Raw genomic sequence first — 54,347 nt, forward strand, 5'->3', positions numbered from 1 at the left:
TGTCGGTTTTTTGCACCGTCAAATGTCGGTTGGGCCTTACGCTGGTGTCTATCGTCGCAGGGAGGAGCTGCCATGTCCGAGTTGATCTCACGTCGGGTGACCGGCCATGCCGAGGAGTTCCTCGACGCCTCCAGAATCGTGATCGTCAATGGACCAAGGCAGTCAGGCAAGACCACCCTGCTCCACCAACTCAACAAGGGAGGAGGGGGAACGTACCTCACTCTGGATGACGGTCCGTTGAGATCGGCCGCGCAGGCCGATCCGGCTGTCTTCATCGCGGATGGGTCGCGTCCGATGATGATCGACGAGATTCAGCGGGGCGGAGACGACCTGATCCTGGCGATCAAGGCGGAGGTTGATCGGAAGGCTGAGCGGGGGCAGTTCGTGCTGGCGGGTTCCACAAGGTTTCTGTCCACGCCGTCGTTGAGCGAATCGCTTGCCGGCCGCGCGGGGATCCTTGAGGTCTGGCCCTTCGCCCAGGAGGAGCTTGCTGGAACGGGCGAGTCCTTTCTTGTGACGGCCTTCAACGATCCTGGAGCGTTGCGCTCTTCGTCACTCAGCGACTACAGCCGCAGGGACTACTTCGAACTGATCTGCCAAGGTTTCTATCCGGAGGCGGTCGCGATGAGATCGGAGTTCACCCGAGACAGGTGGTACCGGACCTACGTTCAGGCGGTCATCGACACGGACATCAGGGAGATGGCGAGGGTCGATGAGCCGAGCAGTCTCCGGCAACTGCTCAACCTCGCCGCGGCGAATACGGGGCAAGAGCCCAATTTGGTCAAGATCGGCAACGATCTCCAGCTCCATCGGAGTACGGTCACCCGTTACCTCGGCTTGCTGGAGACCGTCTTCCTGATTCGTCAGGTGCCGGCGTGGTCGCGGAATCTTGTGGCCCGGTCGGTTCGTCGTCCCAAGCTCCACGTCACCGATACCGGCCTCGCCGCTCATCTGATCGGTGTCGACGCGGACGGCCTGGCTGCCAGGGTCTCGCCCGCGCGAGGCCCCCTTGTTGAATCGTTCATCGTCAACGAGATCGCGAAGCAGGCCACGTGGGCGCCGTTTCGCGTCGGACTCCATCACTGGAGGGTCAGCCAGGGCGCTGAGGTGGACCTTGTACTCGAACGAAACAATGGACGGGTTGTCGGTGTGGAGGCCAAGGCCACCGACTCTGTGAATCAGGATGATTTCAAGGGTCTTGTCGCTCTACGCGAGAGTCTCGGCGAAGATTTCGTACACGGGTTCGTCTTCTACACAGGAGTGAGGTCGCTCTCCTTCGGAGACCGGCTGACGGCATTGCCTCTCAGCGCCCTCTGGGACAGGTAGCGCTTTCGGACTGCGATCACCCGCCGTGCCCCGCGCCGAGCACTCAACGTCTCGCGCGGGTTTGGTCGATCGTCACGGCAGTACGTACCCAGCAGCGGCTAGAACGAAATCGTATGGTGGCGGGCCCGGAACTCCGCCAAGAGCTCGTCGGTCACCTCCGCGCCACCCGCCACGGCCGCGTGCACCTCGCGGAAGTAGCCCTCGTACCCGGCCGGCGTGTAAAGGCACAATGCCTGGACCGGCTCGGTGCCGGCGTTGCGGAAGCCGTGCGGGGTGCCGCGCGGCGCGGCGAGCAGGTGTCCGGGGCCGACCGTCACCTCCCCATCGCCGTGGTGCAGGGTCAGGTCGCCCCGCAGGACGTAGAAATACTCGTCGTGCTCTTGATGTACGTGCGGGCGGGCCCCCATCACGCCTCCGGACAGGGTGAACTCCTCGAACGCGAATCGGCCGCCCGTGTGCTCACCCGTCAGCCGGAAGAAGTGCGCCACTCCGGCCACGTCGATCAGTTCGCCGTCTTCGGGGCGGCGCAGAATGGGGCGCGGCTCCGGCATCTGCTTATCGATCATTTCAGCATTATCGGCTGACGGCACCAGAGCGGCCGTCAAGGAGGCTCGCTGCAGAGACAGGAGCCGCCGATGAGTTTCGGGCGGGGGAGTGGTCTCACCCTCGAAACAACGACTGAAACGACGATGGGAAGGGGCGGCTTCGGTGGACTTGTACAGCGTTGTGTGCGTACGTGACCTGGCGACATCGCAGAAGTGGTTCGAGGTGTTCTTCGGGCGGCCGGCGGACGAGATCATCGGCGAGGAGCTCCTCTGGCAGGTCGGTGAGAACGCGTGGGTCGTCATCGACGACCGGCACATGCGGGCCGCACGGGTGGGCGGCACCATGATCACGTTTGGTGTGACCGACCTCGACGACATCCTGGCCCGGCTTGCCGCGCACGGCGTCACGCACGAGCCCGTGGAGACCTACGGCAACGGCGTGCGCCACGTGGACGTCCTCGATCCGGACGGCAACAGCCTCTCGCTCGCGCAGGCACCCGACCAGACCCTCAGTACGCCGCGAGCGTGAGCGCGTTGGCGGCCTCGTTCAGCGGCTTCATGATCGGCCGCATCGCCAGATCCTTCCACGGCAGGCGGTTGACCAGCCGCATCATCGTGGTCTGCATCCTGATCTGCATCGGGCTGCCCGCGACCATCTGCGCGGCGTTGCTCGCGCCGAGCGTCACGTTCACATCCACGTACTCGCGCATGGCTTCCCGATAACCGGCATAAGCCGCACGATGCTCGCCCGCCGCCGCGCTCAGTTCGCCGGCCAGCACGTACGCGCCCACCAGCGCGAGGCTGGTGCCCTGCCCGGACAGCGGGGACGGGCTGTAGGCGGCGTCGCCGACCAGGGCGACCCGGTCGGTGGACCAGTCGTCCATGCGAACCTGGCTGACCGGCGTGAAGTAGAAGTCCGGCGAGTGCGGCATCGCTCGTAGCAGCGCGTCGCTCTCCCATCCGACGCCGGCGAACGCCTCGGTCAGTACGCGCTGCTGGGCGGCCCTGTCGGAGCGGCCGGGCAGGACGGCGGGGCTCGGGAAGACGAACTGCGCCTTCGCGGTGTCGGGCCGGGTGGCGTAGACGTTCACCACCTTGCCGGGCGTCGGATAGAGCAGTTCCCAGTGGTCGAGTCCGAGGTGGTTGGGGACGGTGAAGACGGCCGCGTGCATCCCGAGGGGGTGTACGTAGCGCTCCTCAGGACCGAAGGCCAGGCGGCGCACGGTCGAGTGCAGGCCGTCGGCGCCGATGACCAGGTCGAAGCGGCGGGGGGCGGCATGGCGGAAGGTGACGTCGACGCCGTCGGGGCCTTCGTGGAGCGAGGTGATGGTGTCGCCGAAGAGGTATTCGCAGCTGTCACGTGTCGCGTCGTAGAGGAGCCGGGCGAGGTCGCCACGCATCACCTCGTCGTCGCCCGGAGCGCGCATGCCGATGAGGTCCGGGCCCAGGTTGGCCAGTGGCTTGCCACTCTTGGCAACCCATGAGCCGCCGCGGATGGCGGTACTTGCCCGTCGTACGGCCTCCAGCATGCCCATCCGCTCGACGACCTGCATGGCCACGCCGCGCAGGTCGACCTTGTAGCCGCCCTCGCGCACCTCGGGCGCCAGTTCGATCACGGTGGGGGTGAATCCGTAGCGGCGCAGCCAGTAGGCCAGAGCGGGGCCGGCCACGCTGGCGCCGGAGATCAGGACGTTGCGGTTGGCGAGTCGCCGTGAGTTCGTCATGTCAAAAACCGTAACAGCGTTGCCAGATGCTTGGCAATAGATTTCCAAGATGCTTGCCAGAAGGTCGCTTGCTCACCTGCCCAGCTCTGCCAGAAGCGTTGGCAAGCGTTTGCCAGACATGTGTCAGGTGGCTACCATGAACTGCGGCAGAGGGCCGGTCGGTCCGGCGCTCCGACCTGGCAAGGAGACGACAGGCAGATGTTGACGCAGCCAGCCTTCGGCCGACGGCTCAAACAGCTGAGGACCGAACGCGGCCTGACCCAGGCCGAGCTCGCGGGCGAGGGCATGTCCACCGGATACCTCTCCCGCCTGGAGTCCGGGGCCCGGCCCCCCACCGAGGAGGCCGTGACCCACCTGGCCCGCCAGCTCGGCGTCGCTCCCCAAGACCTGGCCGAACCGCCGGACTGGTCGCTGGCGCGCAGCCTGGCCACCACCGTCGGCCTGGACGCGGACGAGGCGGGCGAGCTGCTGGCCCGAGCCCTGCGTACGGCGGGCGGCGAGGACCCCCTGCTGCGCTGGCAAGCGCTCTGGCAAGTCGCCGAATGGCGACGCCTCAACAATGAGCCCACCGAGGAGCGCACCTGCCTGGACGAGCTGGTGGCACTCGCCGACGAGCTCGACCTGCCCGAGCTGCGCGCCCGAGCCGGGGCGCGGCTGGCGCGCGCACAACGCGGGGCGGGCCAGGTGCCGGCCGCGGTCGAGGCCGCGATCGGCGCCTACCGCCTGGCGGCCGACGAGGGCCTGCCACCACACATCGTGGCCGACACCCTTCTGGCATTGGTGTCCTCGCTGGCCGAGGCGGGCCGGATGGCCGAGGCCCGGCAGCACGCCGACGAACTGCTCACCCTGGTCGCGGGTTTGCCCGCCAGCAGGCTCCTGGCGGAGGCGGCGTGGACCGTGGCCGGCGTCCGGCTCCGACAGGGTGAACCCCAGGTCGCGCTGAAGCTGGTCAACGACGCAGTGGAGCAACTCCAAGGCCGCCTCGACCCGGCCATGTGGGTACGGCTGCGAATCGTCGCCGCCCGCCTGCACCTCAACTTCACCCCGCCAGAGACCGAACCCGCGCGGCGCCGTATCGAGGAGGTCGAGGCGTGCCTGCCGTTCGCCGGCACGCCCACGGTCGAGCAGGAACTACTCGCGCTACGCGCCCGGCTGGCCTTCCACATCGGGCAGACCGACGAGGCCCGCGCCCTGCTCGACCACCTCGCCGACGCGCACGACCACCTGGCCTACCAGGAGCAGATCCGCTTGGACGTACTGCGCAACCAGCTCCTGCTGCTGGACGGCAAGCAGGACGAAGGCATGCGCGGCCTTCGAGCGCTGGCCGAGCAGGCGCAGGAGCGCGCCAACTTCGACCTGGCCGCGGAGATCTGGCGCCACGCCGCCGAGTCACTGGCTCGAACCGGCGGCGAGAACCAGTAACGGGAACCCGCCACGTGGGCCGTTACGCAGATTCGATGACAGAGGGCTGACTGCGGTCAGCCCTCTGCCGGCCAACTCTCACGATCGGCGACGAAGCTTCCCCGCTGAGGCAAGGTCATCACCCATCCCTCGTCCCGCAACAGAGCCACGGCCTGGCGGGCCGTGTCGCGCGCGACGCCGTGATCTCGCACCATCTCCGACTCGGATGGAATCCGATCCCGTGGCCCCAGCGCACCAGCCTTGATCTGCTTTCGGATGATCGCCGCCACCTGCTGATAGATCGGCGTCGGATCGAACCTGTCCACTTCCACAAGGGCGACGTTAGGTACGTTGCCTACGGAGACCATATGGGCAACGTCCTAGACGAGGTAGACAAGATAGTCTCAAGGTGAGCCCATGACTTGGGCCTTCCACAGCATCCATGTCGAACCCTCAAAGCCCGATCACGAGAAGCTCGCCTGGTCGGAGCCGCTCTTCAGAACGCCATCCCGCCCGCAAGAGCTCGACGTGTGAACTGCTGGCCCATCTGGGTGCGCGAACAGCAGGTACGGCTAGCCGCCCCTGCTCAAGGCTCCAGCAGGCGGCGCGGGCCCGGGCCCTGCTGGGCGAGCGTGTCGCCCGGATTGACCAGTACGCACTGCTCGAACGACAGGCACCCGCACCCGATGCACTCCGTGAACCGGTCCCGCATCCGTTCCATCCGCTCGATCCGGGCGTTGATCTCCTCGCTCCAGCACTCCGACGCCCTGACCCAGAACTCTCGCGTCGGCGGGACGCCCTCCGGCAGGAACGCCAGCACGCTCCCGATCACCGAAAGCGGTATGCCGACGCTCTGGGACGCGCGGATGAACGCCACCCGCCGCAGCGTGGTGCGGTGATAGCGACGCTGGTTGCCGGTGGTCCGGCGGCTGTCGATGAGCCCCTGCCGTTCGTAGAAGCGCAGCGCGGACGCGGGTACGCCGCTGCGCTCGGACAGCTCACCGATGGTCAGTTCCTTGGCGATCGCTTCGGGCATGCCCCGAGCCTAGCTTGACCTAAACATTGGTTTAAGTACGAGCCTGTCTTCGAACGCCACTACAGAGGAGCTCTCATGACCGATATGGCCGATGTTGCCGATACGACTGCGGCCTGGATCAACCGTCACGCCCACCCGCTCGATTCACGGGACCCGCTCCCCGATCTACGGCCATTGCGGGACATCGTGCGCGATGCCACGGTCGTCGCCCTCGGCGCCTCGACCCGGCAGGCCCATGAACTGTCGGTCTCCGCGCACCGGATGGTGCGGTTCCTGGTCGAGGAGCTGGGGTTCCGCTCGCTCGCGTTGGAGGGGGACGACCCGGCCCGCGTCGGGCTCGACGATTACGTCCGTACGGGGAAAGGCGACCCGCACGCGTCGCTGACCGGTGCGCGGGCCTTCTGGCGAACCGGGGAGATCCTCGACCTGGTCCACTGGATGCGGGCCTACAACGAGGACCATCCTGACGATCCGGTACGGTTCGCCGGGGTGCGGCCTCAGGCCGAGCCGGCCGTCGGGATGAAGGCCATCGAGCGGCGGATGGCCGAGGACACGATCTGGTGGCACGAGCGCACCGGAGACAAGATCGTCTACTGGGGCGGTCTCGCGCACACCAGCATGAGCACCGGCAACGTGGGCGGGCGGCTGCGCGAGCGCTTCGGGACCGGCTACCTGTCGATCGGGCTGACCTTCGGACACGGCACGTTGCCGTTCGAGGTGCCCGCGCCGCCGCCGGACTTCGCCGAGACGGCCCTGAGCGCCGCCGATCTCGACGACTTCCTGCTGGACCTACGCGTCGAGGGCCCGGCCGTCGTAAGGGCCTGGCTCGACGCGCCGGCCAGGACGCGGCTCATCGGGCCCCGCTACGATCGGGCGGACGACGCCGCCTACCACCTGTCCGGAGGCTCGTTCGGCGGCTGGTTCGACGCAGTCGTCCACCATGAGCGGGTGACGGCAGTCCGCGAGCTGTAGGCGGCTGGTCTGCGGGCGGCCGGGCGGCAGGCGGCTGAAGCGTAGTCTGACGAGGGTCTAGTGGCGGCGCACCATGGTGAGCCCGTCGGCGATCGGCAGGACGACCACGGTGACCCGGGGATCTTCCCGCACGAGGTCGTTGAACTCACGCATCTGCGCGGTCCGCTCATCCGTTACGGCCGGGTCGGCCACCCGGCCGCTCCACAGCGTGTTGTCCACCATGAGCAGGCCGCCCGGCCGCAGCCGGTCGATCAGCAGCTCGTAGTACGCCGGGTAATTGGGCTTGTCGGCGTCGAGAAAGGCCAGGTCGATGGGCTGCTGGAAGGCGGCGAGCGTCTCCCGCGCCGGGCCCAGGGTCAGGGTGACGCGGCCGGTCACGCCGGCCTTCTCCCAGTAGCGGCGGGCGATGGACGTCCACTCGTCGCTGACGTCGAAGCAGTGCAGCGTGCCGCCGGACAGGCCCCTGGCGATGCACAGCGACGAGTAGCCGGTGAACGTCCCCACCTCGACCGCCACCTCCGGCCGGGTGAGCTGGGTGATCATCGTGAGGAACGTGCCCTGATTGGGCGTGATCTGCATGCCCGCGCTGTCGCCCGTCGCCGCGATCGTCTCGGCGGCGAGCTCCTCCAGCAGGTGGTCGGGCGGGGTGGAACGGTCGAGGATGTACTGGGCCACGGCGGGGTCGAGAAATTCTGCTTTCATGATTTCTATTCTTAATGGGCATGGGAGCAGCTCCGGCCACTAGCCGGGCACAATGTGGAAAGTCATAATCCCCTATATCTAAAGACATAAAACGTCCGATATGTCAAACGGGTACTCTTACGGGGTGGGTGAAACGGCGACCTCGGCGAGGGGCCTAGGGGCGACCGGGAAGGCTGCTCCGCGCGGGCGTATCGCCAAACGAGAAGCGATCATGACCGCTGCAATGAGGGTGTTCGTGCGCGACGGTTACTCGGGTGCGAGCATCGAAACCATCGCCGCTGAAGCGGCGGTATCCAAACAGACCATCTACAACCATCTGGGCGACAAGCAGCGCTTGTTCGAGTCCCTGATCGACGAGAACTTCGATCGGGTCAATGCCCAGCAATTCGCCATGATCGAGACTTTTCCCGATCGACCGGCGAACCTCATGGCGGAGCTGACGGCGTTCGCCGGTGCTCTCATGCGTGAATGTCTCATGGACGAGCGGGCGCGCGCCTTGCGCACACTCGTCCAGGCGGAGGGATCCCGGCGTCCCGACATCGCCAGGCAGTGGCGGCAGCGTGGTCAGGGCCAGCTCGCGGGGTCCCTGGCCGCCAGGTTCGCCAGGCTGGCGCTGGCCGGGAAGCTCTCCCTGGCCGACCCCGATCAGGCGGCGCGCGACTTCCTGGCGTTGATCACGTATGACGCCCAGGTCGGCTGGACCATCGGTGACGCGTCCATGCGAGACGACGAGCTCGACGCCTCCATCGCCGCCGGGGTCCGGACGTTCATGCGCGCGTACGGCAACGGCAGCACCAACGGCAACGGCCACCACAACGGAAACGGCAACGGCAACGGACACAGCAACGGCAACGGCTCGGCTGGAGGCTGACAGACGCCCGCTCTTGCTCTTCGGGTAAGGTCTCGGCGATCAATGAGCTAAGGGCGGGCAAAATGAACAAAAGGGTGACGGCTGTCGTGGCCGTGGGCGTGGCGCTCGTCGTGCTGCTGACTGTCGTGGCGTTCTCCGAGCCCGGCACGTCGGCGGCACAGGGAGTGCGACTCACCCGGCAACCCGACGGTTCCATGGTGCTCGCGGACAGGGGCGGCGACGCCCCTGTGCTCGACCTCTACGAGGACTTCGACTGTCCGGTCTGCAAGGAGCTGCACACCAGGGTCAACGCGACGATCGAGCGGCTGGCCGAGGAGGGCAAGGTCAAGGTCGTCTTCCATCCGGTGACGGTCTTCGAGGACGAGCCCATGCGCGCCAACTCCGTCCGCGCCGCCGCCGCTGCCCGCTGCGTGCCCGAGGAGAGCTGGCTGGCGTTCAGGGAGGAGCTGTACGCCATGCAGCCCTCGCCGCACGGACTGGCCTCGGGCTTCGACGTCCAGGAGCTGGCCAAGGCGGCCAGGAAGGTCGGCGCGGACGTCGACCAGTGCGTGATCTCGCAGTCGTACGCCGACGCGCACTTGCAGGAGAGCGCGAAGGCGGGGATCGACGGGACACCGACGCTGCTCCTCGACGGCGAGGTGCTGGGCAACGAGGCGTTCGACCCGGTCACCCTGGAGCGGGCCATCACCGGCGGGTCAGGCGTCACGGTCTGACGTGTCCCAAAGGTTGAGATCGATGTGCCGACCAGTGGATAGATGTGGCAGACTCGCAAGCACCATGTTCTACGGTCTGCTCATTATCAGCAGGCGCGCTGGCTGACAAAGGGACACCGCCAGCGCGCAGACCTCTCACGTCCGTGAGGGGTCTTTTTGTTTTCCAGGGAGACGACACCATGGCCGACGATCGCTTTCACGTCTATGACACGACGCTGCGTGATGGCGCCCAGCAGGAGGGTCTCACCCTCACCGTCGCCGACAAACTCGCCGTCGCGCGGCAGCTGGACGGCCTGGGTGTCGGCTTCATCGAAGGGGGCTGGCCCGGCGCCAACCCCAAGGACACAGAGTTCTTCAGGCGCGCTCAAACAGAGCTCGACCTGAAGCACGCGCAGCTCGCCGCGTTCGGTGCGACCCGCCGAGCAGGTGTGAAGGCAGCCGACGACCCGTTGGTGGCCGCCTTGCGCGAATCCGGCGCGCCGGTCGTGACCCTTGTCGCCAAGAGCCACGACCGGCACGTGGAGCTGGCCCTCCGCACGACTCTCCAGGAGAACCTCGCGATGATCCGCGACACGGTCTCCCACCTTCGTGCGGGGGGACAGCGAGTCTTCCTCGACGCCGAGCACTTCTTCGACGGCTACAAGTCCAACCCAGCCTACGCGCTCGAGGTCCTGCGCACGGCGGCCGAGGCGGGCGCCGACGTCATCGCCCTGTGTGACACCAACGGCGGCATGCTCCCCGACGAGCTGGCCGACATCGTCCACGCCGCCGTCCAGACCAGTGCCCGTGTCGGCATCCACTGCCACGACGACACCGGCTGCGCGGTCGCCAACACCCTCGCCGCCGTCAAGGCCGGCGCCACGCACGTGCAGGGCTGCGCCAACGGTTACGGCGAGCGGTCCGGCAACGCCAACCTGTTCACCGTGGTCGCGAACCTCCAGCTCAAGCGGGGCTTCGACCTGGTGCCGCAGGAATCGCTCGCCGACATGACGCGCATCGCCCACGCGATCACCGAGGTCACCAACGTCACGCCCAACTCCCACGCGCCCTACGTCGGCATGTCGGCGTTCGCGCACAAGGCCGGGCTGCACGCCAGCGCCATCAAGGTCGACCCGAACCTCTACCAGCACATCGACCCCGCCCAGGTCGGCAACGACATGCGCATGCTGGTCTCCGACATGGCCGGCCGCGCCTCGGTCGAGCTCAAGGGCCGCGAGCTGGGCTACGAACTCACCCCCGAGGCCACCAAGACGCTGGTCGGACAGGTCAAGGACCTGGAGTCCAGGGGCTTCACGTTCGAGGCCGCCGACGCCTCCTTCGAGCTGCTGCTGCGCGACACCGTCCACGGACAGCGCAAGCGTCACTTCGAGGTCGAGTCGTGGCGGGTGATCGTCGAGCGCACCAAGGGCGGCGAGCTGGTCAGCGAGGCCACGGTCAAGGTGCACGCCAAGGGCGAGCGCATCGTCGCCACCGGCGAGGGCAACGGCCCGGTCAACGCGCTCGACCGGGCGGTACGCCTGGCGCTGGAGAAGCTCTACCCCGAGCTGGCCCGGCTGGAGCTCATCGACTACAAGGTCCGCATACTCGAAGGCACCCACGGCACGGACGCCATCACGCGCGTGCTCATCACCTCCAGCGACGACACGGCCGAGTGGTCCACTGTCGGCGTCGCCGAGAACATCATCGACGCCTCCTGGCAGGCGCTGGAGCAGGCGGTGACTTACGGCCTGCTCCGCGCCGGCCACGAAGCCGGCTCGTAAGCGTCTACTCCTGGACCTTGCCTCCCGTGAGCCGGGACAAGACCAGGGCGACGATGATGATGACGCCGTTGAGGGCCTGGATCCACTGGGCGGGCACGCCGGCCAGGGTGAGGACGTTCTGGATCATGTAGAGGAGGAGGATGCCGGTGAACGCCCCGAACATCGTGCCTTTGCCGCCGTTGAGGCCGACGCCGCCGATCACGGCCGCGGCGAACACGGTGAAGATGGCGCCATCGCCCTGAGCGGCGGCCACAGAGGCGAGATGGCCCGACATCAGCAGGCCGCCGAGCGCGGCAAGCAGGCTGGCGCCCACCAAGGCGGTCCACAGCACCCGGTCGGTACGGATGCCGGCCGCCTTGGCCGCGTCCACGTTGCCGCCGATGGCGTACAGGGCACGGCCGTACTTGGTGAAGCCGAGCAGCACGATGCCGGCGGCGAACAGCAGCAGGCACAGCCAGATCGAGGCGGGCACGCCCAGCCACATGGCCGAACCGAGGTAGAGCATCGACGACGGCAGGTTGAAGAAGGTCTGGCCGCCGGAGATGCCTGTGAGCAGGCCGCGCAGCACGATCAGCATGCCGAGGGTGACGATGAAGCCGTGGAGCCCGAACCGTACGATCAACAGGGCATTGATCATGCCGATCAGCACTCCGACGGCCAGGGTGATCGGAATCGACCAGGCGCCAGGCACCAGGCCGAGCCCGGCGCCCGAGCCGGCGGCGACGGTCAGCCAGGCGGCCACGCCCGGCGCAAGGCCGAACGTCGACTCCAGCGACAGGTCCATCTTGCCGGCGACCAGCACGATGGTCTGGGCCAGCACCAGGAGAGAGATCTCCGACATGGTCTGCAGGATGTTGATCAGATTGTCGCCCTGCAGGAAGATCGGGTTGACGATCTGACCGACGACGGCGATCACGATGATCGCCGGGATCAGCGCGAAGTCGCGCAGCCGGGCGAACCGCACCTGTGGCCGTGCCCGCTCCTGAGCGGCGCTCCCGGTGACGGGCGTGAGGGTTTTCTCAGGCATCGAGCCGGACTCCTTCCATGGCCGCCACCACGTCGTGGTCGTGCCACCCGGCGGCCATCTCCGCGACGATGCGACCCTGGAACATCACCAGCAGCCGGTCGCAGAGCCGCAGGTCGTCGAGTTCGTCGGAGGCGATCAGCACGCCGGTCCCCTCGGCGGCCGTCTCCTCGACCTTGCCCAGCAGGAACTCCTTGGACTTCACGTCCACCCCGGCGGTGGGGGTGATCAGTACGAGCAACCGGGGATCGGAGGCCAGCGCCCTGGCCATGACGACCTTCTGCTGGTTGCCGCCGGACAGGCCCATCACGGGCAGGCCGGGACCGGGCGTCTTGATCGCCAGGTTGGCGATCAGGGTGCCGGCCAGCCGGTCGCGCCGCCTGCCGCTGATCAGGCCGGCCTCGCCGAGCCGTTCGGGGACCGTCATGGTGGCGTTGTTGGCGATCGACATCATCGGGACGAATCCCTGATGGTGCCGGTCGCGGGGGACGAAGCCGACGCCCGCGGCGAGCGCGTCAGGCACGCTGCCGGGACGGGGGACACGCCCGGCGACCTCGATCGTGCCCGCATCGGCCGCGCGCAACCCGGCGATGGTCTCGGCCAGCTCGGTCCGGCCGCTGCCGGCCGCGCCCGCCAGGCCGACGATCTCGCCGGCCTGGATCTGGAAGCCGACCTCTCTGTACGCGTCGCCGTACGACAGGCCGCGCACGCCGAGCACCACACCAGCGCCGGCGGGCACGGCCGTCCGGGAGGATGTGCCGGCCAGGCCGGCTGCCTCTCCCGCCAGCGCCGCCACCAGCTCGGCGTGCGGCAGGCCGGCCACCGTGGTGGTCAGGATGTGCCGGGCGTCGCGGAAGACCGTGACCGTGTCGCAGATCTCGTAGATCTCCTGCAGGTGGTGGCTGATGAACAGGAAGGTCACCCCCTGCTCCTGCAGGGTACGGATACGGGCGAACAGGCGGGCGATGGCGGCGGCGTCGAGCTGGGCGGTCGGCTCGTCGAGGATGATGAACCGGGCACCGAAGGACAGCGCACGGGCGATCTCCACGAACTGCCGCTGTTCGACGTCCAGTTCGCCGGCGGGCAGCCGTACGTCCACGTCCACCGACCACGTCTCCAGCAGGGCGGCGGCCTTGCGGCGCAGGTCCGGCCAGTTGACGAAGGCGCCGTGGCGGTTGAGGTAGAGGTTCTCGGCCACGGTGAGCTGGGGGATGATCGTGGACTTCTGGTAGACGCAGGCCACCCGCTGCCGCCAGGCGTCACGGTCGGCGAGACGCGGGGCGGGTTCGCCGTCGAAGCGCACCTCGCCCTCGTCGGGTGCCTGGAGCCCGGTGAGTATCGAAACCAGGGTGGACTTGCCCGCCCCGTTGCGGCCGACCAGAGCGTGGGTCTGGCCGGGCATGATCCGGATTCCGGCGCGGTCCAGCGCGACGGTCTCGCCGTATCTCTTGGTGACGTCCACCGCCTCGGCCAGAGGCGTGGACGCCTGGTCAGCCGCCAAGATTGTTGCCCCAGAGCGAGGATTCGCCCGGCTTGACGCTCGTGACGCCCCCGTAGGTGCCGCCGTCGGCGGTGACCAGCGGCGCGGAGAGCTGGTCCTCCAGCAGGCCCGGGCGCACCTGGATGATGGTGCTGTCGTGATCGGTCGCGCCGGGCTTGAACGTCTTGCCGTCGATGGCGGCCTTGGCGTACTGCAGCGCGTACTTGGCGTACTGGTCGGCCGGCTGGGAGACGGTGGCGTCGATGTTGCCTGCGGCGATCTCCTTCAGCTCCTGGGGGATGCCGTCATTGGAGACGACGAAGACGTGCTTGGGGTTGTCCGGGGGGACCAGCAGGCCACGCTGCTGGAGCACTTGGAGGGTGCCGGACAGGGCGAAACTCGATTGCATGTAGACGCCCTTGATGTCCGGATTGGCGGTGAGCCGCGTCTGGAGCTTCTGCGAGGCGATCGCGCCGTCCCAGTTGGCGGCCTCGCCGAACACCGTGATGCCGGGGTAACTCGCCTTCATGCAGTCGTTGAACGCCTCGGTGCGGTCACGGCCGTTGATGGAGGCCAGGTCACCCTGGAGCATCACGACCTTGCCCTTGCCGCCCAGCTTCTCGCCGAGGAACTTGCACGCCTTCTCGCCGTACGCCCGGTTGTCGGCACGCACCACCATGAAGGCCTGACCCTGCTCGGGACGGGTGTCGACCATGACGACGGGGATCTTCTTGGCGTTGAGCTGCTGGAGGGTGGGGGCCACGGCAGCGGTGTCCTGCGGCGCCAGCACGATGCCCTTGACGCCCTGGCTGATGAGACTCTGCACGTTGGCGGTGAGCTTGGAGATGTCGTTCTGCGAGTTGGAGGTCTTCAGCTCCAGGCCGTTCTCGGCGCCGAACTTGGGGACGTACTTGATGAAGGAGTTCCAGAAGTCGGTGTCGGAGCGGGGGTAGTCCACCCCGACGACCGGCTTGCCGCCTCCTGAGGCGGTCGTGCCGCTGCCCGCGCCACCCCCGCAGGCCGCGGCCAGTCCGGCCGACAGGGCGATGGCCGCCCCCAGGGCGAGTCCTCGTTTCATGGCTGTTCCTTTCCTGCGCTGTTTCCGGGTCGCTGTTCTGGGTCACAGCCGTAGGTCGGCGGTCCACTGGGGACCGTGCGGGTAGGCGTACTCGGCACGGGATTCCGGACGCATCTCGGCGCCCCCGCCCGGTCGCTCAGGGGCGACATATCGGCCTTCCCGGATCACGACCGGGTCGGTGAAGTGCTCGTGCAGATGGTCGATGTACTCGATGACGCGGTCCTCGGCGGTGCCGCTGACGGCCACGTAGTCGAACATCGACAGGTGCTGGACCATCTCGCACAGCCCGACGCCGCCCGCGTGCGGGCACACCGGGACCCCGAACTTGGCGGCCAGCAGCAGGATGGCGATGTTCTCGTTGACCCCGGCGACCCTGGTCGCGTCGAGCTGCAGGATGTCGATCGCGTCCGCCTGCAGGAACTGCTTGAACATCACCCGGTTGTGCGTGTGTTCGCCGGTGGCGACCTTGATGGGCGCCACCCGCTTGCGGATGGCGGCGTGGCCGAGCACGTCGTCGGGCGAGGTGGGCTCCTCGATCCAGTACAGGTTGTACCGGGCCAGCGGGGCCAGCCACTCGATCGCCTGGCCGACGTTCCACGCCTGGTTGGCGTCCACGGCGATGCGCACATCGGGTCCGACCGCCTCTCGGGCCAGCCGTACGCGCCGGACGTCCTCGGCTTGGTCGGCGCCGACCTTCAGCTTGATCTGGCGAAACCCGTCAGCGACCGCTTCCTTGGCCAGCCGGACCAGCTTGTCGTCGGTGTAGCCGAGCCAGCCGGGGGTGGTGGTGTAGGCGGGGTAGCCCTCGGCGAGCAGCCTGGCGTGGCGCTCGGCGCGGCCCGGCTCGGCGCGGCGCAGGATGGCCAGCGCCTCCTCCCGGGTGAGGGCGTCCTCCAGGTAGCGGAAGTCGACGACGTCGACGATCTCCTCCGGCGACAGCTCCGACAGCAGCCGCCACAACGGCTTGCCCGCCCGGCGCGCACGAAGGTCCCACAGCGCGTTGAGCACGGCTCCCGCCGCCATGTGGGTGACGCCCTTCTCCGGGCCGAGCCAGCGCAGCTGGCTGTCGCCGGTGAGCAGGCGGGACATCCCGCCGAGGTCGCCCAGCACCTCGGCCACCGGCCGTCCGGTGACCAGCGGTGCCAGCGACTCCACCGCGGCGACGGCGATCTCGTTGCCGCGCCCGACGGTGAAGGCGAGCCCATGCCCTTCCTGTCCGCCGCCGGTCCGCACGATCACGTAGGCGGCCGAGTAGTCGGGCTCGGGGTTCATGGCGTCGGACCCATCGAGGTGCCGTGAGGTCGGGAACCGGATGTCGTGGGCCTCGACCGCAGTGATCAGCTCGGGCACGATGAGGTACCTCCATGGGATGTTTCCCGGCAAGTCAAAATTTTGACATGGGATGTCTTTGTAATCCCGCCCCGTGCTTTCTGTCTAGAGGTAGCCGAAAAGGATACCAAGAGTGGTAGACAACCCATGTCTGTTCATCATCGGGGCTGGTTCTCACTTAGACATGGGATGTCTGTTATGTTTCCCGTGTGGCTCGCGTGCCGATCGAGCCGCTCCACCCCGGGAGGCCGTACCCATGTCCCTGACCGACGAGGCGATCTCCCGCATCCGGGCGCTCATCCAGTCAGGCGAGCTGTCCCCGGGGGCGCGGCTGCCACCGGAGCACCAGCTCGCCGCCCAGCTCGGCGTCTCCCGTAACCCGTTGCGCGAGGCGGTCAAGGCGCTGGTCGTGGCCCGGGTGCTCGACATACGGCGGGGCGACGGCACCTTCGTGACCAGCCTGGAGCCACGGCTGCTGCTGGAAGGGCTGGGGCTGGCTGTCGAGCTGCTGCGCGACGACACCCTGCTGGAGATCGTCCAGGTGCGGCGGATGCTGGAGCCCGCGGCGACCGGTCTGGCCGCGTCCCTGATCTCCACCGAGCAACTCGAGGAGATCGGCGAGCATCTGAACGCCATGCGCGCCGCCAGTGACGACGTGGAGAAACTGAATCACCACGACGCCGCCTTCCACCGCGCGGTGGTGCGGGCGACCGGCAACGAGACGCTGTCCACCCTGCTCGACGGCATCTCCGGCCGTACGGTGCGGATGCGGGTGTGGCGCGGCACCGTCGAGGCGGGCAGCTCGCACAAGACCGTCGCCGAGCACGAGGCGATCTACAACGCCCTGGCCGCCGGCGACGCGACTCTCGCCCAGGCCGCGGCGCTGATGCACATCAGCACGACCGAGAGCTGGCTCCGTTCGGTGCTCGGAGACGTCGAGGGCTCCCGTGATCAGGAGGAGTACGCGGAGCCCTCGATCGAATCGGTTCCGGGGCGCTAGCGCTCCAGCCGGACCGGCTAGAGCAGCTTGGCGGGGAAGGTCAGGCCCTGGACCTTGACCTTCCCGCCCGAGCAGGACACCTTCGGCGCGTCGGTGTCGGGCACGATGACCGTCAGCAGCGACTTGGCGGCGGGGGAGACGACGACGTTCGTCGGCACCTTGGACAGGTACGTCGGCGACACCCACCCCAGCTTCCCGCCCCGCTGCACCTGCTGCCCGCCCACCGGCTCGCACCCCGCCAGCTGGACCATCGTGACCCGGTACTTCCCGTCGCCCAGCACGACCCGGCCGCCGCCGTTGGAGATCACCTTGAGCGACGGGGCGAAGCGCCACAGGTTCTTGACCTTCTTGCCGCCGGAGGCGGTGTCTAGCACCGCCATCACGTCCTGGCCGTGGTTCACCAGCACCGATCGGGTACGGGAGGTGCCGTAGGCCGTGTCGGTCAGCCGGAAGGCCTGCCGGTCCTTGCCGTACGAGGACTTGGTGAGCTTGCTGGCCGTGCGCGGACGGAAGCGCCCGCCCACCACGGACGGCACGTTGTGCGCCTCGGGGGAGAGCGTCCAGTAGCGGTAGGAGCTCTTCTCGTAGGAGTTGAAGCCGCCGTCGACCAGGATGTCGCGGCCCTGGGCGTAGTAGGTCACGCTCAGGTGGTCCTCGTGGCCGTGGAACTTCAGGCCGGGGCCGAACCTGATCGAGTAGAAGGCGGATTCGGGCTTGCCCCAGTCGGTCCGGCCGTACACGTAACCGGCCTTGTAGACCTTGACCTTCTCCTTGGGCGTGCCGGTCTCGATCTTGGGCTCGACCTCGGCGCTGCCGTCGCCGATCGGCACCATGAAGCCGTTGGGCTGGGTGGAGTGGGCCACGAACGTCTTGAGCGCGTCGGCCCGCTTGGTGATCTCGCCGGGCACCTTGCGGCCGCAGTCCTTCATGTTGGTCATCGCGACCATGAGCCTGCTGTGCACGTACACGGCGTAGCGCGGCGCCTGCTCCATGAGCGCGCCCTGGGAGTCGACGTCGAGCTTGACCGTGCTGGTCAGCCGCTTGACGGCCAGGCTCAGCCAGTCCTTGCGGCCGTAGCGGCAGGCGATGCCCATGAGCGCGATGTCCTGGTCGATCCCGTGGTTGTGGCCCTTCTTGTACAGCCGCGAGTCGGTCAGGAGCTTGCCGTGCTCGGCCAGCGTCTGCTTGAGCCAGGCGTCCTTGACGTGCATGCTCAGGCAGACCAGCGCCTGGGAGCGGAGCGAGACGGGGTGGTCCTTCCAGGCGTACGACGGGGTGCCGCGGGCCCCCCGCCTGTTGCTCGCGGCCCAGTCCTTGGTGATCTCCACGGCCCGGTCGAGGTAACGCTCCTCGCCGCTGTTCTCGTACGCCACGACGAGCGTGCCCATCCAGCGCAGCGACTGGAAGACGAACTCCCACGAACGGTTGTGGTACGGGCTCATGCTCCAGTTGATCTTCTTGCCGATCTTCACCGGAGGCTGCTCGACCAGGGGCAGCTCACCCCGCATGACCTCGTCAGCCGTGGGCGTACCGGGCAGCCAGTCGCCCTGGCACTGCGAGGTGCGCTTCACCGAGGTGTCGGCGTGCGCGGTGCTCACCAGCCCGGTGGAAACGAGCATGAGAGCGAGGGGGATCGCAAGGCGGCGCACGCCGGTTCCTTCCGGGCAAAAGATGGGGGCGGAACATGCTGACCGAATCACGATCAACTGGTCAAGTTGGGTGCCGGATCGTTAGCGGCTCGATGCGGCTCGGTTTCCGGGCCGGACATTTCACGACATGCTGAGGGCATGAGATACGACGACATCGTGATCCCGGACACCCCCGTCTGCCAGGGCGCTTTGGAGGTGGCGACCAGGTATCACTCGCCCTCGTTGCTCAACCACTCCGTCCGCGCCTACCTGTGGGCGGCGGCGTACGCGGGGCTGCACGAGATCGCGTTCGACCCTGAGCTCCTGTACGTGTCATCGATGCTGCACGACATCGGGTTGACCGCGGAGTTCGACAGCCACACGGTGCCGTTCGAGGAGGCGGGCGGGCATGTGGCCTGGGCGTTCGCGGCGGGGGCCGGGTGGCCGGTCGAGCGCCGGGTCCGGGCCGCCGAGGTGATCATCCGTCACATGTGGGACGAGGTGCCGCTGGCCGAGGATCCCGAGGGACACCTGCTGGAGCTGTCGACCGGCATGGACATCTCGGGCCGGCGTACCGATGAGATCCCGGCGGAGGTGCGGCAGGAGGTGCTCGCCCGCCATCCGCGGCTGGAGATCGCCAAGGAGTTCGCGGCCTGCGTGACCGAGCAGGGCACGCGGAAGCCGTCCAGCCTCGCGGGCCAGTTCGTCCGGGCGGGCATCACCGACCGCATCGCCCGCAACCCCCTGGATGACTGAGTAGCGGGTCTCAGTGGGCGACGCGGTGTGCGGTCGGGGCGGGTTCCAGGGTCACCCGGGCCACCGCCGGTACGCGATCCGCCTCCAGCGCGCTACGCATATGCGGGATCGCCACGCCCGACAGGTGGTCCCTGAGCTCGCTCATCGGCGCCTGCTCGTCGGCCACGAGGCGCAGCCGTATCAGCGGCCGGGCATCGGAGCACCCAAGGACGGCCCCGGCGCTCAGCACGGCGGGGCTGGTCTCGACGTCCGCCGCGACAGCGGACGCCATGCCCTTCGCGGTGACGTCGGTGACGCCTCCGGGGCCGGTCTCCAGCCGCAGCGAGTCGCGGCTGTCGCGGCGCCCTTGGACGAACAGCCAGCGCAGGCCGAGCAGCGCCACGATCACGGCCACCAGCGCGACGGCCCACCAGATCCACGGGCTCCAGGCCGCGAGGAACGATCGCACGGAGAAGTTCATGATCGGCGTCACCGCGCGGGCCCGTCCGAATGCCCCCAGGCCGCGGGCCAGCGCGTAGGCGCCGAGGAGGAGCAGCACGATTCCGGTCAGGGCCAAACCCCAGCGGTTGCCGCGGCTCGTTCTGCGGTTCACTTGCGCTCCCTCACGTTGACCTTCACGTGGTACGGCTCGATGGGGCTCAGCGCCACGAGCCTGGACAGCACCGCGGTGTGTACGGCCTCGCCGAACCGCTCCCGATCCCACCCGGCGGTGGTCGCGGTGACGGCGGCCGTGTGGCCGCGGACCGAGGCGCGGGCCGCGTGCACGCCCGGAACCTCTTCCGCGGCATGCGCCAGTGCCCTGGCGAAGCTCCTGCGCCGCAGGCCGATGATCAGGTCCGCGTCCCCGGTACGTACCGGCACCAACCGCGGCCTGCCGGGCACCAGCGCGGTCACCAGCAGCGCCAGCCCGATCAGCGCGACGATCGCGGCGCCGAGCAGGAAGAGCCCGTTGTTCCACGGAGTGGACGCCGCCCAGCTCAGCATCCGGTCCAGGCGAACCCACCGCAGCGGCCGCCCGGCGAGCGCCGAGATCGTCTGCGCGGCCACCACCACACCCAGGATCGTGAGCAGCGCGGCCACCACGACGGCGGGCACGGTCCGCCGCGGCCTGAACGCCCGCATCGCCGCCCGATCCGCCGCCCGCCCGGCGCCACCGCCCCCCGAGGGCCTGATCGCACCGCCCAGGGGCGCCTCGATCGCCTGGCCGCCCAGGGTCGTCGTCACCGGTTCATCCGCCCCGTGGGCTCCGGTACTCATGGCGAAACCTCCGGCGGGGCCGTGAGTTCGGCCATCGTGATGTCCACGTGGGACACCTGGAGTCCCGTCAGCGTGGCGATCCTGCTCGCCACGTGGCTCCTGATCACGGCCGCCACCGCGCGCAGCGGCATCGGGTAGGCCACGGACACGGTCAGCCCGATCTCCACGGTGTCACCCCGCACCGTGGCGTTCGCCGGGCGTGTCCCGCGTAGCCCGCCGCGCTCGATCACCTCGCGCACCCCAGCCACCTCGCGGGCGGCATGGCGGGCGATCTTGGCCGCCACGCGGTCCGTGACCTCGGTACGGCCACGCCGCTCGGGCGGCACTGCCGGAGCAGGGCGCTGCCCCGGCACCAGCACGGCGGATGCCTGGGACGCGGGCGTGTCCGTGGTCATCTCCGCCTCACGGTGAAGTTGGGCAGGTTCACCTCGCCGCCCTCCATGATGCGGCCCACCAGGAGACCGATCGCGCCCAGGACGAGCACGAGGAGGAAGGCGCCGAGCCCGCCGATGGCGCCGACGATGCCCAGCACCATGCCCACGGCCATGCCGATCACGGGCAACCATGAGATGTTCGTCATGAGCTCTCCTTCACCGCGCCTTCGGGCGTCTTGTCTGAGGGCGTCGCGTCTGCGGGCGCCACGTCGTCGATCCGGATGTTCACCGGACGGTCGCCGGCCAGGCCGGCCACCGCCCGCCGTACCTCTTCTGCCGTCTCGGGAAGCGGGCGGCCGAGGCGCGCCACGATGGCGATGGTCACCTCGCGCTCGTCCACGGAGACGCCCGTGAGGCGCTCGCCGGGCAGGTAGGTCGCCACCGTCCCGAAGAGGCCGCCGGACAGCCCGGCCACCCCGGCGCAGTCGCGAACCCGCTCGGCGACCAACCGGGCCTCGCTCGCCGGGGCCTCGGCGGTCCGGGCCTCGGTCGTCCGGGCGTCCGTCCCCCCGGCTCCGGCGAGCTGAGCGCTGGTCACCTGGGCGCCACTTGTAGCGGCGCCGCTCGCCTGGGCAGCACTTGCCGGGACGCCGCTCGTCGGAGCGCCGCCCGTCTGGGCGCCGGTCATTGGACCCTGGATCCCTGCTCCGCCTTGCCGCCGGACCGCTCCGCCTCGGCGGCGCTCGTACCGCTGCTCTCCCCGGCGGGCGTGTCCCGCAGGTGTACGTCGTTGACCCTGATGTTCACCTCGGTGACCTCGAGTCCGCACATGCGCTCGATCGCGTTGATGACGATCCTGCGCACGGCTCCGGCCAACTCCGGGATCGCGACGCCGTACTCGGCGACCAGGTCGAGGTCCACGGCGGCCTGCCGCTGGCCCACCTCCACCGACACGCCCTGGGCGACGCTCTTGTCACCGCCGACCATGCCGCGCATGGTGCCGAGCGCTCTGGCGGTGCCGCCGCCCATGTCGTACACACCGGACACCTCGCGCGCCGCGAGGCCGGCGATCTTCGCGACGACCACGTCCTCGATGGTGGTGGTGCCCTTGTCGGTCACCAGCGACCCGGACGGGCCGCCTTCCATCGTCCTGGCCCGCGGTACCGTGCCCTGCTGATTGACTACCGTGTCAGCCACGATCCGTCACCTCCTGACACTCGATGTGTCACAAAGCCCTAGTAACCTCCGGGCAACCGAAAATGCGTGACAAAACGGACTTTAGGTACGTTTGTGACCGATTCATGGGGCGGGCGGAGGGCGTGGCGGCGGCGATAGCCTTGTCAGGTGCGTATAGCGAGGTTCTCCACAGGCGAAGGCGTGTCGTTCGGCGTGGTCGAGGGTGGCCCCGGTGAGGAGTTCGTGTCCGCGATCTCCGGGCACCCGTTCGGGGACGTTCAGTTCACCGGCGAACGCTACCCGCTGTCCCAAGTGCGGCTGCTGGCCCCGATGCTGCCCAGCAAGGTGGTGGCCATTGGCAGAAACTACGCCGAGCACGCCCGTGAGCTGGGCAACGAGGTCCCGGACGAGCCGCTCATCTTCATCAAGCCGTCCACCTCCGTGATCGGCCACGGCGAGCCCATCGCCTACCCGACGTCGCTGTCCCACCGCGTCGACTACGAGGGCGAGCTGGCCCTGGTGATCGGCAGGCTCTGCCGCGAGGTGCCGGTCGAGCGCGCCAAGGACGTCATCTTCGGCTACACGTGCGCCAACGACGTCACCGCCCGCGACCTGCAGAAGAAGGACGTCCAGTTCACCAGGGCCAAGGGCTTCGACACCTTCTGCCCGCTCGGGCCGTGGATCCAGACGGACCTCGACCCCTCCGACCTGGCGCTCACGACGACGGTCAACGGTGAAGTGCGCCAGAGCGGCCGTACCAACCAGCTCATCCACGACATTCCCGCGCTGGTCGCCTACGTCAGCGCGGTCATGACGCTGATCCCCGGCGACGTGATCCTGACCGGCACCCCGGCGGGCGTCGGCCCGGTCGAGGTCGGTGACGAGGTCAGCGTCGGCATCGAAGGCATCGGCACTCTGACGAACAAGGTGGTCTCCCGTGACTGATCTACGGGTGCGTTTCGCCCCGTCGCCTACCGGCATGTTCCACGTCGGCGGCGCCCGCACGGCGCTGTTCAACTGGGCGCTGGCCGAGCAGTCCGGCGGCCGCTTCGTGCTGCGCGTCGAGGACACCGACGCGACGCGCAACCGGCCCGAGTGGACCGAGGGCATCATCTCGGCGCTCGACTGGATCGGCATCAACGGCACCAACCCGGTGTTCGAGGGCCCCTATTTCCAGTCGGCCTATGAGCCGCAGCACCGCGAGGCCGTGGCCAAGCTGCTCGCCGACGGCAAGGCGTACTTCTGCGACTGCACCCGCGAGACGCTCGTCGCCCGCACCGGCTCCGAGCACAAGGGTTATGACGGTTTCTGCCGTGACCGGGGCCTGACCGAGGGCGCCGTCCGCTTCCGCACCTCCGACGAGGGCGTCACGGTCGTCGAGGACGTCATCAGGGGCCGGGTGGAGTTCCCCAATGACGCCCAGGAGGACTTCGTCATCGCCCGCACCGACGGCTCGCCGCTCTACGTGCTGGCCAACGCGGTCGACGACATCACCCAGGGCATCACCCACGTGGTGCGCGGCGAGGAGCACCTGGGCAACGCGGCCAAGCAGCAGCTCCTGTGGCCCGCGCTCGGTGCCAACCCGCCGGTCTGGGCGCACCTGCCGGTGATCGTCAACGAGCAGCGCAAGAAGCTGTCCAAGCGCCGCGACAAGGTGGCGCTGGAGGACTACCGCGCCGAGGGCTACCTGGCCGAGGCCATGGTCAACTACCTCATGCTGCTCGGCTGGGGCCCCGGCGACGACCGCGAGATCATGCCGTGGGTGGAGATGATGCCGCTGTTCAAGCTGGAGAGCGTCAACTCCGCCAGCGCCTTCTTCGACGAGAAGAAGCTGCGGGCCTTCAACGGCGAGTACATCCGGGCCCTGCCCGTCGAGACGTTCGAGGAGCGCTGCTCGTCCTATCTCGAGGCCGACTGGGACCGGGAGATGTTCAGCAAGGTCGCGGCGCTGGCGCAGACCCGCATCACTGTGCTGTCCGAGATCAGGCAGAACGTCGACTTCCTCTTCCTGGATGAGCCCGTGTTCGACGAGGCCTCCTGGGACAAGGCGATGAAGAACTCCCCGGTGGAGATCCTCGGCGGCTACCTGGAGCGGCTCCAGGGCGTCAACTGGGACCCCGAGTCGCTCAAGGAGGCGCTGGAGCAGGTCGGCGCCGCCCACGGCCTCAAGCTGGGCAAGGCCCAGGCACCCGTACGCGTCGCCGTCACGGGCCGGACGGTGGGCCTGCCGCTGTTCGAGTCGATCGAGGTGCTCGGCCGCGAACGCACCGAGGAGCGGATCCGCGCCGCCCTGGCCCGCCTCCAGGGCTGACCACCGGGGTTTCAGAGCCGACCGCCGGGGTTCCAGGGTTGACCGCCGGGGCCCCCGGCCTGGCTGTCGCTCCGGCGCCGACCGCGATGCCGAGGCTGATGGCCGCTCCGGCGGCCATCGACAGCCACACGCCCGTGACACCGACCCACGCGCTCAGCGCGTAGGCCAGGGGCAGCTGTACGGCGAAGCCGGCCAGCGTGGCCGTCAGCAGGCGCCTGCCCCCGCCGTTCGCCTGGAGCACTCCACCGACGGCGATCAGCCCGCCGAAGGGCACCAGGTAGAGCGGCATCCACCGCAGGAAGCTCACAGCGGGGTCGGCCGCGGCGGTGAACAGCCCGGCGACGGGCACGGCCACCGCATTGAGCACGACCGCCACCACCGCTCCCGCGCCCAGGCCGGTCCAGAGCGGCGAGCCGGTGGCCTCCAAGCGGGCCGTGCTGATCATCGCCGCCTGGCGGAGCGCGTAGAAGACCATCACCCCGGCGAGCATGACCTTCTGCCCGATGCCGTAGCCCGCCAGCTCCGCGGTGCCGAACCCGGCCACGATCCCCACCAGCGCCATGCCCACGAGGGCACGAGCCAGGAAATCACCGGACATGGGAAGTCCGGTCCGCACGACCTCTCCGATGAGCGGGCCATCGCCTTGTCCCGTGAGCGGGCCATCGCCTTCCCTCACGTGCGGGGCATCGCCTTGTCCGGTGAGCGGGCCATCGCCTTCCCTCACGTGCGGGGCATCGCCTTGTCCGGTGAGCGGGCCATCGCCTTCCCTCGCGAGCAGGCCGTCGCCTGAGTCGCGCGGCGTCAGTCGTACCAAGGTGCGGAGAGAGATCGCCAGTGTGACGGTCCGTGCGATCACGGTGGCCAGCGCGGCCCCCTGGACGCCCAGATCGAGGCCGTAGATGAACAGCGGGTCCAAGGTGACCACCAGCGCGCCGCACACGAGCGCGTTGCGCATGGGGATCCGCGTATTGCCCAGACCCTTGACGATGCCGTCCGCGATCGTCTGGGCGAAGTACACCGGCAGGCCACCGAGCGAGATCAGCAGAAAACCGGCCGTGAGGTCATAGTCTCCGGCGAAGAACGCGGCCAGTGGCTCGCGGAGCAGCACCCCGGGTACGGCGATCACGATCGAGAACGCGGTCCAGAGCAGCCAGCCGGTCCTGACCACGGGGGAGAGCGGCGCACGGCCGTCGCGGCGGCCGATCAGCACGGTGACGCCCGTCGGGACGGCCAGGAACAGGCCGTAGGCCAGGTATTCGACGGTGGTGGACACGGTGACCGCCGCGATGGCCGGCTCGCCCAGGCCGGAGACCCAGAGCAGGTCGATCATCCCGACCGCGACCACAGCGGTGAGCAGCTCGACGTAGACGGGGAGGGCGCGTCTGATCATTTGCACATGCCTCGCTTCGTTGTATATCGAATAGAGATATATCGAATAGAGGTATAACGTTAAGATGCATCCATGGCAAGTGGCGGTGACCTGAGTCTCACCATCCTGGGGTTTCTGCACGAGCGGCCGATGCACGGCTACGAGCTCAAAGCGCGTCTCGCCGGGCTGAGCGGGCACCTGCGGCCGGTGAGCGACGGCGCACTCTACCCGGCCATCGCCAGGCTGGAGGGCAAGGGGCTGGTCGAGCGGCACGAGGAGGCAGGGGCCGCGGCGGCCCGCCGTCAGGTGCTGACGATCACCTCGGCGGGGCGCGAGGAGCTGCTGCGGCGGTTGCGTGAGCCGGCCGACCTGGATATCAGCGACCAGGGGAGGTTCTTCGCGCTGCTGACGTTCCTGTCGGCGCTACCCGACCCCGCCGACCAGGCCGCCGTACTGCGTCGCCGGCTGGCCTTCCTGGAGGCGCCGGCGAGCTTCTTCTACGAGGGTGGGCGGCCGGTGAGGGCGCGCGACGAGCCCGACCCCTACCGGCGCGGCATGCTGGTCGTCGCCCGCGCCGCGAGCCACGCCGAGCAGGACTGGCTCAGGCAGCGGCTCGACGAACTGTCGGCCACACCGCCGCGCCCCTGAGCTCCGTGTCCCTGATCGGCCACACCGCCGCGCCCCTGAGGGGCGTCCCTGAGCCCCGCGTCCCTGAGCGGCACCCCCAAGTCGCGTCCCTGGGTCGTGGCGTCCCTGAGCGGCGTCCCTGAGCCGCGCGAGATGGAGAGTGCCGACCAGGGGCGCCGGACAGGGGTGGTGGGCGTCAGAGGAGGCCGCGGCGCTCCAGGAGCGGCTGGATGCTGGGCTCCCGGCCGCGGAAGTTGCGGAAGGCGGTCAGTGGGTCGATGCTGCCGCCCCTGGACAGCAGCTCGCGGCGGAAGTGGTCGCCGTTCGCCCGCTCCAGGCCGCCGTTCTCCTTGAACCACAGGACGCTCTCGGCGTCCAGCACCTCGCTCCAGATATAGGAGTAGTAGCCGGCGCTGTAGCCCCCCGCGAAAATGTGCGCGAAGTAGTTGGTCCGGTAGCGCGGCCGGACCGTCGGCAGGGCGATCCCGGCCGCCTCCAGCGCCGCGGACTCGAACGCCTCGGCGTCGGCCACCGCCTCGCCCGCGGCCAGCTTGTGCCAGGCCCAGTCGAGGAGTGTCGCGGCCAGATATTCGACCGTCATGAAGCCCTGGTTGAACTTCTCCGCGGCCTTCATCTTCTCCACCAGCTCGGCGGGCATCGGCTCGCCCGTCTCGTGGTGCTTGGCGTAGTTGGCCAGGATCTCCGGCCAGGTCGCCCACATCTCGTTGACCTGGGACGGGTACTCGACGAAGTCACGCGGCACGCTGGTGCCCGACACGCGGGGGAAGCGCACCTCGGAGAACAACCCGTGCAGCGCGTGCCCGAACTCGTGGAAGGCCGTGCTCACCTCGTCGTAGGTCAGCAGCGTCGGCCCGGAGCCCGGCTTGGTGATGTTGAGGTTGTTCATCACGACCGGCAGCTCGCCGAACAGGCCCGACTGGTCGACCAGGTTGTTCATCCACGCGCCGCCCCGCTTGTTGGGCCGGGCGTACGGGTCGAGCAGGAACAGGCCGAGCCGGCCGCCGTCCTCGTTGAACACCTCGTAGACGCGTACGTCCTCGTGGTAGCCCTTCAGGTCGGGCCGCTCGGTGAACGTGACGCCGTAGAGCCGCGTGGCCGCGTAGAACACGCCGTCGCGGTAGACGCGCCACAGCTCGAAGTAGGGCCGCATGGCCCCGGCGTCGAAGTCGTAGCGGGCCTGGCGCACCTTCTCCGAGTAGTAGGACCAGTCCCACGGCTCGACCGCGAACCCGGCCTGCTCGGCGAGCGCCTCCGCCTCTTTCTTCGCATTGCGTACGGCCGGCCCGACGAGTTGCCCCAGCATGGCCTCGACCGCCTCCACGGTCTTGGCCGTCTGGTCGGCGACGGTGTGGGCGGCGTGGTTGGGGAAGCCCAGCAGCGCGGCGCGCTCGGCCCGCAGCGTGGCCATCTTGATCGCCAGCTCGAAGTTGTGTGGCGCCCGCTCCACGCTCAGCGTGTAGAGCCTGCGGCGCACGTCGCGGTCGGTGAGCTGGGCCAGTGCCGGCTGGTTGGTGTAGTTGAGCAGCGGCAGGACGTAGCGCCCGTCCTTGGCCAGCGACTGGATCGTGGACTCGTCGAAGCCGTCGAGATCCTTGGCGTCGTCGACGACCAGGGCGGACTCGCTCAGCGCCTTCAGCAGGTTCTGGGCGAACTCGGTGGACAGCCGGGACAGCTCCTCGTTGAGCCGCCGCAGCTCGCCCTGCTCGGCCTCCGTCAGGTCGGCACCGGCCCTGACGAAGTCCTCGCGGTATTTCTCCAGCAGCCACGACTCCTCGGGGTCGTCCGTGGTCACCCGCTTGACGCGGGCCCAGAGCGCGCGGTTGAGCCGGATCGCGTCGCTGTGCTTGGCCAGCGCGGGCGAGATCTGCTTCTCCAGCTCCAGGACGCCCTCCGTGGAGTTGGAGGAGACGATGCTGAAGAAGGCCGCGGACACGCGCTCCAGGATGCGCCCGGAACGCTCCAGCGCGGCGATCGTGTTGTCGAAGGTGGGCGGCTCGCCGCTGTCCGCGATCGCCTCGACCTCGGCCAGCCCTTCCGCCATCCCGCGCTCGAACGCGGGGAGGTAGTGCTCCTCGCGGATCTCTTCGAAGGGCGGCAGCTGGTAGGGCAGGCTGCTGGGGGCGAAGAAGGGGTTCTCTGCCAACGCTTGGGCTCCTCCACGTGGTGCTTTGTCCCCCTCAGCTTGGCACGCCCGGCCCCCTTCCGTGCCCCGGAGGAAGGCGGTTCGGCAATCGTTTTGGTCTTGGCGCCCAAGCTGGGCTATTCTTTCGGACGTCGCCTTAACGCACCCCACGGGGTTCGGGCCGGTGGGGTATGGTGTAATTGGCAGCACGACTGATTCTGGTTCAGTTAGTCTAGGTTCGAGTCCTGGTACCCCAGCGCTTAACGGATGTCTCATAGAGGCGTCCGTTTTTTGCTTATGGATGAATTTCGGATGCGACCAGGGTCGTTCCTCGCCTTCCTGGCTCCCCTCCTGATGCCCCTCGTGCTCTTCTTCCCCGTGTGCCTGCTGCTCGGCGCCATCGCGACGGGCAGCACGGCCGCCGGAGTGCTGATCGGCGCACTCGGCGTCGGCGCGCTCACCGGTGTGCTGGCGATCAAGCACCGCCGGATGGTGGCGGGCACCGTCGTGCGCTTCTCCCCGCAGGGCGTGGAGCTGGCCGACGCCCAGGGCTTCCGCCTCCGGCTGGCATGGGCCCGGATGGAGCGGATCGACGTCGTGGAGAGCCGGATGGCCGGCTCCCGTCCGATCGGCCGCCTCGGCGGCGTCCGGGTCCGGGCCGACGCCCTGCGGTCCGTCGGGCTGATCGGCTGGGGCGAGCGTGATGTGCCGCCGCGGATACCCCTGTGGATGCGGGCTCAGCTCTCCGCGGTGCCCGTCGATCCGGAGACCGGCCTCCAGTGGCTCGGCATCCCGCTCGGCGCCGTCGATCCACTCTGGGAACGCGGCCCGATGGGCGACTGGGTCCGCCGCCATAGGCCCGATCTGCTGGCCTGATAGTGGTTTGGTGGTGCTCCGAGGGTGCGGTAGAGTTACCTGCGTTGCCGGGGGAACCTGGCAAAATCGCTTGTGGACAGGGTCCCGTCGTCTAGTGGCCCAGGACGCCGCCCTCTCAAGGCGGTAGCGCCGGTTCGAATCCGGTCGGGACTACCACTGCCACAAGCTCACGAAGGTCCCGTCGTCTAGTGGCCCAGGACGCCGCCCTCTCAAGGCGGTAGCGCCGGTTCGAATCCGGTCGGGACTACATTTCACCACCGCTCTCGGTCGCATTTCGCGCCGGGGGCTTTTTCTTTTGCCCCGCCCAAGACGTTTGTCCGTCCAAGCCGGTTGGTCCGTCCAAGCCGTTTGGTCCGTCCAAGCCGGTCGCTCGCCCAAGACGTCGCTGGAACGGCGATGGCGCCGCTCCAGCAGCTGGAGCGGCGCCATCCCGTACGGAAAGTGCCTAGGAGTTGGAGCGGGCCTTGAACAGCGCCCGCCGCGCCGCCTTGGCGACCTGCTTGTCCGGGTGGACCTGAGAGATCAGGTCCAGCAGCTCCTCCACGTGCGCGTGCGGGATCTTCCAGATCACCTCGAGCAGATTGTTGAGCAGCTCGGGCCCGATGTCCCGCAGGCTCCCGATGAACTCCGACCGGCCGAGCCCGGCCGAGATCGTCCACATGTCGAGGATCAGCCAGTGGGTGTCGTCCTGCGTCGGCTCCGGCGCGCCCTCCACCTGGAGCTGGCTCAGGTGCGTGGCCGCGTAGGGGCGCAGCGAGGACTGCTTCAGCGCCTCCTGCCAGGCCGGGATCGCCGCCTCGCCGAGCGTGCCGACCACGCTGGCCGCCTGCACCCGGATGAGCGCGTCGGACTCGTCCTGGGCGGCGGCCTCCAGCAGCTCCTCGGCCGCCTTGCCGGGCTCGCGCAGCCGCATCCAGTCGGCGAACTCGGAGTCGGCCTCCTCCTCCGGCAGCTCGGCGCTGAGCGCGAGCAGCTCGTGCGCGCTCATCGACTCGATGGCCGGCCGCGCGTCGACCTCGATGTCGGAGTCGTCCACCAGGTGGACGACTCCCTCGGTGCCGAGCGGCGTGAGGCTGACCGTCTGGCCGGTGACCTCGACCATGCCATAACCGGTCAGCCAGGCGAGCGCCCCGGCGAGCGGGTCGCCCGCCGCCTCCCAGGCGTCGGCGCCCAGCTCGTCGAGCTCCGCGGCCGCCTCGGACAGCTCCTGGCCGAGCTCCGCGAGGTCGCGGGAGCCGCCGCCGAGGAGCAGTCTGACCAGCACGCCCCGCGTGAGGCCCGCCAGGGCCATGGTGAGGTCCTCGTCGGCCAGCTCGGGGTCGCCGTAGTCGACCGAGTGCAGGCCGAGCATCCAGGCGTCGAGCACGTCCTCGTCGTCGTCGAACGGCCACTCGGACGTGTCGTCCTGGACGCCCACGGTGTTGGCGTCACCCGGCTCCAGGAACTCCAGGTCGACGGCGAGGTTCCAGACGTTCCACAACTGCGGGACGGCCTCGGCGAGCGAGCCCTCGGTCTCCGGCCTGGGCAGTCCGACGGCGGTCAGCGCCTCGGCCACCTCGTCGTCGGAGAGCAGGGTCTGTTCCCCCACCCGGCGCCCGGAGCCCACCCACACGGCCAGGTCGCGCGCCTGGGCGATCAGCGGCACCTCGCGGGCGGCCGTGGCCAGTTCGGAGTCGGGGCGCAGCCTGATCGTGTCGAGGTCGGCCAGCGCGTCGGCGAACGGCTCGAAGTCGCCCAGGTCGCCGATCTCCTCCTCCTCCTCGTCGTCGTCGCCTTCGGCGTCGTCGTCGAGGAGGTCCTCCATCAGCTCGACGAAGTCGTCCTCGACGTCGTCGAGCTCGGCCTGCAGGTCGGAGAGGGAGTCAGAACCCTCGGTGAGCCGTCCGGTCTGCGAGAGGAACGTCAGGTACGCGTCGACGGCCGGGAGCATCCCGTCGGCGGCGGCGTCGGGGTCCTCCACGACCTTGGGCATGCGGTCGAGCAGCAGGTTGCGCAGGTCGGCACGCTTCCACGTGCCGAGATCCTGGGAGAAGGCGAGGCGGTGCCACAGCGCCGCTGGTCCCACGAGCTCGGGGTCGCTCTCGGGCGCGTTGTCGCGCGCCCAGATGATGAACTCTTCGAGCAGGGGTCGCAGCTCAGTGGCGGCTACCTCGATGCGATCTGTCACGCACTCAGGCTAGTGCGCCCGCGAGGCACTCGGCTCCCCAAATAGGCGCTTTTGCTGATCATGACGTGCGGCGCATCGCTTCCGTGATGCGTTCGGCCGCCGCCATGACCGGCACTGCGTGCAGCCGGCCGGGGGCTCTCGTCAGCCGTTCGATGGGCCCGGAAACCGAGACCGCCGCGATGACCTTGCCGCCGCTGCCCCTTATCGGCGCGGAGACGCTGGCCACCCCCTGCTCGCGCTCGCCGACACTGTGCGCCCATCCTCTGCGCCGCACCGACGCCAGCGTGGCGGCGGTGAACTTGGCGCCGCGCAACCCCCGGTGCAGGCGGTCGGGCTCCTCCCACGCCAGCAATATCTGGGCGGCGGAACCCGCCGTCATCGGCAACGCCGAGCCCACGGGCACGGTGTCGCGCAAGCCGCTGGACCGTTCGGCCGCCGCCACGCACACCCGCTCGTCACCCTGGCGCCGGTAGAGCTGCGCGCTCTCGCCGGTGAGGTCGCGCAACTGCATCAGTACGGGCGCGGCCACCGCGAGCAACCGGTCCTCACCCGCCGCCGTGGACAACTCGGAAAGCCGTGGGCCGAGCACGAACCTGCCCTGTGTGTCACGGGTCACGATGCGGTGGTGCTCGAGTGCGACGGCGAGCCGGTGGGCCGTGGGCCGGGCCAGGCCGGTGGCCTGGACCAGCTGTGCCAGCGAAGCGGGACCCGCTTCGAGGGCATTGAGTACCAGAACGGCCTTGTCCAGTACGCCGACTCCGCTAGAGTTGTCCATACACCGATACTGACGTCTCGACATATGAGAAGGCAAGTCGGAGGACACTCCCGCGAGGGAGCGCGATGGGGAGCATCGCATCAACCAGGAGGAGATCATGGCCCGCACATTGGCGGAGAAGGTCTGGGAGCAGCATGTCGTGCGCCGCGCCGACGGCGAACCCGACCTCCTCTACATCGACCTGCACCTCATCCACGAGGTGACCAGCCCGCAGGCGTTCGACGGTCTCCGTCTCGCCGGGCGGACCGTGCGCAGGCCTGAGCTCACCATCGCCACCGAAGACCACAACGTGCCGACCGTGCTCGGCCCGATCGCCGACCCGGTGTCCAAGACGCAGGTCGAGACGCTGCGCAAGAACGCCGCCGAGTTCGGCATCCGGCTGCATCCTATGGGTGACGCGGGTCAGGGCGTGGTGCACATCATCGGCCCGCAGTTCGGCCTGACCCAGCCGGGCATGACGATCGTCTGCGGTGACTCCCACACCTCCACGCACGGCGCGTTCGGCGGCATCGCGTTCGGAATCGGCACCTCCGAGGTCGAGCACGTGCTGGCCACCCAGACGCTGCCGGCCTACCGGCCGAAGACGATGGCCATCGAGGTCTCGGGCGAGCTGCCCGTCGGCGTCACGGCCAAGGACTTGATCCTGGCCATCATCGCCAAGATCGGCACCGGCGGCGGCCAGGGCTACATCGTCGAATACCGTGGTGAGGCCGTACGCAAGCTCTCCATGGAGGGCCGCATGACGGTCTGCAACATGTCGATCGAGGCCGGTGCCCGCGCGGGCCTGATCGCGCCCGACGAGACCACCTTCGACTACCTCAAGGGCCGTCAGCACGCGCCGACCGGCGAGGCGTGGGACCAGGCCGTCGAATACTGGAAGTCGCTGCGCACCGACGACGACGCCGTGTTCGACAAGGTGGTCGAGATCGACGCCTCGACGCTCACCCCGTACGTCACCTGGGGCACTAACCCGGGCCAGGGCCTGCCGCTGGACGCGTCCGTGCCCAGCCCCGCGGACTTCGCCGACCCGATCGCGCGCTCGGCGGCCGAGCGGGCGCTGGAGTACATGGGCCTCACGGCCGGCACACCGCTGCGCGAGATCCAGGTCGACACGGTCTTCGTCGGTTCGTGCACCAACGGCCGTATCGAGGACCTGCGCGCCGCCGCCGAGATCCTGCGCGGCCGCCAGGTCACCACCCGCACGCTGATCGTGCCCGGCTCGATGCTGGTCAAGCTCCAGGCCGAGCAGGAGGGCCTGCACGAGGTGTTCAAGGCCGCCGGCGCCGAATGGCGCGAGGCGGGCTGCTCAATGTGCCTCGGCATGAACCCCGACACGCTCCAGCCGGGCGAGCGCAGCGCCTCCACCTCCAACCGCAACTTCGAGGGCCGTCAGGGCAAGGGTGGCCGCACCCATCTGGTGTCGCCGCAGGTCGCCGCCGCGACCGCCGTCACCGGCCGCCTGACCGCCCCCGCCGACCTCGCTTAGGAGAGCCTTCTGATGGACGCCTTCACCACCCACACCGGTACGGCGGTGCCGCTGCGCCGCAGCAACGTCGACACCGACCAGATCATCCCGGCCGTCTGGCTCAAGCAGGTCAGCCGGACCGGGTTCGAGAAGGGCCTGTTCGCCGCCTGGCGCGAGGACCCGACGTTCGTGCTCAACGACCCGTCCTACGAGGGCGCCTCGGTCCTCGTCTCGGGTCCCGACTTCGGCACCGGCTCCTCGCGTGAGCACGCCGTGTGGGCCTTGCAGCAGTACGGCTTCCGCGCCGTGATCGCCGCCCGCTTCGGCGACATCTTCCGCAACAACTCCACCAAGATGGGCCTGCTCCCGGTCGTCCTGCCGGGCGACAAGGTCGAGGCGCTCCAGGCGGCCGTCGAGGCCGACCCGGGGCTGGAGGTGACCGTCGACCTCGTGGAGCGCCAGGTCCGCTGGGCCGGGGAGAGCGTCGGTTTCGAGATCGACGACTACACCCGCTGGCGCCTCATGGAGGGCCTCGACGACATCGGACTGACCCTGCGTCATGCCGACGATGTGGCGACGTACGAGAATGGTCGGCAGCCATGGCTGCCGACGACCGTCTAGAAGACGACGAACTGGCGCGGCGGCTGCGCGAAGCGCACCGCCGCGTCCGCATGCTGCCCGCCGCCGAGAAGGAACGGCTGGGCCGCCGATATGTCGCGATCTGCGATCTGGCCAAGCGTGATCCGGAAAGGGCGGCGGCCCGCCTCGAAGCGTTTCTCGCCACACTCGACAGCGATTTCGACACGCCACGCGCACCCGAAAACACGCTCGGTGATTGAGTTCCCCCGCGATCCCGCCTACTTTCGAGCGCGTAAGGGGTTTCTACCGAGAACTCATGAGCTGGAACCCCGAGCCGTAACTGGGGGAGCAGACCTTTATGAACAAGCGGGAACTCGTCGACGCCATCGCAGACCGGGTGGGCGACAGGAGGACGGCCACGGAGGCCGTGAACGCGATCATCGACGCCATCCAGAAGGCGGTCGCCAGCGGAGACAAGGTCTCGATCACCGGCTTCGGCGCGTTCGAGATGGTCCACAAGGGGGCCAGGAGCGCCCGTAACCCGTCTACGGGTGCCGAAATCGCGGTCCCGGAGAGCTGGGGGCCCAAGTTCCGTCCGGGTTCGGACTTCAAGGAACTCGTGAACGTCGGCGGCAAGAAGCTCTCGAAGAAGAAGTAATCACCAGAGGTAGCCGGACGCCCGGTCCCCTGTCAGGGGGCCGGGCGTTTCCTTATCTCTGGGGTCTCTGGCATCCCGGGGATTCCTGGATTCCCGGGGAATCAGGGGAGCGGAAAGGTCGACAGCGTTATGTAGGTGATCTCGTCACCCGTCATCGCCAGGCGGACCCGCTGCCCCGAGCGCAGGAGCCGCAGCGGCCCCGCGTCGAAGGCGGGCGTGCCGAACTCCAGCACGGTCCCGTCGTCGAGGAAGACCGAGCCGGAACGCGTCACCGGATCGAAACTGCGTACCGTCGCCTGCATGCGGCCCAGCGTAAACGGTGGGTCCGCGCCCAGCGAGACCCCGGCGGCTTACGAAGGCGGCCAAAGCCCGCCGCGTCACGAAGGCGGCCACAGTTCGGCGACGACCGCCGCGGTGTGCCGTCCCAGTCCCAGGGCGATGGCGGCCCGCAGGTCGTCGGGAGTGTCCACGTCGCGCCTGACCGAGTCGATGTCCTCCGTACACAGCTCCTTGGCGCCGCCCGCCAGGTGCTTGGCCCGCGACTCCCCGCCGAAGCGCGGCGTGAACGGGCGGCCCGGCCGTACCCCGTAGAAGGTGGTGCCGACGTCGAGCGCGTCGGGCACGAAGGACTGGTCGAACTCCGCCGCGCGGGCCAGCGCGGTGGCCAGCTCCGCCGGGCGCAGGGCGGGCAGGTCCGCCTGCAGGGCACCGATCCCGTCACCGGGAGCGACGCGTACGGCGTGCGCCGCGCCCGTGCGCAGGGCGGTGTTCAGGCCGCGGTCCGGGTCGTGCACCACCTCGGCCCCCAGGGCGGTCAGCGGCCCGGCGGCGGCCGGGTCGGCGGTCACCACGATTACCCGGGCCACCAGCGGGCAGGAGAGCGCCGCCGCGACGGTGTCGCAGGCGACGGCGACGGCCAGCCGGGTGCGGTGCGGACCCGTGGCGGCCGCCAGCCGAGTCTTGGCCGCGACCAGCGTCTTCACCGGAATGACCAGTGACCAGCGGATGCTCATAGGGTTAAGCATCGCGCCTCGACATCCCATGCGGCCAACCGGGAGACTTGGGGCGCAGACCGTAGGAGGAGATCATGAGCCGCCCCACGCGCCCATCGCGTTTCTGGGAGACCCTGGCCGTAGTGATCGTGAAACCACTGTCATGGCTCCTGATCAAGAAGGACTGGCGCAAGGGCGAGTGCATTCCTCGTACAGGCGGCATCATCATCGCGACGAACCACCTCTCCTGGACCGACCCCGTGCTGCTGGCGCACTTCCTCTACAACAACGGGCGGTGGCCGGTCATCCTGGCCAAGGCCACGCTGTTCAAGGTGCCGTTCCTGGGCAACGCCGTCCGCTCCCTGCGGGCCATCCCCGTCGAGCGAGGCAGCAACGAGGCGGCCAAGTCGCTGCACGAGTCGGCGGCACGGCTGAAGGACGGCGCCGCGATCCTCTTCTACCCCGAGGGCACCTGCACCCGGGATCCCGACCTGTGGCCGATGGTCGGCAAGACGGGCGCGGCCAGGCTGGCGCTGGAGAGCGGCGCGCCGGTGATCCCGGTGGCCCACTGGGGCGCGCACGAGCTGCTGCCCTATGGGGAGAAACGGCCGAGGCTGTTCCCGCGCAAGACGTTCCGCGTGATGGTGGGGCCGCCGGTCGACCTGTCGGCGTACGCGGGGCAGGAGCCGGAGGCCGACGTGCTGCGCGCGGCCACCCACGACATCGTGATGGCGATCACCGAGCAGCTCGCCGCGCTGCGCGGGCAGCAGGCACCCGCGGCCCCCTACGACCCGGCCGGGCGGTGACGGTATGACGAAGGTCGCGGTGTTCGGCACCGGATCGTGGGGCACCACGTTCGCGATGATCCTGGCCGAGGCGGGCAACCACACCGTGCTGTGGGGCCGCCGGCCGGAGCTGGTCGCGGGGATCGAGCGCAGCCACGCCAACCTCGACTACCTGCCCGGCGTGGCGCTGCCCCCGTCGTTGCGCGCGACGACGGACCCGGCCGAAGCGCTCGACGGCGCCGACTTCGTGGTGCTCGCCGTGCCGTCGCAGTCTCTGCGGCCCAACCTGGCCGCCTGGCGTGAGCACATCCCGCGTGACGCGGTCCTGGTCAGCCTGATGAAGGGCATCGAGCTCGGCACGACCAAGCGGATGAGCGAGGTCATCCGCGAGGTGGCGGGGGTGCACGAGGACCGGGTCGCCGTCGTCTCGGGCCCCAACCTGGCCAAGGAGATCGCCCAGCGCCAGCCCGCCGCCACGGTCGCGGCCTGCGTGGACGAGGGGGTCGCCGCGCGCCTGCAGGCGGTCTGCCATCTGCCGCCGTGGTTCCGCCCCTACACCAACACCGACGTGGTCGGCGTCGAGCTCGGCGGAGCGGTCAAGAACGTGATCGCGCTGGCCGTCGGCGTGGCCTCGGGCATGGGGATGGGCGACAACGTCGGCGCCATGCTGATGACCAGGGGGCTGGCCGAGATCTCCCGGCTGGGCGCGGCGCTCGGGGCCGACCCGCACACGTTCGCCGGTCTGGCCGGGATGGGCGACCTGGTGGCGACCTGCACCTCGCCGCTGTCGCGCAACCGTACGTTCGGCGAGAACCTGGGCCGCGGCATGACGCTCGCCGAGGTCATCGCCGCCACCAGGCAGACCGCCGAGGGCGTCAAGTCCTGCGAGTCCGTGCTGGAGCTGGCCAGGAAGCACGACGTGGAGATGCCGATCACCGAGGTCGTGGTCGGCGTGGTGCACGACGGCATGTCGCCGAGCGAGGCCGGAATGCTGCTCATGTCCCGCTCGCCCAAGCCCGAGCGTTACGGCGTATGACGACGTCATCCGCTTGCCTGATTTGTGGTCCGGCGTGCGTATGACGACGTCATCCGCGCGCTTGACTCGCTGTGCGGCGTACGCGCCGGTAGATTCGGACCTCATGAGCAAGCCACGCGTCGCCGTCGTTTTCGGAGGTCGCAATTCCGAGCACGCCGTGTCCCTGATGGGAGCCGGCAGTGTCCTGGAGGCGATCGACAGGAGCAAGTACGAGGTGATCCCCATCGGGATCGCCCAGGACGGCAGGTGGGTGCTGGCCGCGTCGGACCAGCGGTTCGCCATCGAGGCGGGCGAACTGCCCGCCGTCGACACCACGGGCGCGGCCCTGGCGTTGCCGTCCGGCAGCGCCTCGCTGGTGGCCTACGACCCGGGCAGCATCCCCGTCGAGCTGGGCGGCGTCGACGTGGTCTTCCCCGTCATGCACGGCCCGTTCGCCGAGGACGGCACGATCCAGGGCCTGCTGGAGATGGCCGGTGTGCGTTACGTCGGCTCCGGCGTGCTGGCCAGCGCGGTGGGCATGGACAAGGCCCACATGAAGACGGTCATGGCCGCCGCCGGACTGCCGATCGGACGCCATGTGGTGGTGCGCGAGCGTGACTGGCGGCTCTACCGGGAGCGGGTGCTGAAGGAGGCCGAGGAGCTCGGCTGGCCGGTGTTCGTCAAGCCCGCCAGGGCCGGGTCGTCGCAGGGCATCTCCAAGGCGCACGACCGGGCCTCGCTGGAGCGGGCCGTCGAGGTCGCCCGCGAGCACGATCCCAAGGTGCTCATCGAGGCCGCCATCGAGGGGCGCGAGATCGAGTGCGCGGTGCTCGAGTCACTCGGCGACGAGCCGGCGATCGCCTCGACGCCGGGTGAGGTCAAGGTCCAGGGCGGTCAGGAGTTCTTCGACTTCGAGGCCAAGTACTACCCCGACCAGATGTCGCTCACCGTGCCCGCCGACCTCCCGGAGGCGGTGGCCGAGGAGCTGCGGGAGATGGCCGTGCGCGCGTTCGAGGCGCTCGACTGCGAGGGGCTGTCGCGGGTCGACTTCTTCTACACGCCCGAGGGGAAGCTGGTCTTCAACGAGATCAACACCATGCCCGGGTTCACCTCGTTGTCGGTGGCGCCGCAGCTGTGGGCCGCCTCGGGGCTGTCGTACCCGGCGCTGGTCGACCGGCTCATCCAGCTCGCCCTGCACCGTTCACCCGGGCTGCGCTGACCACCGCGTTCACTTGGGGCTGCGCTGTCGGCCTTCTGGGCTGCGCTGACTGACTACTGGGTCGGTTTCTTGGAAGCCGACGCCTGGCTGATCGGTCCCGAGAGGTCCGCGAGGACCGAGGGGGCGACGTGGGTGCCCGCGATCGTGACCTCGACGTAGGCGGGGTCCTCGATCGCGGTGTACAGGGTCGGCTTGTCGGGGTCGGCGAACCAGCCCACGCCGTCGATCTCCTGCAACGTGTCGGTCGGGGACATCCGCGCCGGGCGCGGCACACCGCAGCGGAGCGCGATCTCCGCCTCCCCCCAGACCGTGACGTACGGGGACGCGGGCGTGGACTCGCCGCGTGGGGCGCCGTCAAGCGTCTTGGGCAGCCGCCCGGCCAGGCTCTCGCAGGCCGCCGCCGCCTCCCCCTGAGGCTTGGGCGGCTCCACGCGAACGGCACCGCCGCACCCCGCGAGGATCAACAGGGCGAGCAGGACAGTGGTGCGGCGCATGAACTAGATTTACCTCAAATATGGACGATCGGGCACGTCAGAGTACGTGTGATGCCCTCCACGGCCTGAATCTGGGCGACCACCAGCTTGCCCAGTTCGTCGACGTTGTTGGCCTCCGCGCGCACGATCACGTCGTAGGGGCCGGTGACGTCCTCCGCCTGAGTGACTCCGGGAATGCCGGAAATCTCGCGGGCCACGCTCGCGGCCTTGCCGACCTCGGTCTGAATAAGGATGTAGGCCTGCACCATTACGTCCTCCCGGGCGATTCGATCACGCCGAAGGGCCACCGTACCCTGTGTGCGTCAGGAGGTGCGTCATCACAGTCGGAGATCTCGGCGAATTCGGAGCGGTGTCTCGTATTTCCGGGCGTTTGCCGCAAGGTGCGACGGTTCTACTCGGGCCGGGCGACGACGCCGCAATGGTAAGGGCGCCCGACGGGCGCGTCGTGGTGTCTACGGACCTGCTACTCGAGGGTAGGCACTTTCGCCGCGATTGGTCCAGCGGCTATGACGTGGGGCGCAAAGCCGCGGCTCAGAATCTTGCCGACGTGGCCGCGATGGGGGCCGTGCCGACCTCCATCGTGGTCGGCCTGGGGATGCCCGCGGACCTGCCGGTGGAGTGGCTCGACGCGCTCGCCGACGGGTTCCGCGACGAGTGCGCGATCGTGGGGGCGAGCGTCGTGGGCGGCGACATCGCGCGCGGCGACCTGGTCGTCATCGGGGTGACGGCGCTGGGCGATCTGGGCGGCCGAGCGCCGGTGACCCGGTCGGGCGCGCGCCCCGGGCAGGTGGTGGCGGTGGCCGGCCGCCTTGGGTACGCCGCCGCAGGGTTGGCACTGCTGGAATCCGGCTGGCCGCCGAGCGCTCCGGAGTCGGGCCGGGAGGCGCTCTGGGAGGCGGTGGCCGCGCATCGGCGGCCGTGTCCGCCGTACTCCTCGGGGCCCGAGGCAGCGGAGCTGGGGGCGAGCGCGATGCTCGACGTGAGCGACGGGCTGCTTCAGGACCTAGGGCACATCGCGGCGGCCAGTGGCGTACGCGTCGAGCTGGACCCGGCCGCGTTCGTCGTGGGGGAGCCGGTGGCGGCGGTGGCCGAGCGGCTTGGGGCCGATCCGCTGGACTGGGTGCTGTCGGGCGGCGAGGATCACGCGCTCGCGGCGGTGTTCCCCGCCGGAGTGGCGCTGCCGCCTCCGTGGCGGATCGTGGGGGACGTAGTGGCAGGTCAGGGAGTTCACGTCCGAGGGCGTGAAATTGGTCACGCCGGATGGGATCACTTTGCGTGACAAGCCGCCGCGATTTGTGTAAGGTTTGGCGGATTTGGGGTGTGACTACCGGGATTACTGGGACAAAGCCGTAGTAAAGGTGTTATGAAGATTGGCGGCCACTGTAACCTGCAGAAAGGGCAGCCATATGGGCCGCCACGGCACGGGTGGATCCGACGACGAGGATGAATGGGGGAACGAGGGCTCCGACGATTCGCAGGAGGACCCCAGGTTCACCACCGACCCCGCCGCGAGGTGGGCCGCCGTCCCGGATCCGACCGCCAAGAGCGCCTTCTGGGGCCCGGACGAGCCAGGAGCCGAGCCACCCGGCTGGCCCTCGCCGCCCGACCAGGTGGAGGTGACGGGCCAGTGGGCGCCGATGCCGAAACGGGAAGGCGGACCGGCCCCGACCGGCCCTGCTCCCGGCGTACGGCCTGACCCGTTCGAGACGACGGGCGCGTTCGCGCCGCCGCCGCGGTCGAAGGCCGCCGGCCGGCCCCCGGAGTCGTCCTCCGAGCCCCCGAGCATGTTCAGCCGCCCAGAAGGACCCACGGGCGGTTTCACCCGCCCGGAAGGGCCCGCAGGCGGCTTCAATGGCCCCGAAGGGCCCCCGCGCGGCTTCACCCATCCGGAAGGGTCCCCAGGCGGCTTCACTCGCCCCGAAGGGCCCTCGGGCGGCTTCCCTCACCCGGAAGGACCCGCCGACGGCTTGACCCGGCCCGAAGGGGCTTCGGTCATCGCCTTCATGCGTCCCGAAGGATCAGGCACGCGGCCCCAGGGGCGCCCTGAGGGCTCTGGGGCGTTCCCAGAAGGGCCTTCCGAGACCACGGGGGCGTTCATCATGCCCCCCGAAGGTGGGTTCAACCAGTCGCAGCAGCCGCCGGCGGGCGGTGCCGGACAGTCCGACCGCCCTGAGGGGCCGTTCGAGACGACGGGCGCCTTCACCCGCCCGGAATGGGACACCCCCGGCCGGCCATCGGGACCCGACGGCGAGCCCGGCTCGAACGAGACACGTGACTTCAACGAGCCCTTCGGCGCCACCCAGGTCTTCGGTTCCACCGAGGTGTTCGGGCCGCCGTCGAACGAGCCGCCCCAGCCGGGCGACGTCAAGGTGTACGGCGCGCCGACCATGGTCGACGCGCCCACGCCCGCCTGGGCGGACAGCGCCGACAACGGCTTCCTCGGCTCGGGCTGGTCGTCGGACGAGCCGATCGACGAGCCGGAGCCGCGCCGCCGCCGTGGCCGCAAGAAGCCACCCACCGACCCCGACGTGCTCGCCGCGCCTCCCGGTGGCGGGCGGGGCAAGGTGGCGCTGCTCTCCGTCGCCGCCGTGGCGGTCGTACTCGGCGGCACCGTCGCCGGCGTCAAGATGATGAGCTCCTCGAACGACCCGGCCAAGTGCGCCGGCGCCACCTGCGCCGCCGTACAGGTGACCAACCAGCCGGGTGCGAAGCCCAGCGAGTCCCCGGCGGATGAGGAGCCCACCGAGGAGCCCTCCGAGGAGCCGACCAAGGAGGAGACCAAGGCCGCCGACACCCCGAAGCCGTCGGCCACGGCCGACGTGCACACGCCGCGCCGTAGCGCCTCCCCGACACCGACGCCGACCAAGACGAAGACGAAGACACCGGTCAAACCCACGAAGGAGCCGGTCGACCCGACCCCGACGGAGAGCCTCACGGAGGAGCCGACCGAAGAGGCCACGACGGTCAACAACCCCGACATCCCGCCCGGCACTGTCACGACGGCCCCCGTACCCACCGACCCGCCCCAGGCCGCGGGCGGTCAGTCGGTGAGCCTGAACTTCGACGTGACCAACCAAGGGCTGGTCGGCTACACCGCGCACCTGGACGTCGTCAACTCCTCCCTGGCGGCGCTGCCGTCGCTCACGGTCTCCCTGCCGATCCGCGGCCGGGTGCTGGACGTGAAGGGCGCCGGGTGGACGCAGGACGGGGATCAGCTGATCATCGACCTGACCGAGTCGCTCGCCGAGGGCGGCACCGCCCAGCTGACGATCTCGGCCACGGGCCGGGGCGCCGCGCCGGCGAACTGCGGCCTGGTGGGCGGGGACTGCGCCGTCAGCTAACCAGCCATGCCAATGGGGGAGGGACCGTCAGTTAATCGGCCCTCCCACCGGGGACGGCCGTCAGCTAACCGGCCCTCCGACTGTGAACGGGCCGTTGGCTAATCGCCCATCCCGGCGGGGGAGGGGCCGTTGGCTAATCGGCCCTACGACCGAGGACGGGCCGTTGGCTAGCCGGCCATCCCGGCGGGGGATGGTTGGATGGGGATATGACGGTTACGACCCCTCCATGCGTGCTGACCGTCGCCGGGTCCGATTCCGGCGGCGGGGCGGGTATTCAGGCCGACCTCAAGACCATGCTCGCCTTGGGCGTCCACGGCATGAGCGTCATCGCCGCGGTCACCGCGCAGAACTCGCTCGGCGTCCAGGGCTACTGGGAGCTGCCGCCCGAGGCCGTACGGGCGCAGCTCGACTCGGTGCTCGGCGACATCGGGGCGCGGTCGGTCAAGACCGGCATGCTGGCCTCACCCGGACTGGTCGAGGTCGTGGCGGCGGCGCTCGGCGCGTACTCGGCGCCGGTGGTGGTCGATCCGGTCGGCGTGTCGAAGCACGGCGACCCGCTGCTGGCGCCCGAGGCCGTGGAGACGGTCAAGACGCGGCTGCTGCCGGTCGCCACCGTCGTCACGCCCAACCTGTGGGAGGTCGAGCAGCTCACCTCGGTCAAGGTCGAGGACGAGGACGGCCTGCGCCGCGCGGCCGACGCCATCCTGGAGCTGGGTCCCGCCTGGGCCCTGATCAAGGGCGGCCACCTGCCCGGCGAGCCCGTGGACCTGCTCACGGACGGGACGAGCGAATATCGCTTCTCCGCGCCGCGCCTGGACAACCGGCACACGCACGGCACAGGCTGCACGCTCGCCTCGGCCATCGCCTCCCACCTCGCGCTGGGGGACGACGTGCCGACGGCGGTGGGCAAGGCGAAGGAGTACGTGACGGGCGCCATCGCCAAGGGCTTCCCGCTCGGGGACGGCATCGGCCCGGTCGACCACGCCTGGCGCTGGCGCTGACCCGAGCCACCCCGGGGGCGCTGAGTCACCCCCCGCTGTCGGGGCATTCCGGACGCTGAGGCCACCCCGGACGCCGGGGCCACACCTCTGACGCCTGGCTACCCTTGCCGTCGGGAGACCGCTGGACGCCCGGCCGTCCTCGCTGGCGGGAGACCCCCGGACGCCCGGCTGTCCTCGCTGGCGGGAGACCCCCGGACGCTCAGCCGCCCCCAGACGCCGAGCCGTCCCCCGGCTGTGGCTGGGGTCTTTGGGTGGGATGCCCCCTGCGGGGGTGCGGAAGTAGACGGTCCGTTGTGGTCGGGGTCCCTGCGGTGGAGCCGGGAGAACCCCTGGACGTCGAGTCACCCTCTGATATTGGGGGACCCCCGACGTCGAGTCACCCCGGACACGGCGAAAGCCCGCCGCTCGGTGTCGAGCAGGCGGGCTTTGGCGAAAGTCGGAACCGGCTAGCGGGTGACCTTGCCGGCCTTGATGCACGAGGTGCACACGTTGAGCTTCTTCGGCGTGCCGCCGATGACCGCGCGGACCGTCTGGATGTTGGGGTTCCAGCGACGGCGGGTGCGGCGGTGCGAGTGGGACACGTTGTTGCCGAAGGTCGGCCCCTTGCGGCAGACATCGCAGACGGAAGCCACGGTATCGCTCCTTAAAACAGTCGATGTAGCCCTGTCCGCGTGATGCTTTCCGGGCGAAGGGCATGCCGGGACAACCGGCCAGCCACACGAGGATATCCGATCCGCGCCACTGGGCGCGAACCACGAGCACTAGACGGGCTCAAATGCGGAGATATCCTCCTGCATTAACGGTAGCGCATGCGGGGAGGTCGAAACGCGCAGATGGAGGTTCTCGACCCGCCCGCGGTACGCCGCTGGGCCCGCCTGGCCGCCGACGCTCTGGGCGGCGCCAGGGCGGAGATCGACGCACTCAACGTGTTCCCGGTCGCGGACGGCGACACCGGCACCAACCTGCACCTGACCGTGCTCTCCGCGGCCGAGGCCGTCGAGGCGCTGCCCGACGACGTGGACGCCGCGGTGATGTGGCAGACGCTCTCCTACGGCGCGCTGATCGGCGCCAGGGGCAACTCGGGGGTCATCGTCAGCCAGGCGCTGCGCGGGCTCGCGGAGGTGCTGAAGGACGGCGCCGACTTACGCGCCGGGCTGCTGCGGGCCGCCACCTTGGCCAGGGAGGCCGTGGCCAGGCCGGTCGAGGGCACTGTGCTGAGCGTGCTGGAGGCGGCGGCAAAGGCCGTACAGGAGATGCCCGTCCAGGAGGCGCGCGTCCACGAGGTGCCCGGCCAGGAAGCGGCCGTTCGGGAAGTGGTGGGTGATCTCGCGGCGGTCGCGCGGCGGGCGGCCGGGGCGGCGCGGGCGGCGTTGCGGCGTACGCCCGAGCAGCTGGACGTGCTGGCGCGCAGCGGGGTCGTGGACGCCGGCGGCGCCGGGCTGGCGATCATCCTGGAGTCGCTCGAACGGGTGATCACCGGCTCCCACAGCGACCGCTACGACGTGCCCGCGCCGACCTCGCGGATCTCGCCGATGACCGAGGTGGGGGCCGGCTATGAGGTGATGTACCTGCTCGACGCCGACGACGCCGCGGTGGCCAAGCTGCGCGAGGAGCTCGACGCGATGGGCGACTCGCTCGTCGTGGTCGGTGGCGAGGGCCTGTGGAACGTCCACGTCCATGTCGGCGAGGCGGGTCCCGCGGTCGAGGCGGCGCTGCGCGCGGGGCGGCCGTACCGGATCAGGATCACCTACCTGGCCGAGCGTACGCACCGATCCGGAACGGCTGGGGGCGCGGGCCGGGGGGTGGTGGCGGTCGCGGCGGGCGACGGGATCGCGGCGCTGTTCGAGGAGTGCGGCGCGGTGGTGGTACGCCGCGCCCCCGGTACGCGGCCCACGCTGCCCGCGATGCTGGCCGCCATCCGGGAGGCGGGCGGCGAGGTGGCGGTACTGCCGAACGACGAGGGCGCCGGGGCGGTGGCGACCGCGGCGGCCGAGATCGCCCGTGAGGACGGCGTCGTGGTCAGTGTGGTGCCCACCAGGGCCACCGTGCAGGGTCTGGCGGCGCTGGCCGTGCACGATCCGCTGCGCCGCTTCGACGACGACGTGGTGGCCATGACCGACGCGGCCGGGCACACGCGCCACGGGCACCTGGTGGTGGCCGACCGCGAGGCGGTGACGAGCGCGGGCGTGTGCCGTCCCGGCGACGTTCTCGGGCTGATCGACGGCGACGTGTCGGTGATCGGCGGCACGCTGGAGGAGGTGGCCACGCTCGTCGTGGACCGGATGGTGGGGGGCGGCGGCGAACTGGTCACCCTGGTCGCGGGGGCCGACGCGCCGGTACGCCTGGCCGCCCACGTCGAAGCCCACCTCAGGGTCATCAGGCCCGACGTGGACCTGGTCGTCTACGACGGTGAGCAGGGCGGTTATCCACTGCTCATCGGTGTCGAATGATTCCTGTCGGCCGCAGGCGGTAGAACATAGTCCCGTGAGCCGTTTCGACGAGCCCCTGACGAAAGCGCTCGACCCCAAGACCGCCAAGCTGCTGCACAGCGTGCTCGGCCTGGAGACGGTCGGCGACCTGCTGCGCCACTACCCGCGCCGCTACGCCGAGCGCGGAGAGCTGACCTCGCTCGACGCGCTGGAGGTCGACGAGCACGTCACCGTGGTGGGCGAGGTCACGAGGCTGATGCGCAAGCCCATGCGCAACCGCGGCGGCACCTGGCTGGAGGTCGAGGTCGTCGACGGCGGGCGCAACAAGATCTACCTGTCGTTCTTCGGCAAGGGCTCCCATGTGGCCGAGTCGCGGCTCAAGCCGGGGCGGCGGGGGATGTTCGCCGGGAAGGTGGGCATGTTCGGGTCCAGGGCCACGCCGCGGTGGCAGCTGTCGCACCCGGAGTTCGAGCTGTTCGAGGAGGGTGAGGCGAGCGCCGAGGACTTCGCGGCGGCGCCCGTCCCGATCTATCCGGCGGGCAAGGACCTGACGCCGTGGGCGATCAGGCGGGCGATCGGCGTGGTGCTCGACACGCTGGGGCCCCTCGATGATCCGCTGCCCGCCGAGCTGCGGGACCGGCGCGGGCTGGAAGGGCTGGGCGAGGCGCTGGAGTCCATCCACCGGCCGAAGGACTTCGCCGACATGCGGCGGGCGCGTGAGCGGCTGAAGTTCGACGAGGCGTTCGTCCTGCAGGCCGTGCTGCTGCAGCGCAGGCAGGCGGCGACCGCGTGGCCCGCCAGACCCCGGCCCCGGCGCGGCGACGGTCTGCTGGCCGACTTCGACGGGCGGCTGCCGTTCTCGCTCACCGAGGGGCAGGCGCTCGTCGGCGAGGAGATCGCGGCCGACCTGGCGCTGGAGCACCCCATGCACCGGCTGCTGCAGGGCGAGGTGGGCGCGGGCAAGACCGTGGTGGCGCTGCGCGCGATGCTGCAGGTGGTCGACGCGGGCGGTCAGGCGGTGCTGCTGGCGCCCACCGAGGTGCTGGCCCAGCAGCATCACCGCTCGATCAGCGGCATGCTGGGCGACCTCGCGCAGGGCGGCATGTTCGGCGGCACGGCCGTCACGCTGCTCACCGGCTCCATGGGCGCCGCCGCGCGCAGGTCCGCGCTGCTCGACGCCGCCTCCGGCACCGCGGGCATCGTCGTGGGCACGCACGCCCTGCTCCAGGAGCACGTCCAGTTCGCGGATCTGGGGCTGGTCGTGGTCGACGAGCAGCACCGGTTCGGCGTGGAGCAGCGTGACGCGCTGCGCGAGAAGGCCGGGGGCGGCGGCCGTCCGCACGTGCTGGTCATGACCGCCACCCCGATCCCGCGTACGGTCGCCATGACGGTCTTCGGTGACCTGGAGGTCTCGACGCTGTCGCAGCTACCGTCGGGCCGCGCGCCGATCACCACCCACGTCGTGCCCGCCGCTGAGAAGCCGCACTTCCTGGAGCGCACCTGGGAGCGAGTCCGCGAGGAGGTCGCCCTCGGCAGGCAGGCCTACATCGTCTGCCCGCGCATCGGCGACCTGGAGGGCGACGAGGGGGATCTGCAGGCGCCGCCGTCCGACGAGGAGCGGCGTCCGCCGCTGGCCGTCCTCGACGTGGCCGAGCTGCTCTCCGGCGGCCCCTTCCGCGACCTCCGGCTGGGCGTCCTGCACGGCAAGCTCCCGCCGGAGGAGAAGGACGCGATCATGCGCGCGTTCACCCGTGGCGAGCTCGACGTCCTCGTCGCCACCACGGTCATCGAGGTCGGCGTGGACGTGCCCAACTCGTCAGTCATGATCATCATGGACGCCGACCGTTTCGGCGTCTCCCAGCTCCACCAGCTCCGCGGCCGGGTCGGCCGGGGCGGCCTGCCCGGCCTCTGCCTCCTGATCTCGGACTTCCCCGAGGGCACCCCCGCCCGAGCCCGCCTGTCGGCCGTGGCGGCGACCCTCGACGGCTTCGAGCTGTCCCGCGTGGACCTCGAACAACGCCGCGAAGGCGACGTCCTGGGCGCGGCCCAGTCGGGCAAACGCTCGTCCTTGAAGCTGCTCCAGCTCCTCCGCGACGAGGACGTCATAGAGGCGGCCAGAGACGAAGCCGCGGCCCTGCTGACCGCCGACCCGGAGCTGAAGTCCAACGAGGCCCTGCGCGCGGAGATAGACCGCCTGCTGGCGGACGAACGGGCCGAGTACTTGGAGAAGACCTGATCCCGGTACTTGGAGAAGAGCTGATCCCTGGGCATCCCTGTGGGTCCCATGCAGCCCCGGGCATGAGATGCCACGGAATCGAGTAAGGATCGCACGTAACGGCGCCCGGCCATGTGCGGGTTCAGCGGCCGTTTTCCTGGAGGCCCTCAGCCATGTGCGGCGGGTGGCGGCCAGCCCGGCCGTGCCGTAAAAAAAGAAAAAGCCCTTGATCTTGATACAGTTCCCAGCCGCGGGGACGGCCTCCCCCCGAATGCCGTCCCCGGCTGGGCCCACCCTCGGGTCAGGTGCCGAGGGAACCGGCGTGCGGAAGGGCTCACGATCACGCCGGTCGGCCTCCAACTGGGTCACCTTGAAGGCCGCAGGACCCATCATGCGAGACCCTCCCCGCGATGGGAATCACCCTTGCGTACTCGAGGCCGACACTTGTCCACTCTTGACCTGCGCCGACATGCGGAACAATGGCCCTCATGACTCGGATCATCGCGGGGAGCGCGGGTGGCAGGCGGCTGGCCGTGCCGCCGGGGCGCGGGACGAGACCGACCAGTGACAGGGCGCGAGAAGGGATCTTCTTGACCCTCGACTCGCTGCACGGGCTGGCGGGCGCCCGGGTGATCGATCTGTACGCGGGTTCGGGGGCCGTCGGGCTGGAGGCGCTGTCCCGGGGGGCGGCCCACGCGGTGCTCGTCGAGTCCGACCCGAGGGCCGTCCGCACGATCAAGGCGAACGTCGAGGCGCTGGCGCTCGACGGGGCGCGGGTGGTGGCCGACAAGGTCGAGCGGTTCCTGGCCAAGCCTGAGGAGGAGGGTTACGACATAGTTTTCGCGGATCCGCCCTATGCCGTCACCGACGACGAGGTCACACGCGTGCTGGAGTCGCTGCGTGACAACGGCTGGCTGACGGATGGGGCTTTGGTGGCGTTCGAGCGGGAAAGCAGGGGAAAAGCCCTGGTGTGGCCCGAAGGCTACGCAGAGGAGAGGGTTCGTCGCTACGGCGAAGCATCCGTTTGGTACGGTCGCGCCGCCGGGAACCCGTAGACCTGGGGAGGCGTTTTGCGCCGCGTTGTCTGCCCGGGGTCATTCGACCCCATCACCAACGGCCACCTCGACATCATCGGCCGGGCTGCCCGGCTGTACGACGAGGTGACCGTGGCAGTGCTCATCAACCTCGAGAAGAGCGGCCTGTTCACGGTCGACGAGCGGATCGAGGTCCTGCACACCGTGACCAAGGAGTACGCGAACGTCAAGGTGCAGAAATTCCATGGCCTGCTCGTAGACTTCTGCAAGCAGAACGACATCCCCGCGATCGTCAAGGGGATCAGGGTGGTCAGCGACTTCGACTACGAGCTGCAGATGGCACAGCTCAACTACCGGTTGTCGGGGGTCGAGACGCTGTTCATGCCGACCAACCCCGAATACTCCTTCCTGTCCTCCAGCAGGGTCAAGGAGATCGCCCGATACGGTGGTGACGTGTCCGGACTGGTGCCTGACCTGGTGCACGAGCTCCTCATCGAGCGGCTCAGGAGCTGACACCGACCTGCTATCCTTTGATTTCGGCCTTGTACGACGGCGACATTTCGCCATGCCTAGCGAGAGCAGATGACTCAGCACCTCGACCCCCGCTCCCCTTGGGTGATCTCCACTCACGACCTGGGTAGGCGACCGGGCTCGATGAAGCGGATGACCCTGTCCCTCCCGGCACCGGTGGATCTCGGCGTCGACATGATCGGTGTCCCCAAGGACGCCGAAGTCGAGCTGGATCTCCGGCTCGAAGCAGTGATGGAAGGCGTGCTCGTCTCGGGCACGGCGCAGTCCCCGCTCGCCGGGGAGTGCGCGCGGTGCCTCGACCCGGTCACCTCGGAGATCGAGGTCGACCTGCAGGAGCTGTTCTTCTACTCCGACGAGGACGCCTCGGAGGAGGATTCACTGCTCGACGGCGAGCTGCTCGACCTCGAGCCGACGTTCCGCGACGCGGCGGTGCTCGCACTGCCGCTGAGCCCCGTCTGCGGTGAAGACTGCGCGGGTCTCTGCACGGAATGCGGGGTCAAGCTGGCCGAGGCCGGCGACGATCACCGGCACGAGAAGATCGACGCTCGCTGGGCGTCGTTGCAAGGTCTGGTTACCGAGAACGATAACGATCAGGAGAAGTGACGTGGCCGTCCCGAAGCGAAAGATGTCGCGGAGCAACACCCGCGCCCGTCGCTCCCAGTGGAAGACGACTGCTGTCGCCCTGGTGAGCTGCCCGCAGTGCCGTTCGCCGAAGCAGCCGCACATCGCGTGCCCCACCTGCGGCACCTACAACCGCCGCCAGGTGATCGAGCCGTCCGCCTGATCGCACCGCCTGGTGAGCGGACCATGACCGCTCGAAGGGTTGACGCACTGCCGACCGGGTGCCATTGTGCCCCGGTCGGCGTTACCGTCTGACGCGTGCGGTGGCGGTTCGCCCGCGGCCGTGGTGGACGCCGGGGTTTGGTCCCCCCGACGCCCACCACGTTTTCGGGCATCTTCCGCAGCCGTCGCGCCATGTGAAGATGTCCGAGGAGGAAGCACGTGGGCGCAGGTCCTAAGCCGGTGGCCGTCGAGGTCGCCCGAGAAGAGCTGGAGCGGGTGCTGCTGGTCGGCCTCGGCTCCGACATCCTGGAGCGGGCGCTGACCCACCGCTCCTACGCGTACGAGAACGGTGGCCTGCCCACCAACGAGCGCCTGGAGTTCCTCGGCGACTCGGTGCTCGGCCTCGTCGTGACCGACACCCTCTACCGCAACCATCCCGACCTGCCCGAAGGGCAGCTGGCCAAGCTGCGGGCCGCGGTGGTCAACATGCGTGCCCTGGCCGATGTGGCCCGCACGCTCGGCCTGGGCCGGTTCCTGCGGCTCGGCAGGGGCGAAGAGGGCACCGGCGGCCGCGACAAGTCCTCGATCCTGGCCGACACGCTGGAGGCGCTGATCGGCGCCGTCTACGTCGACAAGGGCCTCGACGAGGCGTTCCGGGTCGTGCACCTGCTGTTCGACCCGCTGATCGTCCGCTCGGCCTCGCTGGGCGCCGGGCTCGACTGGAAGACCTCGCTGCAGGAGCTCACCGCCTCAGAGGCGCTCGGCGTGCCCGAATACCACGTCGAGGAGAGCGGCCCCGACCACGCCAAGTCGTTCACCGCCGAAGTGCGGGTGGGCGGGGAGTCCTACGGCGCGGGCACCGGTCGCAGCAAGAAGGAAGCCGAGCAGCAGGCGGCCGAGGCGGCGTGGACCCGCATCAGGGCCCGCCGCGAGCAGCGCGAGAGCCAGCCGGCGGGCTAGGTGCCAGAGCTGCCGGAGGTCGAGGTCGTCCGCCGCGGCCTCGCCGAATGGGTCACCGGCCGGGAGATCGCCTCAGCCGAGGTGCTCCATCCCCGCGCCACCAGGCGGCACGTGCCGGGCGTCGAGGAGTTCTGCGCGCGCCTGAGAGGCCGTACGGTGCTCTCCGCGGAGCGCCGCGGCAAATACCTGTGGCTGCCGCTCTCGGGCGACGACGAGGCGCTCCTGGCGCACCTGGGCATGAGCGGCCAGCTGCTCATCGTGCCGCCCGACTCGCCGCTGGAGAAGCATCTACGCGTACGCCTCAGCTTCGCCGACGGCGGCTCCGACCTCCGCTTCGTGGACCAGCGAACCTTCGGCCACGTCATGCTCACGCCCCTGGTCGAGGGCATCCCCGCGCCGATCGCGCACATAGCCCCCGACCCGTTCGAGAAGGCGTTCGACGAGGCCGCCTTCGCCACGAACCTGCGCAAGAAGAAGACCGAGATCAAGCGGGCCCTGCTCGACCAGTCCTTGATCAGCGGAGTCGGCAACATCTACGCCGACGAGGCGCTCTGGCTGGCGAAACTCCACTGGGCCCGGCCCACCCAGACCCTCACCCGCCCCAAGATCGCCGAGCTCCTGGCCGCGGTCCGCCAGGTCATGGGCGCCGCCCTGCTGCAGGGCGGGACGTCCTTCGACAGCCTGTACGTCAACGTCAACGGGGAGAGCGGCTACTTCGAGCGCTCCCTGGAGGTCTACGGCCGGCGCGACCAGCCCTGCTCCCGCTGCGGCACCCCGATCAGGCGCGACCCGTTCATGAACCGCTCGTCCTACAGCTGCCCGACCTGCCAGCGCAAGCCTCGCTGAGCGAGTCCTCCGGACTGTGTGGTGGCCTGGGTTCGGCTTGCGTAAAGGAAAAAGGGGGATCCCATGGTGCGGTTGACGGTCTGGGTGCGGGGGCGAGTGCAGGGAGTGGGCTTCCGATGGTGGACGCGCGCTCGGGCTCTGGAGCTCGGACTCACGGGCTGGGCGAGGAATGCGACCGACGGCCGGGTGGAGATAGTGGCGGAAGGCACACAAGAGTCCTGCGTCAAGCTGCTGGAGCTGCTCAGAGGTTGCGACACGCCGGGCAGAGTCGATGGAGTGGTGGAACGATGGAGCGAAGCCCGAGGTAGTTTGGGTGGGTTTGTGGAGAGGTAAGGGGTTTCGTTAAACAGCCCAAATAGGGTATAGTTGTATGTCGGGAGTGCCTGAGGGTGAGTCTATGCGGGTCGTTCGACTTGACCGCCCACACTGCCGGTGCGACTCTTGTTAGGTACCACGCGCACCCCTCCCGCGGAATAAGAAGTGCGCGAACCAGTCTGGTCACTCAGCGTGGAGGACCCTTTACCATGGCGAAGGCTCTACTCGGCCACGTCGGCGGTCCTGACCCTCGAATGGTCTCGGAGATGCGCCGTCTGCAACAGCGGATCCGGGATTTGGAGGCAGAACTCATCCGACTCCAGGCCACGAATGACGCTCTTGCGGCGCAAACCCGCGACGAGGCGCTCAGCCGTATGCAAGAGCGCGAGCCGGCACTCACCTAAGAGTGTCCGGAGCGCACGACACCCCAGGGACGTCTCGAAGAGGCGTCCCTTGTTATTTGCTTATTCCCTAGAGTTTGGCGCCTCCTTTACCAGACCGGCGTGGCCTCGACTGCACCCGCCCTCATGGGGCAGTGAAGACCAGTAGGCTTTTCCGAAGTCATCTCGCGGAAGCTCGGTTTCTCGGAGAAGGGGGCGTGGTCTTGCACCTGAAGACCCTCACCCTGCGCGGCTTCAAGTCGTTCGCCTCCGCGACCGCCCTGCGCTTCGAGCCCGGCATCACCTGCGTGGTGGGCCCCAACGGCTCCGGCAAGTCCAACGTCGTCGACGCCCTGGCCTGGGTCATGGGCGAGCACAGCGCCAAGTCGCTGCGCGGCGGCAAGATGGAGGACGTCATCTTCGCCGGCACCTCCTCCAGGCCGCCGCTCGGCCGGGCCGAGGTGACGCTGACCATCGACAACTCCGACGGCGCGCTGTCGATCGACTACACCGAGGTCACGATCAGCCGCCTGATGTTCAGGTCGGGCCAGAGCGAATACGCGATCAACGGCGACACCTGCCGCCTGCTCGACATCCAGGAGCTGCTGTCCGACTCGGGCATCGGCCGTGAGATGCACGTCATCGTCGGCCAGGGCCAGCTGGACGCCGTGCTCCACGCGGGTCCCGAAGATCGGCGCGCGTTCATCGAAGAGGCCGCTGGCGTACTCAAGCACCGCAAGCGCAAGGAGAAGGCGCTCCGCAAGCTCGACGCCATGCAGGCCAACCTCACCCGCGTCCAGGACCTCGCCACCGAGCTGCGCCGCCAGCTCAAGCCGCTCGGCCGCCAGGCGGAGATCGCCCGCAAGGCCGCCGTCATCCAGGCGG

The 54,347-nt window shown here is 69.4% G+C and carries 59 protein-coding genes and 3 tRNA genes (1 of these 62 running past the window's edge); 37 read left to right on the top strand and 25 right to left on the bottom strand.

The features are described from left to right. Positions 1-72: 72 nt before the first annotated feature. Positions 73-1,326 (top strand): ATP-binding protein, encoded by a 1,254-nt coding sequence (locus AB0J16_RS16285; protein ID WP_358539492.1) that lies wholly within the window; start codon positions 73-75, stop codon positions 1,324-1,326. A 98-nt stretch (positions 1,327-1,424) separates the two neighbouring features. Here AB0J16_RS16285 and AB0J16_RS16290 read toward each other — a convergent pair whose 3' ends face one another. Beyond that, on the bottom strand, positions 1,425-1,892 hold the full coding sequence (locus AB0J16_RS16290) for a cupin domain-containing protein (protein WP_358539495.1): 468 nt from the start codon (positions 1,890-1,892) through the stop codon (positions 1,425-1,427). A 142-nt stretch (positions 1,893-2,034) separates the two neighbouring features. Between AB0J16_RS16290 and AB0J16_RS16295 the strand changes: the two genes are divergently transcribed. Beyond that, positions 2,035-2,400 carry a VOC family protein gene (locus tag AB0J16_RS16295; protein WP_358539498.1) on the top strand — a complete coding sequence of 122 codons (366 nt, stop codon included), beginning with the start codon at positions 2,035-2,037 and terminating at the stop codon, positions 2,398-2,400. Here AB0J16_RS16295 and AB0J16_RS16300 read toward each other — a convergent pair. Then, complete coding sequence (locus AB0J16_RS16300) at positions 2,381-3,595, bottom strand: FAD-dependent monooxygenase (protein WP_358539500.1); 1,215 nt, start codon at positions 3,593-3,595, stop codon at positions 2,381-2,383. The two genes, AB0J16_RS16295 and AB0J16_RS16300, sit on opposite strands and share 20 nt — an antisense overlap. A gap of 198 nt (positions 3,596-3,793) precedes the next feature. On the opposite strand from AB0J16_RS16300, the gene AB0J16_RS16305 reads away from it, so the two are divergent. Continuing rightward, a complete protein-coding gene (locus tag AB0J16_RS16305; RefSeq protein WP_358539503.1) occupies positions 3,794-5,017 on the top strand; it encodes a helix-turn-helix domain-containing protein in 1,224 nt (407 codons plus the stop codon). 56 nt (positions 5,018-5,073) lie between these two features. On the opposite strand, the gene AB0J16_RS16310 is transcribed toward AB0J16_RS16305, so the two are convergent. Then, entirely contained in the window at positions 5,074-5,328 is a 255-nt protein-coding gene (locus AB0J16_RS16310; RefSeq protein WP_358539505.1) for a winged helix-turn-helix domain-containing protein, read from the bottom strand. Positions 5,329-5,582: 254 nt separating this feature from the next. After that, positions 5,583-6,032 carry a redox-sensitive transcriptional activator SoxR gene (soxR, locus tag AB0J16_RS16315; protein WP_357950325.1) on the bottom strand — a complete coding sequence of 150 codons (450 nt, stop codon included), beginning with the start codon at positions 6,030-6,032 and terminating at the stop codon, positions 5,583-5,585. Between the two features lie 75 nt (positions 6,033-6,107). On the opposite strand from soxR, the gene AB0J16_RS16320 reads away from it, so the two are divergent. After that, the gene (locus AB0J16_RS16320) at positions 6,108-7,004 is read left to right on the top strand and encodes an erythromycin esterase family protein (protein ID WP_358539507.1); all 897 of its coding nucleotides are present in this window, start codon (positions 6,108-6,110) and stop codon (positions 7,002-7,004) included. A gap of 57 nt (positions 7,005-7,061) precedes the next feature. On the opposite strand, the gene AB0J16_RS16325 is transcribed toward AB0J16_RS16320, so the two are convergent. Further along, positions 7,062-7,706, bottom strand: coding sequence for an O-methyltransferase (locus AB0J16_RS16325; protein WP_358539510.1), 645 nt, complete (start codon positions 7,704-7,706; stop codon positions 7,062-7,064). A gap of 211 nt (positions 7,707-7,917) precedes the next feature. On the opposite strand from AB0J16_RS16325, the gene AB0J16_RS16330 reads away from it, so the two are divergent. The 3 genes from AB0J16_RS16330 to cimA all read left to right on the top strand — a co-directional run bounded on the left by AB0J16_RS16330 (position 7,918) and on the right by cimA (position 11,050). Then, positions 7,918-8,577, top strand: coding sequence for a TetR/AcrR family transcriptional regulator (locus AB0J16_RS16330; protein ID WP_358539513.1), 660 nt, complete (start codon positions 7,918-7,920; stop codon positions 8,575-8,577). Between the two features lie 62 nt (positions 8,578-8,639). Continuing rightward, the gene (locus tag AB0J16_RS16335) at positions 8,640-9,290 is read left to right on the top strand and encodes a thioredoxin domain-containing protein (protein WP_358539516.1); all 651 of its coding nucleotides are present in this window, start codon (positions 8,640-8,642) and stop codon (positions 9,288-9,290) included. Between the two features lie 179 nt (positions 9,291-9,469). Continuing rightward, complete coding sequence (gene cimA, locus AB0J16_RS16340; RefSeq protein WP_358539519.1) at positions 9,470-11,050, top strand: citramalate synthase; 1,581 nt, start codon at positions 9,470-9,472, stop codon at positions 11,048-11,050. 4 nt (positions 11,051-11,054) lie between these two features. Here cimA and AB0J16_RS16345 read toward each other — a convergent pair whose 3' ends face one another. From AB0J16_RS16345 to AB0J16_RS16360, 4 genes are read right to left on the bottom strand one after another with little or no spacing between them, the layout of a single operon-like run. Then, a complete protein-coding gene (locus AB0J16_RS16345; RefSeq protein WP_358539525.1) occupies positions 11,055-12,077 on the bottom strand; it encodes an ABC transporter permease in 1,023 nt (340 codons plus the stop codon). Beyond that, positions 12,070-13,575, bottom strand: a complete 1,506-nt coding sequence (locus AB0J16_RS16350; RefSeq protein ID WP_358539527.1) for a sugar ABC transporter ATP-binding protein — start codon at positions 13,573-13,575, stop codon at positions 12,070-12,072. Before AB0J16_RS16350 ends, AB0J16_RS16345 begins: the two co-directional genes overlap by 8 nt. Then, positions 13,565-14,632: a sugar ABC transporter substrate-binding protein gene (locus AB0J16_RS16355; RefSeq protein ID WP_358539530.1), complete on the bottom strand. Its 1,068-nt coding sequence runs from the start codon at positions 14,630-14,632 to the stop codon at positions 13,565-13,567. The genes AB0J16_RS16350 and AB0J16_RS16355 overlap by 11 nt, the downstream gene beginning before the upstream one ends. Before the next feature lie 42 nt (positions 14,633-14,674). Next, entirely contained in the window at positions 14,675-15,982 is a 1,308-nt protein-coding gene (locus AB0J16_RS16360) for an L-fuconate dehydratase (RefSeq protein WP_358539533.1), read from the bottom strand. Positions 15,983-16,217: 235 nt separating this feature from the next. Between AB0J16_RS16360 and AB0J16_RS16365 the strand changes: the two genes are divergently transcribed. Then, the gene (locus tag AB0J16_RS16365) at positions 16,218-16,961 is read left to right on the top strand and encodes a FadR/GntR family transcriptional regulator (RefSeq protein WP_358539536.1); all 744 of its coding nucleotides are present in this window, start codon (positions 16,218-16,220) and stop codon (positions 16,959-16,961) included. Between the two features lie 17 nt (positions 16,962-16,978). On the opposite strand, the gene AB0J16_RS16370 is transcribed toward AB0J16_RS16365, so the two are convergent. Further along, complete coding sequence (locus AB0J16_RS16370) at positions 16,979-18,610, bottom strand: heparinase II/III family protein (RefSeq protein ID WP_358539538.1); 1,632 nt, start codon at positions 18,608-18,610, stop codon at positions 16,979-16,981. A gap of 138 nt (positions 18,611-18,748) precedes the next feature. On the opposite strand from AB0J16_RS16370, the gene AB0J16_RS16375 reads away from it, so the two are divergent. Beyond that, on the top strand, positions 18,749-19,345 hold the full coding sequence (locus AB0J16_RS16375) for an HD domain-containing protein (RefSeq protein WP_358539541.1): 597 nt from the start codon (positions 18,749-18,751) through the stop codon (positions 19,343-19,345). A gap of 10 nt (positions 19,346-19,355) precedes the next feature. Here the strand turns inward: AB0J16_RS16375 and AB0J16_RS16380 are convergent, their stop codons facing one another. Genes AB0J16_RS16380 through AB0J16_RS16405 form a run of 6 tightly spaced genes read right to left on the bottom strand, consistent with a single transcriptional unit; the run spans position 19,356 to position 22,122 of the window. Continuing rightward, positions 19,356-19,937: an alkaline shock response membrane anchor protein AmaP gene (locus AB0J16_RS16380; protein WP_358539544.1), complete on the bottom strand. Its 582-nt coding sequence runs from the start codon at positions 19,935-19,937 to the stop codon at positions 19,356-19,358. After that, positions 19,934-20,602 (bottom strand): DUF6286 domain-containing protein, encoded by a 669-nt coding sequence (locus AB0J16_RS16385; RefSeq protein ID WP_358539546.1) that lies wholly within the window; start codon positions 20,600-20,602, stop codon positions 19,934-19,936. Before AB0J16_RS16385 ends, AB0J16_RS16380 begins: the two co-directional genes overlap by 4 nt. Beyond that, positions 20,599-20,997 carry an Asp23/Gls24 family envelope stress response protein gene (locus AB0J16_RS16390; protein WP_358539549.1) on the bottom strand — a complete coding sequence of 133 codons (399 nt, stop codon included), beginning with the start codon at positions 20,995-20,997 and terminating at the stop codon, positions 20,599-20,601. The genes AB0J16_RS16385 and AB0J16_RS16390 overlap by 4 nt, the downstream gene beginning before the upstream one ends. After that, entirely contained in the window at positions 20,994-21,182 is a 189-nt protein-coding gene (locus tag AB0J16_RS16395; protein ID WP_358539552.1) for a hypothetical protein, read from the bottom strand. Before AB0J16_RS16395 ends, AB0J16_RS16390 begins: the two co-directional genes overlap by 4 nt. After that, positions 21,179-21,664 (bottom strand): hypothetical protein, encoded by a 486-nt coding sequence (locus tag AB0J16_RS16400; RefSeq protein WP_358539554.1) that lies wholly within the window; start codon positions 21,662-21,664, stop codon positions 21,179-21,181. The genes AB0J16_RS16395 and AB0J16_RS16400 overlap by 4 nt, the downstream gene beginning before the upstream one ends. Next, positions 21,661-22,122 (bottom strand): Asp23/Gls24 family envelope stress response protein, encoded by a 462-nt coding sequence (locus AB0J16_RS16405; RefSeq protein ID WP_358540329.1) that lies wholly within the window; start codon positions 22,120-22,122, stop codon positions 21,661-21,663. The genes AB0J16_RS16400 and AB0J16_RS16405 overlap by 4 nt, the downstream gene beginning before the upstream one ends. A gap of 198 nt (positions 22,123-22,320) precedes the next feature. On the opposite strand from AB0J16_RS16405, the gene AB0J16_RS16410 reads away from it, so the two are divergent. Together AB0J16_RS16410 and gltX are read left to right on the top strand one after the other, a co-directional pair. Continuing rightward, positions 22,321-23,097, top strand: a complete 777-nt coding sequence (locus AB0J16_RS16410; RefSeq protein ID WP_358539556.1) for a fumarylacetoacetate hydrolase family protein — start codon at positions 22,321-22,323, stop codon at positions 23,095-23,097. After that, on the top strand, positions 23,090-24,463 hold the full coding sequence (gene gltX, locus AB0J16_RS16415) for a glutamate--tRNA ligase (RefSeq protein ID WP_358539558.1): 1,374 nt from the start codon (positions 23,090-23,092) through the stop codon (positions 24,461-24,463). The genes AB0J16_RS16410 and gltX overlap by 8 nt, the downstream gene beginning before the upstream one ends. Here gltX and AB0J16_RS16420 read toward each other — a convergent pair. After that, the gene (locus AB0J16_RS16420) at positions 24,357-25,853 is read right to left on the bottom strand and encodes an MATE family efflux transporter (protein WP_358539560.1); all 1,497 of its coding nucleotides are present in this window, start codon (positions 25,851-25,853) and stop codon (positions 24,357-24,359) included. The genes gltX and AB0J16_RS16420 overlap by 107 nt on opposite strands. A gap of 72 nt (positions 25,854-25,925) precedes the next feature. Between AB0J16_RS16420 and AB0J16_RS16425 the strand changes: the two genes are divergently transcribed. Further along, positions 25,926-26,480 carry a PadR family transcriptional regulator gene (locus AB0J16_RS16425; RefSeq protein ID WP_358539563.1) on the top strand — a complete coding sequence of 185 codons (555 nt, stop codon included), beginning with the start codon at positions 25,926-25,928 and terminating at the stop codon, positions 26,478-26,480. Between the two features lie 175 nt (positions 26,481-26,655). Here AB0J16_RS16425 and AB0J16_RS16430 read toward each other — a convergent pair whose 3' ends face one another. Further along, complete coding sequence (locus tag AB0J16_RS16430) at positions 26,656-28,623, bottom strand: M3 family metallopeptidase (protein WP_358539565.1); 1,968 nt, start codon at positions 28,621-28,623, stop codon at positions 26,656-26,658. A gap of 164 nt (positions 28,624-28,787) precedes the next feature. Between AB0J16_RS16430 and AB0J16_RS16435 the strand changes: the two genes are divergently transcribed. From AB0J16_RS16435 to AB0J16_RS16450, 4 genes are all read left to right on the top strand, one after another. Then, positions 28,788-28,859: transfer RNA gene (locus tag AB0J16_RS16435), tRNA-Gln, on the top strand. Positions 28,860-28,914: 55 nt separating this feature from the next. Beyond that, positions 28,915-29,478: a hypothetical protein gene (locus AB0J16_RS16440; protein WP_358539567.1), complete on the top strand. Its 564-nt coding sequence runs from the start codon at positions 28,915-28,917 to the stop codon at positions 29,476-29,478. A gap of 80 nt (positions 29,479-29,558) precedes the next feature. Then, positions 29,559-29,634, top strand: a tRNA-Glu gene (locus AB0J16_RS16445). 18 nt (positions 29,635-29,652) lie between these two features. Next, positions 29,653-29,725, top strand: a tRNA-Glu gene (locus AB0J16_RS16450). A 198-nt stretch (positions 29,726-29,923) separates the two neighbouring features. On the opposite strand, the gene AB0J16_RS16455 is transcribed toward AB0J16_RS16450, so the two are convergent. Next, complete coding sequence (locus AB0J16_RS16455; protein ID WP_358539569.1) at positions 29,924-31,645, bottom strand: hypothetical protein; 1,722 nt, start codon at positions 31,643-31,645, stop codon at positions 29,924-29,926. A 58-nt stretch (positions 31,646-31,703) separates the two neighbouring features. After that, positions 31,704-32,420 carry an IclR family transcriptional regulator gene (locus AB0J16_RS16460; protein ID WP_225291990.1) on the bottom strand — a complete coding sequence of 239 codons (717 nt, stop codon included), beginning with the start codon at positions 32,418-32,420 and terminating at the stop codon, positions 31,704-31,706. Between the two features lie 97 nt (positions 32,421-32,517). Here AB0J16_RS16460 and leuC point away from each other — a divergent pair, with 97 nt between their 5' ends. The 4 genes from leuC to AB0J16_RS16480 all read left to right on the top strand — a co-directional run bounded on the left by leuC (position 32,518) and on the right by AB0J16_RS16480 (position 35,122). Further along, a complete protein-coding gene (leuC, locus tag AB0J16_RS16465; RefSeq protein WP_358539571.1) occupies positions 32,518-33,906 on the top strand; it encodes a 3-isopropylmalate dehydratase large subunit in 1,389 nt (462 codons plus the stop codon). Between the two features lie 12 nt (positions 33,907-33,918). Beyond that, a complete protein-coding gene (gene leuD, locus AB0J16_RS16470) occupies positions 33,919-34,506 on the top strand; it encodes a 3-isopropylmalate dehydratase small subunit (protein ID WP_358539574.1) in 588 nt (195 codons plus the stop codon). Further along, positions 34,485-34,724, top strand: coding sequence for a hypothetical protein (locus tag AB0J16_RS16475; RefSeq protein WP_358539578.1), 240 nt, complete (start codon positions 34,485-34,487; stop codon positions 34,722-34,724). Before leuD ends, AB0J16_RS16475 begins: the two co-directional genes overlap by 22 nt. A gap of 98 nt (positions 34,725-34,822) precedes the next feature. Next, positions 34,823-35,122: an HU family DNA-binding protein gene (locus AB0J16_RS16480; RefSeq protein ID WP_225291986.1), complete on the top strand. Its 300-nt coding sequence runs from the start codon at positions 34,823-34,825 to the stop codon at positions 35,120-35,122. 101 nt (positions 35,123-35,223) lie between these two features. On the opposite strand, the gene AB0J16_RS16485 is transcribed toward AB0J16_RS16480, so the two are convergent. Beyond that, positions 35,224-35,424: a hypothetical protein gene (locus tag AB0J16_RS16485; RefSeq protein WP_357643721.1), complete on the bottom strand. Its 201-nt coding sequence runs from the start codon at positions 35,422-35,424 to the stop codon at positions 35,224-35,226. Between the two features lie 75 nt (positions 35,425-35,499). Beyond that, the gene (gene cofC / locus AB0J16_RS16490) at positions 35,500-36,135 is read right to left on the bottom strand and encodes a 2-phospho-L-lactate guanylyltransferase (RefSeq protein ID WP_358539581.1); all 636 of its coding nucleotides are present in this window, start codon (positions 36,133-36,135) and stop codon (positions 35,500-35,502) included. A 74-nt stretch (positions 36,136-36,209) separates the two neighbouring features. Between cofC and AB0J16_RS16495 the strand changes: the two genes are divergently transcribed. The 3 genes from AB0J16_RS16495 to AB0J16_RS16505 all read left to right on the top strand — a co-directional run bounded on the left by AB0J16_RS16495 (position 36,210) and on the right by AB0J16_RS16505 (position 39,133). Beyond that, the gene (locus AB0J16_RS16495; RefSeq protein ID WP_358539583.1) at positions 36,210-36,920 is read left to right on the top strand and encodes a lysophospholipid acyltransferase family protein; all 711 of its coding nucleotides are present in this window, start codon (positions 36,210-36,212) and stop codon (positions 36,918-36,920) included. Between the two features lie 4 nt (positions 36,921-36,924). Further along, entirely contained in the window at positions 36,925-37,935 is a 1,011-nt protein-coding gene (locus AB0J16_RS16500; RefSeq protein WP_358539585.1) for an NAD(P)H-dependent glycerol-3-phosphate dehydrogenase, read from the top strand. A gap of 103 nt (positions 37,936-38,038) precedes the next feature. Beyond that, positions 38,039-39,133 carry a D-alanine--D-alanine ligase family protein gene (locus tag AB0J16_RS16505; protein ID WP_225291981.1) on the top strand — a complete coding sequence of 365 codons (1,095 nt, stop codon included), beginning with the start codon at positions 38,039-38,041 and terminating at the stop codon, positions 39,131-39,133. Between the two features lie 53 nt (positions 39,134-39,186). On the opposite strand, the gene AB0J16_RS16510 is transcribed toward AB0J16_RS16505, so the two are convergent. Beyond that, positions 39,187-39,627 (bottom strand): DUF3515 domain-containing protein, encoded by a 441-nt coding sequence (locus tag AB0J16_RS16510; RefSeq protein WP_358539590.1) that lies wholly within the window; start codon positions 39,625-39,627, stop codon positions 39,187-39,189. Positions 39,628-39,641: 14 nt separating this feature from the next. Further along, positions 39,642-39,875, bottom strand: a complete 234-nt coding sequence (locus tag AB0J16_RS16515) for an Lrp/AsnC ligand binding domain-containing protein (RefSeq protein ID WP_225291979.1) — start codon at positions 39,873-39,875, stop codon at positions 39,642-39,644. Between the two features lie 47 nt (positions 39,876-39,922). On the opposite strand from AB0J16_RS16515, the gene AB0J16_RS16520 reads away from it, so the two are divergent. The 3 genes from AB0J16_RS16520 to thiD all read left to right on the top strand — a co-directional run bounded on the left by AB0J16_RS16520 (position 39,923) and on the right by thiD (position 43,969). After that, positions 39,923-40,906, top strand: a complete 984-nt coding sequence (locus tag AB0J16_RS16520; protein ID WP_358539592.1) for a thiamine-phosphate kinase — start codon at positions 39,923-39,925, stop codon at positions 40,904-40,906. Positions 40,907-41,033: 127 nt separating this feature from the next. Then, the gene (locus tag AB0J16_RS16525; RefSeq protein WP_358539594.1) at positions 41,034-42,968 is read left to right on the top strand and encodes a hypothetical protein; all 1,935 of its coding nucleotides are present in this window, start codon (positions 41,034-41,036) and stop codon (positions 42,966-42,968) included. Positions 42,969-43,174: 206 nt separating this feature from the next. Continuing rightward, positions 43,175-43,969, top strand: a complete 795-nt coding sequence (thiD, locus tag AB0J16_RS16530; protein WP_358178398.1) for a bifunctional hydroxymethylpyrimidine kinase/phosphomethylpyrimidine kinase — start codon at positions 43,175-43,177, stop codon at positions 43,967-43,969. A 446-nt stretch (positions 43,970-44,415) separates the two neighbouring features. Here thiD and rpmB read toward each other — a convergent pair whose 3' ends face one another. Next, a complete protein-coding gene (gene rpmB, locus AB0J16_RS16535) occupies positions 44,416-44,601 on the bottom strand; it encodes a 50S ribosomal protein L28 (RefSeq protein WP_049556934.1) in 186 nt (61 codons plus the stop codon). A 201-nt stretch (positions 44,602-44,802) separates the two neighbouring features. Between rpmB and AB0J16_RS16540 the strand changes: the two genes are divergently transcribed. The 11 genes from AB0J16_RS16540 to smc form a co-directional block, all read left to right on the top strand. After that, entirely contained in the window at positions 44,803-46,419 is a 1,617-nt protein-coding gene (locus tag AB0J16_RS16540) for a DAK2 domain-containing protein (protein ID WP_358539598.1), read from the top strand. Positions 46,420-46,453: 34 nt separating this feature from the next. Further along, complete coding sequence (gene recG, locus AB0J16_RS16545; RefSeq protein ID WP_358539600.1) at positions 46,454-48,634, top strand: ATP-dependent DNA helicase RecG; 2,181 nt, start codon at positions 46,454-46,456, stop codon at positions 48,632-48,634. Positions 48,635-49,101: 467 nt separating this feature from the next. Further along, complete coding sequence (gene rsmD, locus AB0J16_RS16550) at positions 49,102-49,668, top strand: 16S rRNA (guanine(966)-N(2))-methyltransferase RsmD (protein WP_358539602.1); 567 nt, start codon at positions 49,102-49,104, stop codon at positions 49,666-49,668. 15 nt (positions 49,669-49,683) lie between these two features. Next, the gene (coaD, locus tag AB0J16_RS16555) at positions 49,684-50,160 is read left to right on the top strand and encodes a pantetheine-phosphate adenylyltransferase (protein WP_219530151.1); all 477 of its coding nucleotides are present in this window, start codon (positions 49,684-49,686) and stop codon (positions 50,158-50,160) included. A gap of 174 nt (positions 50,161-50,334) precedes the next feature. Continuing rightward, the gene (locus tag AB0J16_RS16560; protein ID WP_358539605.1) at positions 50,335-50,781 is read left to right on the top strand and encodes a YceD family protein; all 447 of its coding nucleotides are present in this window, start codon (positions 50,335-50,337) and stop codon (positions 50,779-50,781) included. A 1-nt stretch (position 50,782) separates the two neighbouring features. After that, positions 50,783-50,962 (top strand): 50S ribosomal protein L32, encoded by a 180-nt coding sequence (rpmF, locus tag AB0J16_RS16565; protein ID WP_033409409.1) that lies wholly within the window; start codon positions 50,783-50,785, stop codon positions 50,960-50,962. Positions 50,963-51,201: 239 nt separating this feature from the next. Next, positions 51,202-51,921, top strand: coding sequence for a ribonuclease III (gene rnc / locus AB0J16_RS16570; protein WP_357950763.1), 720 nt, complete (start codon positions 51,202-51,204; stop codon positions 51,919-51,921). Next, a complete protein-coding gene (mutM, locus tag AB0J16_RS16575; protein ID WP_357950453.1) occupies positions 51,922-52,767 on the top strand; it encodes a bifunctional DNA-formamidopyrimidine glycosylase/DNA-(apurinic or apyrimidinic site) lyase in 846 nt (281 codons plus the stop codon). It begins immediately after the preceding gene. 63 nt (positions 52,768-52,830) lie between these two features. Then, a complete protein-coding gene (locus AB0J16_RS16580; RefSeq protein WP_358539607.1) occupies positions 52,831-53,100 on the top strand; it encodes an acylphosphatase in 270 nt (89 codons plus the stop codon). A gap of 191 nt (positions 53,101-53,291) precedes the next feature. Beyond that, complete coding sequence (locus tag AB0J16_RS16585) at positions 53,292-53,486, top strand: hypothetical protein (RefSeq protein ID WP_090938435.1); 195 nt, start codon at positions 53,292-53,294, stop codon at positions 53,484-53,486. Positions 53,487-53,686: 200 nt separating this feature from the next. Next, positions 53,687-54,347 carry the 5' portion of a chromosome segregation protein SMC gene (gene smc / locus AB0J16_RS16590; protein WP_358540332.1) on the top strand. It continues 3,083 nt past the right edge of the window, so the window shows 661 of its 3,744 coding nt (coding positions 1-661); the start codon lies at positions 53,687-53,689; its stop codon lies beyond the right edge, outside the window.

It is taken from the genome of Nonomuraea sp. NPDC049750 (assembly GCF_040659625.1).
Taxonomy (GTDB): Bacteria; Actinomycetota; Actinomycetes; order Streptosporangiales; family Streptosporangiaceae; genus Nonomuraea.

Excerpts from the sequence above, each read along its gene's own strand:
- AB0J16_RS16285 (WP_358539492.1), top strand. The coding sequence starts at position 73 with ATGTCCGAGTTGATCTCACGTCGGGTGACCGGCCATGCCGAGGAGTTC.
- AB0J16_RS16290 (WP_358539495.1), bottom strand. The coding sequence starts at position 1,892 with ATGATCGATAAGCAGATGCCGGAGCCGCGCCCCATTCTGCGCCGCCCC.
- AB0J16_RS16300 (WP_358539500.1), bottom strand. The coding sequence starts at position 3,595 with ATGACGAACTCACGGCGACTCGCCAACCGCAACGTCCTGATCTCCGGC.
- AB0J16_RS16305 (WP_358539503.1), top strand. The coding sequence starts at position 3,794 with ATGTTGACGCAGCCAGCCTTCGGCCGACGGCTCAAACAGCTGAGGACC.
- soxR (WP_357950325.1), bottom strand. The coding sequence starts at position 6,032 with ATGCCCGAAGCGATCGCCAAGGAACTGACCATCGGTGAGCTGTCCGAG.
- AB0J16_RS16320 (WP_358539507.1), top strand. The coding sequence starts at position 6,108 with ATGACCGATATGGCCGATGTTGCCGATACGACTGCGGCCTGGATCAAC.
- AB0J16_RS16325 (WP_358539510.1), bottom strand. The coding sequence starts at position 7,706 with ATGAAAGCAGAATTTCTCGACCCCGCCGTGGCCCAGTACATCCTCGAC.
- AB0J16_RS16330 (WP_358539513.1), top strand. The coding sequence starts at position 7,918 with ATGACCGCTGCAATGAGGGTGTTCGTGCGCGACGGTTACTCGGGTGCG.
- AB0J16_RS16335 (WP_358539516.1), top strand. The coding sequence starts at position 8,640 with ATGAACAAAAGGGTGACGGCTGTCGTGGCCGTGGGCGTGGCGCTCGTC.
- cimA (WP_358539519.1), top strand. The coding sequence starts at position 9,470 with ATGGCCGACGATCGCTTTCACGTCTATGACACGACGCTGCGTGATGGC.
- AB0J16_RS16345 (WP_358539525.1), bottom strand. The coding sequence starts at position 12,077 with ATGCCTGAGAAAACCCTCACGCCCGTCACCGGGAGCGCCGCTCAGGAG.
- AB0J16_RS16355 (WP_358539530.1), bottom strand. The coding sequence starts at position 14,632 with ATGAAACGAGGACTCGCCCTGGGGGCGGCCATCGCCCTGTCGGCCGGA.
- AB0J16_RS16365 (WP_358539536.1), top strand. The coding sequence starts at position 16,218 with ATGTCCCTGACCGACGAGGCGATCTCCCGCATCCGGGCGCTCATCCAG.
- AB0J16_RS16375 (WP_358539541.1), top strand. The coding sequence starts at position 18,749 with ATGAGATACGACGACATCGTGATCCCGGACACCCCCGTCTGCCAGGGC.
- AB0J16_RS16385 (WP_358539546.1), bottom strand. The coding sequence starts at position 20,602 with ATGAGTACCGGAGCCCACGGGGCGGATGAACCGGTGACGACGACCCTG.
- AB0J16_RS16390 (WP_358539549.1), bottom strand. The coding sequence starts at position 20,997 with ATGACCACGGACACGCCCGCGTCCCAGGCATCCGCCGTGCTGGTGCCG.
- AB0J16_RS16395 (WP_358539552.1), bottom strand. The coding sequence starts at position 21,182 with ATGACGAACATCTCATGGTTGCCCGTGATCGGCATGGCCGTGGGCATG.
- AB0J16_RS16400 (WP_358539554.1), bottom strand. The coding sequence starts at position 21,664 with ATGACCGGCGCCCAGACGGGCGGCGCTCCGACGAGCGGCGTCCCGGCA.
- AB0J16_RS16405 (WP_358540329.1), bottom strand. The coding sequence starts at position 22,122 with ATGGAAGGCGGCCCGTCCGGGTCGCTGGTGACCGACAAGGGCACCACC.
- AB0J16_RS16420 (WP_358539560.1), bottom strand. The coding sequence starts at position 25,853 with ATGATCAGACGCGCCCTCCCCGTCTACGTCGAGCTGCTCACCGCTGTG.
- AB0J16_RS16425 (WP_358539563.1), top strand. The coding sequence starts at position 25,926 with ATGGCAAGTGGCGGTGACCTGAGTCTCACCATCCTGGGGTTTCTGCAC.
- AB0J16_RS16440 (WP_358539567.1), top strand. The coding sequence starts at position 28,915 with ATGCGACCAGGGTCGTTCCTCGCCTTCCTGGCTCCCCTCCTGATGCCC.
- AB0J16_RS16460 (WP_225291990.1), bottom strand. The coding sequence starts at position 32,420 with ATGGACAACTCTAGCGGAGTCGGCGTACTGGACAAGGCCGTTCTGGTA.
- leuC (WP_358539571.1), top strand. The coding sequence starts at position 32,518 with ATGGCCCGCACATTGGCGGAGAAGGTCTGGGAGCAGCATGTCGTGCGC.
- leuD (WP_358539574.1), top strand. The coding sequence starts at position 33,919 with ATGGACGCCTTCACCACCCACACCGGTACGGCGGTGCCGCTGCGCCGC.
- AB0J16_RS16475 (WP_358539578.1), top strand. The coding sequence starts at position 34,485 with ATGGCTGCCGACGACCGTCTAGAAGACGACGAACTGGCGCGGCGGCTG.
- AB0J16_RS16480 (WP_225291986.1), top strand. The coding sequence starts at position 34,823 with ATGAACAAGCGGGAACTCGTCGACGCCATCGCAGACCGGGTGGGCGAC.
- AB0J16_RS16485 (WP_357643721.1), bottom strand. The coding sequence starts at position 35,424 with ATGCAGGCGACGGTACGCAGTTTCGATCCGGTGACGCGTTCCGGCTCG.
- cofC (WP_358539581.1), bottom strand. The coding sequence starts at position 36,135 with ATGAGCATCCGCTGGTCACTGGTCATTCCGGTGAAGACGCTGGTCGCG.
- AB0J16_RS16495 (WP_358539583.1), top strand. The coding sequence starts at position 36,210 with ATGAGCCGCCCCACGCGCCCATCGCGTTTCTGGGAGACCCTGGCCGTA.
- AB0J16_RS16500 (WP_358539585.1), top strand. The coding sequence starts at position 36,925 with ATGACGAAGGTCGCGGTGTTCGGCACCGGATCGTGGGGCACCACGTTC.
- AB0J16_RS16505 (WP_225291981.1), top strand. The coding sequence starts at position 38,039 with ATGAGCAAGCCACGCGTCGCCGTCGTTTTCGGAGGTCGCAATTCCGAG.
- AB0J16_RS16510 (WP_358539590.1), bottom strand. The coding sequence starts at position 39,627 with ATGCGCCGCACCACTGTCCTGCTCGCCCTGTTGATCCTCGCGGGGTGC.
- AB0J16_RS16515 (WP_225291979.1), bottom strand. The coding sequence starts at position 39,875 with ATGGTGCAGGCCTACATCCTTATTCAGACCGAGGTCGGCAAGGCCGCG.
- AB0J16_RS16525 (WP_358539594.1), top strand. The coding sequence starts at position 41,034 with ATGGGCCGCCACGGCACGGGTGGATCCGACGACGAGGATGAATGGGGG.
- thiD (WP_358178398.1), top strand. The coding sequence starts at position 43,175 with ATGACGGTTACGACCCCTCCATGCGTGCTGACCGTCGCCGGGTCCGAT.
- AB0J16_RS16540 (WP_358539598.1), top strand. The coding sequence starts at position 44,803 with ATGGAGGTTCTCGACCCGCCCGCGGTACGCCGCTGGGCCCGCCTGGCC.
- rsmD (WP_358539602.1), top strand. The coding sequence starts at position 49,102 with ATGACTCGGATCATCGCGGGGAGCGCGGGTGGCAGGCGGCTGGCCGTG.
- AB0J16_RS16580 (WP_358539607.1), top strand. The coding sequence starts at position 52,831 with ATGGTGCGGTTGACGGTCTGGGTGCGGGGGCGAGTGCAGGGAGTGGGC.
- AB0J16_RS16585 (WP_090938435.1), top strand. The coding sequence starts at position 53,292 with ATGGCGAAGGCTCTACTCGGCCACGTCGGCGGTCCTGACCCTCGAATG.